This window comes from Shewanella piezotolerans WP3, from assembly GCF_000014885.1.
In the GTDB taxonomy this organism is placed as follows: domain Bacteria; phylum Pseudomonadota; class Gammaproteobacteria; order Enterobacterales; family Shewanellaceae; genus Shewanella; species Shewanella piezotolerans.
In genome coordinates this window covers 980,414-1,038,084 of sequence record NC_011566.1, presented here as the reverse complement: position 1 = coordinate 1,038,084, position 57,671 = coordinate 980,414, and the positions used below count along the sequence as shown (strand labels likewise).

Here is a 57,671-nt window from a genome sequence, read left to right as displayed (position 1 = left end):
TGCCTGATGATACATAGCACCAGAGTCAGTTAAGGACAGAGACGGGTACTGCGGTGAAGCAACTTAACAGCATAACGCTCTTCTAGCGCTTGTAAACGAGCGGTTACCGTTGCAGGCGATAATCCTAACTCTCGCCCAGCTGCCGCTAAGCCTTGATTTTTTTACAATACTCACGAACAAAGTCATATCAGCAAACTTATCCATCATCTCCCCCTATTATTCAGGTAATCCGAATAATCATTTCATGTTTCACTCAATTATCAAATATAAACAAACAAATATACTAGCCCCATAACCTAATTACACAGAGCAAATATCATGAAAACAGAAAAAACAGTTTACGTAGTTATTGGTGGCACATCAGGTATTGGAGCCAAACTCGTAGCGCAACTGAGTAACGACGATACCATAGTGCATACTGCAAGCCGTCAAACAGGGCTTGATATAACTGATGAACAGGCAGTAGCGCAATATTTTGAAACCATTGGAGCGCTAGATCATTTAATCATTACTGCCGGCTCCCATGCGCCAGCAGGCAAAATCGTTGACGTTCGCGTTAGCGATGCAAAGGCCGCACTAGACGTTAAATTTTGGGGCTCTATTCATGCTGCTAAGCATGCTGCCCGATATATGAAACCGGGCGGCTCAATCACACTGACAACTGGCATACTGTCACGCAAAGTGACCCCAAATACTTATGTTAAAAGTGCCATCAATGCAGCACTTGAAGCTGTGACTAAAGTGCTTACACGAGAACTGGCTCCGACTCGAGTCAATGCCATCAGCCCTGGTTTAACGCGAACAGCAGCTTACCAAAGACTAACTGAAGCAGCACAAACCGCTTTATTTGAACAAGCTCAAAATAGCTTGCCCGTCGGAAAAGTCGCCACCACAGATGATATCGCTGCGGCCTACACGCTTGTGATCAATAACAGCTTTATGACTGGTTCCATTGTAGATGTTGATGGTGGTGCTCTGATTAGTTAATGCCAGCCAAAGTGCAGCACAAAGCGAACGACTTAAACCAATTAGAACGTTGAGAGATAATTATGATTAAAGAAAAAATGCCGTTGCAAGTTTGGATATTAACCCTTGCAGCATTTGCCATTGGTACAGCAGAGTTCATCATTGCTGGGATTCTGCCGCAGGTTGCGACTTCACTATCGATAACCGAAGGGCAAGCTGGTTACCTGATTAGCGCTTATGCCTTAGCCATTGTATTTGGTGGCCCAGTGCTCACTATCTACCTTGCTAGATTTAATAAGAAAGCAGTTCTTTCAGCTTTAATGCTGCTGTTTATTCTGGGAAACCTCATGTCCGCTATCGCGCCTAACTATACAATTTTAATGATCAGCCGAGTCATAACCGGACTCGTGCAAGGTCCGTTCTATGGTATAGGTGCCGTTGTTGCCACAAATTTAGTTACTGAAAAAATGGCCGGTAGAGCGGTAGGACAGATGTTTGCAGGATTAACACTGGCGAATGTATTAGGCGTTCCGGGAGGCACTTGGATAGGGTTAAACTTTGGTTGGCACACAACATTCATCACTGTGGCAGCATTAGGGTTAATAGCAATGTTCTTCATCATCACCGTGATTAAATCATCCGGGCATGGTGAAGCCAAGGATGTAAAAGCACAGCTAATGGCGTTTAAAAACCCAATGTTATTAATCAGTTTAGCCATCACTGTATTTGCTTGGTCAGGCTTTATGACCTTATACGGATACTTAGCACCAATAGCGATGCACATCACTGGCTTTACTGCTGATGCCGTCACTTGGATTCTAGTGACTGTAGGCATAGGCCTTATTATCGGTAACACTTTAGGTGGTCGCTTCTCCGACATAAACCTACAAAAAGCGTCTCTGTTCTGGGCTGTAGCAATGATAGTTTCACTGCTGCTCGTTGGTTTCGCAATCGACAACAAAATGCTATTTATTGCCGCAGCGTTCATATTCGGCGTGGCTTCATTTGCTAACGTACCAGCAATGCAATTACGAGTAATGAATCATGGCGGAGAAGGACAAGAGCTTGCTGCAACAGCAAATATCTCGGCATTTAATTTAGCAAATGCTTTTGGAGGATTTCTTGGCGGGATGGTACTCGATAGTAAAATGGGCGGCGGTATGATCCCATTTGCAGCAATCATAGTACCTATTATTGGGTTATTGTTTATCGTAATTGCAAATAGGCGAGAGAGCACATCAACAAAAGCAAACTTACAGGCCGCTTGAACATACAGCTAGCACCTGGTCATTCTTGGTGCTAGCGATCCAACTCCCTGCGACATACTAACGAGCTTTATCTAACGCCTCGCATAAGGCTTCAACACCAAGCAAAGCTCTAGGAGATGCACGATGTAATAAGTCTGCATTAAGCTGATAGATGTGTTGCTGCTTAACCGCAGGGATCTCAGGCCACTGCCCCCAGTCAATCCCCTGAATATTGCCTTCATCTTGGCTTTGTAAGATCACTTCTGGCAGCTTAAGTAATACCGTTTCTAGACTGACCTGGGGATATTCATTGGCAGAGTCAGCAAATACATTATTACCGTGACAAACTGCTATTATCTGCTGGATCCAACTGCCCTGAGCAACCGTCATCAAAGGAGTAGACCACAGCTGATAGAAGACCTTCACCTCAGGCTTGGCCAAGTTGACTTGCTGTAAACGAGCTAACTCATGTCGATAAGCCTCAGCTGCAGTAGCTGCTTGTGCTTGATTGCCAGTGAGTTCACCAAGCGCTTCAAGTTCATCAGCAACCGCTAGCAGTGTCTTTGGCGTGCTATCAAAAACTTCAAAGCCCAAGTCTTTAATGCGCTGAATATCTTCCGCTTTATTGCCCCCACCCCATACCACGACTAAATCAGGATTAAGCTCAAGCACTCGTTCAATTTGAATCCCGTGATAGCCACCAATACGAGGAATTTTAAGCGCAGCTTCTGGATAGTCGGCGTGGTCAGTAGTCGCCACAATCGACTCGCCAGCGCCAATGGCATACAGCATCTCCACCGCATGGGGAGATAAAGCGATGATGCGTTTAGCAGGCTCAGCAGCGTAAGATGCTACAGAGATAAATAGGCTCAACGCCACAATTGATTTACACAAAATATTCATAAAATCCTTTTTCGCTTTATTCTAGGTTCTAGGTTCTAGGTTCTAGGTTCTAGGTTCTAGGTTCTAGGTTCTAGGTCAGCATAATCGTGTTATCTCGAGGTGCTAATTATTTAGTCAGCATAAGCGACACCGCATACGGCTCTTTATGGCAACCTCTGAAGGCTCGCTTGATGACATGAGAAAGCGCAGACAATAACGCTACAGATGTAAGCGGATAAAACAAATGGCGTTATGAAGAAACGAAGTACAAGGCGCCCCGCAGCGAACAACGAAGACATACCTTTAGGTAGGCAAGTTGTGAGCGAGGATGTAACGCAGTAACTCGCTTCTGCAATAGTGTCGCTGCAAGCATAACCTGACACAGCTCGCCTCCATCTTTCAATAGCTTAGCTAAAAATATAACCATATTCTGACATAAAATATAACCATAAGCTGACAAATTAGTAATGTGAGAGACTAACGAACCAAATATTTTGTAATAATCTTTCAGCTGCTATGGACTTCCCAGCTTTTTCACCTGCACGTTTCAGTTTGTAGAATCTCACCCACTCTGACCACACAATCTTTTATCCTTGACCACGAATCTACTCGGTATTGACCACACATTCCGCCATCAGTGAACAGCTAAAAATCTACGTGAGGGAATTAATAGAATATAGCCTAAGCCTTCAAACACCCAACTCACAACAAAAATGCGGCGAGGAAATAGCAGTTCTGCTAGAGATGCCAAGATAAAATGCACCGAAATGTGCACTGCACGCTGAGGAAACAGGTTATAAATTTAATCACAGATAGTGGCACTGGTGTTAATTGCACAGGCTGCTGATCACAACTGATCACTTCTACTGGCTAGTACGGCTCACCGTGCAGGTCAAATTGACAACCTACAGACAACAAAAAGCCCCAAATAAATAGGGCTGATTAAGAGGGGGAAATCATTAGCTATCTAAATTTGATTTGTCATGCCTGTTCAGATAAACCAGCCTATTATTCTAAGGCTTTACAGTTGGATCCTCATTAATTGCATTATAAAAATACTCACATGCATCACTCTCATCTAGAAACATTTTCTGATTACTTTCAATCCCTCTTTCAAAGGTAAAGTATACCCATAACCCGGATCTGAACACTAGCCCATACCCGTCTAATGGTTTACCACCATCGACATTGTAACAATGAGGGTTAAACTTTTCTTTTTGCAGCCTTAGCTTTAACTCTTTAACCTTCATTTTACTAACTCCAAATATGGTTTAGTGCCCTGCCTTAAACTTCGAACATTATTAGGTAGTTGATATTGAATCCCTCCTCCAAATTGCCCAAAATGTGGAGTGGCAGGCCCATAATATACAGGTATAGGTCTCACTACTCTATATTGAGTTAAAGGGAGATTAATATGCTCTGGTGGTAATGACCGTTGTGTAAACGGGACTCCCGCTGGGGCTACATAAGTACCAGTTTCAGGGCCATACCTGTCAATAATTGTTCCTGGTCGTAATGTCATTATATTAACCCTTTGAAATCCTCCGTTTGAAGGCCAGTATGGGACAGGAAGTGCTCCTCGAATATTTCCTAACTGTATTTCTAACTGTCTAACTTCGTTATAGCTTCTATTATTACCTGATGGTCTAGCTACGCTAAAATTGGGGTTTATTTCCCGATTAACTATGGCTGTCTATGTATTATCATGACGATGTAAGTTGACGTTACTACAAAGCCTATCAACACGTTTAATCTTATGTTTTTCCAAGGTATTACTATCAATGTCGCGACCAAGGCCTGTGATTGACAGGGAGCCACCATTCATTGAACTTTCGATTGCTGAAAACAAACTCTGTCGACGAGTTTTGTGCATTGATGGGGTGACAAGAGAGAGACATTTTGATAAAACTTGCTTTGCATTCATGGCATTTACTCGTGGTAATTTTTGTTTGGCGATAATTTTGATCACCAAATGCCATGAATGTTCCTCTCTTTTTTATCTATCTCATTATTTATTCATATCTTTTTGTGGGGATTCGTCAGGCTCTGCCCCCTTTATCTGATGCCATTAACTATGCCTGTCTATGTATTATTTCTTCAATGAGTTAGTGGTAATGGTACACCTGCATGTTCAACGCAGCGTTAATTCCATTAATTTTCACCGTATAAAGTGATTGATTCCACTTTATCGATAGTGCCATTGATAAACCCTTTATCGCTGCCAATATTAGAGTAATACTTACCATAAATGTAAACATAGTTTCCTTGAATTAGACCTTTCTTTTCTTTTGACATAGTTGCAATTAAAGGAGCACTAACAGCAACAGCATTCTCGTAAACCTTATGTTTAAAAGACCCTTCATCTAAATAAACCATAACAGATTGAGGATTGCTAACATCAACAATACCAACTAGGGCAACTTTCCTCTTTTCATATTTATCAGCATTAGTCATTAAATGAGCTACAGATACTATGCAGTAATTTTGCCCACATCGCTCATTCGCATTTAAAGTCACACTATTAGCCTCTACCTCTATTGAGAAAAGCAAGATAACCGAAAAAATTAAAACCAAAATTTGTCTTACTTCCATATTTATTTTCCTACCTCTGAAACAAAATCTCGTGAATCAGAACTTTGAGCTCTTGTAAAAGCACTAAAGTTAAATTTATATAATCGTCTAGAAGGTGAAGCCATATAGGCATTTATTTTGTTTAATTTTGAAAAACCTATATCACCACCTTTGTAATTATGCCCAGAAAACGATTCAGCCCCCTTACTGACTGAGCCATGAGTATGAACATAAGCCGTTCTTGCACCAAGTGCTGGTTCCAATGCATATTCAGTATACCTAATAGCATCAGGTAAATATGATGTTACAGGATTAGATAAGTAATACGAATCAGATAAGGCTTCATACCCAATATTGGCACCAATTTCAACGCTATTATCAATTGATATGGGGTTTATTGCATCAGAAAATGCTTGAGCTGCTAACTCTTCAGTAGCAAAGCCGCGACTTAAATCATTATCACCCCAAGCGTTATCAACGGCCATTCTGATATCTTTCACTTTTTCTTTAGTAAAAGATTTAGGCCGATCGTCATACATATGCTCTACAGAGTTTAGTTTTCCCTTCCGAGTACTCATTGTACTATCTTCATTTCCCTGCTGAGCAATCCCCCCCCAGCCCACCAATATCACTGTTTTGAGTCTCTTTATTTTTAGATGATTGCTCCTGTGTAGAACCATTACTGTTGTTAGACCTAGACTCACAACTACCTGGTATACAAGCTTTAGCCCAGTTAACATTCTCACCTTTATCTACATTATCCTTAGTACATAAAAAGCCTTTTTCATAACAACTCGCATACCCCGTCGGATCTGTCCCCGCCAGCGGGTTATTCATGATATACGAATACGGATTAACACTCTGCGTCGATGTAGGCGATTGAATAAATGGGTCAACCGACATAAAGCGACCCATGCTGTAATCGTACACCCGACCGTTCATATGAATTAACTGCTGTTCATTCAAATGCTCATGGTCAGTAAAGCCACGACGATTACGGTTGGTATCAACTAAATCCCCTAAGCTGCCCGCGACACTTGCCGAAGCTGTGCGACCAAACGGGTCGAAGTAACGCTGGCTGATGATATTACCCTGATGGTCAACCATGGTCGTTGCACTACCAAGCCTGTCTCGCAATGTGTACAGCAGTTGATGGCTGCCTATTCGTCAGGTCACAATTGAAACCACCGCCGCTGAAACTTTACTCGCCTTGTAGTGACCAGTAGATTAATAAAAATAAGGCTATATTGTCAGTTATCTTATGAACTAATCTCTCTCGTTAACTCGTAATGGGGAAAAGTGTGCCAAGATGGCACTTTGATATTCAAGAAAACTCTCCGCACTCCATTTTATTAAGCAGTTCGTTGACCTGTTGACGCCCTTCCGGAGATCCGAGTAAATCGTTGGGCTTTTGTTACCGAATGCCGGAACGTCACTGTTAAATAGCGATTCAACTAGACTACGGTCGCCTTTATAAATATCACAAGCTTTTCGAAGAAGGTCACATGCACTAAGATCTTTTGTCGTCATAAGAATCACCATTCTATTAAAAGGTTATTGATAGCTTAAATCCGGAGGGAAAAGTGGGCTAGAACTAAAAACATACAACATTAGATTCGTCATATCATCCTTCTAACTTTTCAAATAAAAAACCTCTTCTCATAACATCAAGAAGAGGTTTTACTGCCTATTCGGCAGGTTAATTCATACTGCGTTCTAATTGTCGCTGCAAGCAAAAGCTGACATAAGCCTTATTTTTCTTTCAAACACTTAGCTTAAAAATATAAGCATATCCTGACATAAAATATAACCATAAGCTGACAAATCTAAGCGATTGCAGATTTCCGATTCCTTCTAAATGTAATTGAATTACTAAATTTTTTAAAACAGAAAGGCACTACACTATCTACGTGCAATGCCTTATTTAAAACCTTTTAGTTACATAACAAGCCTAACTCTAGAGGGTGTTCCAACTTTCTACTAATATTGGCCTTAACGCATCTTGAGCTTCTTCGGTAACAATGCTTCCAGTACCAACTGGTACATCAAAGCTTGCCATGGCTGAAACAAGTTGTTCGAGTTGAGTATTTAATAATACTGAATCACCGACTTGAACTTTATCCAATTGATAATTAACACCACTGTACCAATCAGATATTTCTACTTGATTATCAGTTCCAATGACGTTGATCTGTAGATCATTACCATCACGACTAAACCACAGCTCTTCGATTGAAACATCGTTAAATATAGCTGTATCAATACTGGAAGAGTTTGAGTCATAATTATTTATAACATCGTTACCGAAATCAGAAGAAAACAAATAAGTATCATTACCTGCAGAACCTTTTAAGTTATCGCTCCCTTCACCTCCGTTCAGAGTGTCACCACCACCACCACCAATTAATTGGTCATCACCACTACCACCAATTAGTAGGTCTTTACCACCACCACCTACTAACTTATCGTCACCTGAGCCACCAAAAAGCTTATCAGCCCCCTTTCGGCCGTAAAGCGTGTCTCCCCCATTCTCTCCGTAAATGATATCCGCAGTAGAAGTTCCCTGAATTACATCACTACCTTCAGTGCCATGCATTTCTTCTAATGCCGCCAATATTGCCGCTTCATCCAAGTTACTGGCACCACTTTCATCACCCGAAAACTCGATACCTTCAATTCGATACGTGCTGCTCGTGTATGCACCCATCACCATAATACTGCCATTATTGGCCGCATTATCCGGATCTGTTATCGTGATAATAATGTTACCCGCACTGTCATGAGTGAAGCTCACCATCTCACGCGTAATACCGGCACCCAATACTAACGTGTCTCGACGATGTTTCGTCTCATCCTGACTCGAGTCATATCCCTTGTCTCGAATGACATCATGACCATCGCCTAAATCATAATGGTAGGTGTCACTGCCATATCCCATGGTAAAACTGTCATCACCTCGACCACCACGCAGACTGTTACTGGAATCTCGATAGCTCGAAGATATCGAATTCATGGTGAGTGTGTCATTACCCTCACCACCATCTAGCGTGTTATTCGCACGGTAGTACCCGGTTAAGGTGTCATGCCCCTCCTCCCCGTACAGCGCCGTATCACCCGCTCCAGTATTGGTTAACGTGTCATTATCTGCACCGCCATAGGCAATATCCTCACCCGACCCAGTATGAATAACGTCATTACCCTCACCACCATAAAGCGTCTCACTCATCGACGTGCCCGTCAGTGCGTCATCACCATCAGTACCAAACATCCCTTCTGCTGCGGCCAATATTGCCGCTTCATCCAAGTTACTGGCGCCACTTTCATCACCCGAAAACTCGATACCTTCAATTCGATACGTGCTGCTCGTGTATGCACCCATCACCATAATACTGCCATTATTGGCCGCATTATCCGGATCTGTTATCGTGATAATAATGTTACCCGCACTGTCATGAGTGAAGCTCACCATCTCACGCGTAATACCGGCACCCAATACTAACGTGTCTCGACGATGTTTCGTCTCATCCTGACTCGAGTCATATCCCTTGTCTCGAATGACATCATGACCATCGCCTAAATCATAATGGTAGGTGTCACTGCCATATCCCATGGTAAAACTGTCATCACCTCGACCACCACGCAGACTGTTACTGGAATCTCGATAGCTCGAAGATATCGAATTCATGGTGAGTGTGTCATTACCCTCACCACCATCTAGCGTGTTATTCGCACGGTAGTACCCGGTTAAGGTGTCATGCCCCTCCTCCCCGTACAGCGCCGTATCACCCGCTCCAGTATTGGTTAACATGTCGTCACCCGCACCACCGTACGCTTTATCATCGCCAGCACCAGTATTTATCGTGTCATTACCCGCACCACCATAAATGGTGTCATTACCAGCACCTGAATTTATAACGTCTTCACCTGCTGCACCGTATGCTATATCATCGCCAGCACCAGTATTTATCGTGTCATTACCTGCACCACCATATATAGTGTCGTTACCAGATCCAGAGTTTATAGTATCGTTACCGTTACCAGCCTCAATTAAATCCTCACCACTTCCAGTGGTAACATGATCATCTCCGCTTCCAGCTGTAACTATTACTTCTGGCGCATTTATGGTAACATTGGTCACCGAATCTCCTGCTAATAAAATAACTGGGGCATCTCGATTAATTACTAGTGCATCAGTGTAACCATCTTTAACAGAAACAATTTCAACACCCAAGTAACTCTTAAATATATAACCAAAATCATCTACACTAACGTTGTGTTCATCTAGAAGTTCTTTAGTCTCTTCAATTGGCAAGAGGTCAATTAAATCATTCAATTGAAGGTATAGTTCTGAATCAGCAAGTAAGACAGGATCCCTTTCTATAATGAATAATATATCCTCTAATACCGTTAGTTTATCTTCCCCTGTTTGCACTTGTCGTTTAACATACTCATTTAATGCTTCATAATTAAAAATATTCTCGCTACCAAAATCAACATCAATTAAATCTAAATACTTATTTAAGCGAGTCTGCGACACTAATAGTTCATAGAAATTATTTTGCAAAGAATCAATTGCGGCATCAATAGCTTGTAATGCTCCACCTAAGCGATCTCCCATTACGTTTACATTTTTAAATCTATCATCACCATAAAAAGCTGATAATATATTTATTTTATAACTCAACTCCTCAGATAACACTTCTGGCATAAACGCTACCGAAGTGGTTTCGACACGGCGACCTGTTTCCGGATCTGTACTAACGGAGCTAACAAACCTACCAACATTCCATTCGACTATACGATCTAATGCAGCAGAGTTATGAGTTTTCGCCCACTGTTCAGTAATAGCCTGAATTAACCCTAACTGACCATCCATTGAATCTAAAGAAGAGAACTGCACTACTAAGTTTTTCAGTTCAATATTTTGCTTCATTGAATACTGCAAACTGTCTACTCGTCCCATACCTATGATATTTGCCATACTTCTAATCGAGTCATCTAACTCAATTCCCGTATGATCATATGCCGTATGCAATGTACTTGATGCTAAGTTTACATCATGAATATTCAGAGTACTTCCATTAATCAAATTGACCGTTGAACGACTAACCTCCACGCTATCATTTAATGGCGTATTAGTGCGGACTTCCTCTAACCCTATGCTTTGTATACCCAGACTTTCAAGTGTAAAAAGTTCACCGTCATCCGCAACTCCATCTTGATCCAAATCACGCCAGATATTAACATCTGCAAAGTTACTATCATTACTATCGAACTGGCCATCATTATTGGAATCTAAATCTCTTAACGCATCAAAACCATCAATAGCCTTCTCGCCGTTACTTTTAACAAAGTCATCTCCAAAAATTTCACTACCATTTTCAATCAAACCATTACTATTTATATCAAAAACTAAGACACCATCATCAGAACCTACCCAACTAGTACGATTAAGAATTCCATCATTGTCATTATCAAAATATATACTTGAGGTAAGCTCAAGCCCGTCTCCATCTAGATCAATCATCAAAGGATCAATAACACGACTTGAACCTGGAGGTATATTGCCGATTTCATTTACTAGCTGAGTAATCCCCTCTAGGGTACACTGTTCTCTTATACCATCTTTTTCCCAGTCCTCATGGCCTAATGCTTGGGCTATTTCACTCCACCTTTTATTATCACGTTCATTTCCATGATAATAATCCCTTAGATTTTCATTATCAATTAACTGACCCAGAGCTTTGCCAAGAATTGGATCACTAACTAATAGCCCTGTTCCAGATTTAGCAGCATTTCTTCGATACTCATCGGCAGCATCTCTTATCTTCTGCGCATTCCCAGCAGTTGGATTTGAATATCCTTCTTTACAAGCCTCGATCAATTCATTTCTACTATCTATTAAGTCTCCAGCACCTTTCCCTGTTTCATAATTCCCCCATCCATTATACAACCATGATAAAACATTATTCATGAAAACTCCTTTTTAATTAATACAACCATTGTAATATCCGGAATTAATTTCTTTAATAAAATACAGCCTACTATTCAATTCAGCATCATCATATATAGAAGGTTCAGTTATAACATTATAGAAATCACAGGTAGAAAACAGTTTCGTCCCCTCCAATAAGTACCTATATTCACTATCGCTCAAGTAAGCTTGGTAAGCCAATTCAAAATCAACAAGCGATGATCTTTCCAAATTATTAACTTCAACTAGGCTCTGCACATATTTATTCAAACTTATCTTCTCAGAATAATATTCAAGCAGATACTTAAAATACCCAGCCCTTGGTTCTCCATTCTTATATGCCAAATCAAAGTAGTAATAAACATCATGATTCCGATCATTTATAGATATATCATTCTCACAAAGAAATAATATAAGTCCAGCTTGAAAAGAAGATAAACTGTCACGCATTGATAATGTATCAAATATTTTTAATGCTTCATTATAATTCCGGCCATAGTAAACACCATAATTTAACATCAAACCTTTAAGATACAACAACACACCTTTAGACTTATCAATTTTCTCTATAATTTTTTTATCTGGATGGCTACCTATAGCTTCATTTATTCTATTAACATTGTAACTTTCCATATAAAAACTTTTACTACAATCCATGCCATATGAATTCATTGGTATGGAAAAAAATACAAACATTAACAGGACTAGATTACTTCTGATAACAATCATATAAAAACCCTTTATCTTTCTCTAATACTCTCTTGCCTATACCGTAATAACGGCGCCATAAAAAACTCGATAATATGTCGCTTACCCGTTTGCACTTCTGCGGTCACCGCCATGCCAGGCATCAGCTTTATCTCTTTACCCTCAACCATGATAGTGCTCTGTTTCATCTTGAGGCGCATACCGTAGATTAAGCCGCGCTGCTCATCGACGGTGGCATCGTTAGATACCGAAATAACCTCGCCATCGATGATGCCGTATTTAGTAAAGGGGAAAGTATGAATTTTTATCTCTGCTAACATTTTTTCTCTAACAAAACCAATATCTTTATTATCTAAAAATACTTCAACATCGAGCAGTACTTCATCTGGCACGATTAACATTAGCTGCTGCGCCTCGGTCACCACACCACCAACAGTGCCAATTGAAAGTTCCTGTACTTGGCCAGACACTGGCGCATATAAAACCTGTTTTTTATTACGATCGACGGCTTTAGCTAACTCCTCTTGCAGCGAGGCGATTTGTTGTTGAATTTGCGGTATTTTAGTCAGTTCAGTGACAGAGGTTTGTGCCTTTAAGGTGTTAAATTGCTGTCTAACTTCCGATTCTGACGCTTGCAGTTGCTTAAGCCTTTGGTGCTCAGCAGCTAAGTCGTGAGTATATTGAATACGCTCCTGCTCGAGTGCTAAATAGTCGTTTTCAGAGGCATAATTTTGTTTATGTAAGCCCTTCATCGTGCTGGTGCGCTTCGTGATAATGGGTAATATTTGTTCGAGCTTACCGATCACCTCGTCACTGGCTGCTTGCTCAGCTTGTGTTTGCAACAGGTTACTTTGCAGCATCTGCCATTGAGCGCGATATTGAAGCCACTGCTGCCACAACAGGCGTTTATGTAGAGCGAGTTCAACTTGAGTCGCATTAGGCACATGGGGGAAATCCAATGAAACTAAGGCGATGTTAGTATCATTGACATCTTGTGCTAGCATGACTAACAGTGCTTGACTGCCTGCCAGGCTCAAACGAGCACTGTGCAACTCACCACTTAGACGCTTCTCATCGGCGGTTGTTAAAGTGCTATCTAACTCAATTAGTGGCTCACCTTGGTGCACATACTGGCCTTCACGCACCAAAATGTTTTTCACTACGGCCTTTTCTAAAGGCTGAATTTGCTTCACTTTTGAGCTTGGAATTATTTTACCTTCAGCTGAGGCAACGATATTGACCTCTCCCAAGCAGGCCCATACTATTGCAATAACTAATAGAACAAGCAGGCTCCAGCCAAGCTTACGTGCAAGTGGGTTTGGGGGGGGTTCTTGAATTTCAAGTGCAGCCGGCAAAAACGCGGCTAAGTCTCGACTATTATTGACATCGCCCAACTTGTCACGATTTTGCCATGCATCTTTTAGTATTCCCCAAGCACTCATATCTTCTCTCCAGTTTGGTGCTGAGCCGCTGAAGGAGTCGATCTATTGACCCTGTTATTTTGAGAGCTAGCTCTGGCTTGCTTGGTTTGGGAGTAATTAGGTTGATTAGGTTCTACTGGGTGTAAGTTAGGTGTGTGACTTTGATAGCTGTGCAGCTTGGCATAGTATCCATTGTGAGCAATCAAGCTGTCATGATTCCCTTGCTCTACGATGCGGCCCTTATCCATCACAATAATACGGTTACACTGCCGCACTGTAGTTAAGCGATGGGCGATTATAAAAACAGTACGGCCTTTACAGATCCGAGCCATATTGTCTTGTACTAAACGCTCTGACTCATAATCAAGCGCACTGGTCGCCTCATCAAAAATCAAAATACGGGGATTACCAATAAGCGCACGCGCGATAGCCAATCTTTGTCTCTGTCCACCAGATAGGTTACTACCTTGCTCTCCCACGATATTGTCATACCCTTCCGGTAGCTCAACAATAAACTCATGTGCTCCCGCCATCTTTGCGGCAGCAACCACACGTTCCATCGAAATAGAGGGGTCGGTTAGGGCAATATTTTCTCGGATCGTACGGTTAAACAAGAAGTTTTCTTGTAGCACCACCCCAATCTGTTTACGAAGCCAAGCCGTATCAATCATAGATAGATCAACCCCATCGACTAACACTCGCCCAGACTCTGGGATATAGAGCCTCTGAACCAATTTGGTTATGGTGCTTTTCCCAGATCCGGAGCGGCCGACGATACCAATCACCTCGCCAGGGCGTGTTTGCAAATTAATCTCGTTAAGAATTACTGGGCCATCGGGTCTATATCGAAAACGAACATGCTCTAAGCTAATCGCACCTTGCAAAGAAGGAAGGCGCGATCGATTTGGATTGAAACCTGGTTCCTTCGGTGTATTTAAAATATCTCCCAGACGTTCGATAGAGATCCCTGCCTGTTGAAAGTCTTGCCAAAGTTGAACCAGCTTTAAGATAGGTCCACTGACTCGGCCTGCGAGCATATTAAACGCGACTAACTGCCCAACACTTATATGCCCATCGATGACTAAGTGTGCTCCCACCCAGATGATCCCAAGCGTAACTAGTTTATTAATAAGCCCTGCTATTTGACCCGCGACATTGCCTAGGTTTTGACTGCGAAAAGAGGCGTGAACGTAACTTGAAAGATGGTCTTCTAATTTACGTCGCATTTGAGGTTCAACAGCCATGGATTTAACCGTACCAATGCCTGTGATTGACTCAGTTAAAAAAGCAGTGTTGGCCGCACCATGTTTGAACTTTTCATCAAGACGGCGACGCAAGATAGGAGTAATAAACACGGATAGGAGTACATAAAATGGAATGCTACCCATTACGATCCAAGTCAATGTAGGGCTGTAGTACCACATCACAGCCAAAAAAACGAAAACAAACAGAAGATCTATCACTAACGTCAGAGCTGTACCCGTGATGAAATTACGGATGGTATCTAACTCTCTGACTCTAGCAACGTTTTGGCCTACTTGCCTCGATTCAAAATAGGAGAGAGGTAAATTTAGCAAATGCTGAAAAAGGCGCGATCCCAGCTCTACATCGACCCTGTTTGTCGTATGGCTAAAAGTGTAATTTCGAATACCACCTAATATGGCTTCGAATACCACTACTACAAAAAAACCAACAGCTAACACATCTAAAGTGGTAAACCCGCGATGTACTAAAACTTTATCCATCACAACTTGAAAGAAAAGTGGGATGACTAAGGCAAAAAGTTGCAAAAAGAATGAAGCGATTAAGACTTCACTAAACAGTTTTCGGTATTTAACTAAGGAGGGAATAAACCATGAAATATCAAAATTTTGCTGCAGACTCTGACCAAATCCTTGCCGCCTAACCAATGCAATAAGTTCACCCGACCAACGCTGCTGTAACTCATCAACTGATATCGATTGAGGTGCCCCCTGAGCAAGGTCATGGATTAGGATGCTATCTTGTTTCGTCTTAGCTTGGTTAGCCTCCAATTGCTCATCAACTTTATCAGCAGACTCAGAAAGATTATCTGTCGATAGCCTAGCGATGACAAAGTAACCGCCCTGCTTATCTTTGGCAATCGCAGGCAAAACTCCATTTTTTAATTCAGAGATAGATAAAGTCAGCTGCTTAGCTTTTAAAGTCAGCGCTTTCGCTGCTAGCAAAATCTCAGTATCAGTAAATGATGTGCCCGGTACACCGAACTCATGGGATAATTGCTCAGGCTCTGCTGGCAACTGATGAAATCGCGCGATCGCGACAAGTGAATGAAGACCGGAATCCATTACCGTATTACTCAAAAGTTCAATCCTTGAATTATTGAAGCTACTCCAATCCTGTGGATGAAATAACCAACTACACAAACAAAGTCAAAATTTAACACCAACAAAACATTGCATTAAAGCACGCGTCAGAGCTCTTCATTTTGCGGAATATAATTACTAGCAGGTGTACTAGTTGTCAACATAAAAGTGATACATTTGATACATTTGATACATACAAGGTAAATTCAACCGAGATGGATACATACCCGCAACAGGCTTACAACCAAAAGGCGGTAAACTGTCTATGATGGATACTAAATTTAGTTACTCACTTAAGTAAAATTAACTCGATGTTTGGACTCCAGATCCCCAAAGTTGTCTATATTGCAGTCATCACTATTTGAAGAGGAGTGCTATCATGTTAAAGATGAATATTATCGGTATCGATTTAATGAAGAGTATCATACAAATATGTCACATCTGTGGACAGTGCAGGCAAATGCAATTGAGACTATTAGATACTTACAATATTAATGCTATCCATTATCATTTTTGAACTATTTTTCCTAATGCCAAAAACACCTTCTCCAAACTCACTTTAGGGAAAAGTATGCCAGCATGGTAGTCCTGATACTCAAGAAAACTCTCCGCACTCCATTTTATTAAGCAGTTCGTTGACCTGTTGACGCCCTTCCGGAGATCCGAGTAAATCGTTGGGCTTTTTATTACCAAGTGCCGGAACGTCACTGTTAAATAGCGATTCAGCTAGGCTACGGTCGCCTTTATAAATATCACAAGCTTTTCGAAGAAGGTCACATGCACTGAGATCTTTTGTAGTCATAAAAATCACCATTTCATTAAAAGGTTATTGATAGCTTACATCCAGTTGAAAAAGAGTATCACGAACAAAAAACATAACACTAGGTTCGTCACATCATTCTCCTAGCTTTTCAAATAAAAAACCTCTTCTCATAAGAATAAGAAGAGGTTTTGCTGCCTATTCGGCAGATATCAAAGCATGATTAATTGACTGTACTTCACTGACATTTTCAGCTGCCTGTTCGGCAGTTCACTCCACAACTCGATTTTTCATATTCGGCCATAGCTTTTCAGCTGCCTATTCGGCAGTTCACCGGCAGAAGTTTGGCCAGCGGGCGCAGTGCTACTTTTCAGCTGCCTATTCGGCAGTTCACTATCAACAATAGCCAACAAACTCTTTTTCTTCAATGACTAAATCAAGAATCTGTTTTTTACCCTATTTTTCAGCACTACTTATTAACTCACGACAAAACAACAAGTTATTAAACTCCTCCATAAATAAGGTTAAAACATATCAAACTCAGGGACAGTCCCTCTGAGTAACTGATTCGTAGCTAAACCAAGCTGGCTAAATTCAGCCCCTTCACGCTTTTGTACATTCTCTTTTTGAACATGCAAAAGAAAATCCTGTTCAGTACTAGTGCTTCCTACTGCTATGCAATGAAAACTATCTAACTCCCTCGGTTCATAGCTTTTGCTGGGGTTAAAAACTTCCCCTCTTGCTAACGCACGCTTTTCTAAGCGTTTTAATCGCCTTCGGGTTTCGCCGACAAACATTTTTGCGATAGCTTGATTGCGCTTAAACCTAACCTCAGTGCAACTATCAGGAACCGCCTCAACATCACCAATATTGAAGGCCCCATACTCTTGCATATCTTGAAAATAACCTTGTAGCCTCAGCTCGTTCAATACAGCTATATCGGTGTGAACAAAAGCAATCATATTGCCGATTGATACATCAGACCAAGCAGGGAAGCTAACACCAAGGCCTTGGATTTCATGCTTACAAATAAAGCCATGCATGACTGAAATACATCGTCCAGTAAGCAACGCTAGGTTTGCTTGTTCTGGTAAAAATCGCACCATAAAATAGTAACGTTGCATATCAGGCCTTCACAGGTGTTGCTTTAGAGGTTGTTGTTTTAGCGGTTGTGGGTTCGGCCTTTGATTTACTTTTAGCTTCAGCCTTTTTCTGGAACATGCCGCCCTTTATTAACACCGCAAACAGGTAGTAGATATTGGGACTAATCGAATACTCCCCCTCTGCTAACTGTTGCTTAAGCTCTGCTAGATAAAGCTCAGCGTTAACAAACAGTGAGTAGAAACTCTGCTTAGATTCAGGAGCACGACGCGCAACACCTATCTCTTTATCTGCACCATATTCGTGAATACGTAATCGCTTGGAACCGTCAACATCCCACCAATCATCAATTAATTGCAGTGCAGCGCCGATCTTTACTGAATTAAAGCTCACAGCATAACGGCCATCAACACACTTCACTTTAGCAAATTGTTTTGAGGCTTCGCCCTGTGCCGCCTTTTCGCCAAAAGACTGGCTTGGATAGATCTCTTGGCAGAAAGCCGTTTCAATTTTTGCTGTGATTTTGGCATGCCAAAATACAGCAGGATCTGTTAACGCTTGATGAACCTCATGACTTAACTCTTCCAATACTTGCTGAGCATCGGCAGGCCAGCTACTGTCCCAAGCAAGTTGGCGGGTATTAGCTATTTGATAGCAATTACCGGAGCTAGTTTTAATCTCTATTTGAGAGTTTCCCGTATTTTGGTTACGCCAAAGCCAGGTACCTAACAGCACGTTTTTACAGTATCGAGTGGCTAACTCTTTGTAACCTCCACACGCTTTAAATGTGGCTGCGAACTCTTCAAGTAAAGCAAATACTGTAGGTTCGCTGCAACCTGCCGGCTTAAGGGAGTTAGCTTGCACTCTCAATGAGAAACGGCAATAAATATGCTCAACATTTGGCGGGACGTAACACTCTTCAAGGATTAGGGGATTACAGTGGGCTAGATCTTGCGGTGCTAAGTTTTTGGATTTGAATTGAGGAGTAAAGGCTTCTGTAAATCCCGCCTTTTGACCTCGAATTCGATTGATTTCAGCCTCAAGAGGGACAAAGTTACTTTCTGCTGTTTTGTAAAAGAAAACCGCCTTACTTGGGTACAAAGAGCGGTCGTACTTTAAAACATTACATAACTCCATAAAGCATCCTCAAATCCGTTTCATTAGCATTGAAGTCTCTTTTATATCGAGCATCCAAAAAGCTCGCCTAAAAAAGTTACTCATCCCTTGCAACCTTATATCAATAGCAGTGGCACACTCAACCACTCCTATCGCTGGCTCAGCGTAACAATGTAATGGCTCTAACGAATAATTACGGCTTTCAGCGGATCCTAACATCAGATATCCTGACATGACTGGGCAGAGTGCTACATTTAGCTTCAATAGCTGCAGCAACCCATCAAGGCTATCCATTTGATATCTAGTTGGCATTATCCATTTACCAGATGCCGGAAGCCGCCTTAGCTTTGAATAAAGTGATGCTTCACTACAATACAGCTCGCACCACTCATCGACTGAGCCGATCTCTGGAGGATGCATTACGCCTCCGGCAAATGTTGCAGGGAAACTGGCTTTTATAGCATCTATAGAGTTATCAATTGCATCTAAGTCCTCTTCATAGCCATCAATGTGCACCACAAGATCAAACACTAAATCGCTATGTTTATTATCTACAATCCCAGCCCGTCTAAACTGGTTTTCTTTTTGCCCTTGCATACCGTACTCAGGCAGTTTTTTACCTGCTAAAGATGAGTACTGACGAATAAACCACGAAAAGGAGGTCAATCTAAGCTGAGTACCCAGCCTTTCATTTAATCGTCGCTGATAGTTATGCATCATCCCCCATACTGCCGTTAACGAAGGGATGCCGGCGCAATAAGGATTAGATAACGCTTGGGCATCAAATACTCTTATGCCTTTTAGATACAAATAACGCTGTTGATTGTCCTCATCTGAATCTATTGCTACTGCATTCGATTCTTTCGAGAGGTTATCGAGCAACCATTTTAAACTATTTTTCAATGGCTTCATCAAATGCTGATGGAAGGCATATTTTTGTAACGTATTTGAGTTAGACAAGACTGTATTTAACAGGCTAAACATTGGGCTTAGTAATTCGACAAAATTTTCTTTTTGCGTAGTTAAAAACTGATACTCAAATGAACCATGAATACAGCCGAGTTCACTAGTGTTAACCTTGTTCTCTTCAACCTCTAATCGCCACTCTAATAGAGGTGATAACCATTCAGTCAGGGTTGCTCTTATCTGCCTCATGCATGCTACTTTCTGCTGTCTACGCTGCTTTAATGCCAGTTCAAAATTCTTTGATAAAAGCCCCTCTAAAGCTCTCTTGAATCGAGGTTGTGATAACGCGCCTTGGTTTAATACAGTTTGGCCGGATTGAACCTTTAATGCCCAAGAGTCACTTAATCCATGCTCTGCATTCTCAATGCGAGGAGGATAATTCAGCGCTTTGACATTACCACCAAGAGAGGCCGATAACTCGCTAACGCCCGCAGGACGCGTAAACTCAATATTGGTATACCGGCCCTGCTTCGCCATTGCAGCTTGTTGTATTTCAGCTTGCAGTGCATGGCTAACAACTGGTGTTATCGCCAAATAACCATCTTGATAAGGCAGGCGAACTTGAATCGAATATTTATCGACATGATTAGGAGTATCATCGTTAGGCAATGAAGCTTTAATCCTGCCACACAAGTTCATGAAGTCCTTCACAAGCATGCCTAACGCTTGAAAAGCTTCTTTCCACCCCTTAGGAGCATCAGCCAAAAGAGTCGCGAGGCAACAAACACGTTCTTGCCAGATAAAATGACATGAAAACAACTTTGCTAAATTCACTTTGGCACTGTCATGTGACCAACCCAAAGTGTTTATGCAGTTTGCACTACTCAATACATGAGGGTGTAATAGCGGAGATGCTGCAATCAGCCTTTGCTTGCTTACTCGTATGTCAGGATACTTTAAATTATGCGTATGTAACCATTGCACCTCGCCAATACAGGCATCTACATGTGCATCAGTATTGAGTGTTTGCTTGGCTAGTCGCATATCAAGTAGATCATCAACCCTTTTTCTAGGGTAAGTCAGATTAAGTAAAATAGTTAACGCAGCAGCCTCATTGCCCGTCACATCTAGCGGCACTGTATAGGCAGTAAATGCTCGCCTTAAAACGATATTCCGCTCAGAGATATCATCAATGTCGAGCAATTCTTGGAATTTTAGTTTATCTACCATGCTGATAAGTACATTCCTTGTTTATCGTTGCCAAAACTAGTTTTGTACTCGATAACTTGTCTTAAGTAGAACACACCAATATGAGGACTGATTCGGGTCCGAATTTTCGACCTCATTCCAGCAGTTAACACGCCATCTTGATAGAGTCGATACACTTGCTCATGGGTAGTTGAAAGTAATACTGCGATTTCAGCCACCGTTACCAACATATCAGCCACATTAGGCTTTTTTGATTTAGGATGCGACTCTACTAGTTTGCTGATGTATTCCATCAAAGCAAGGTAGATAAAATGCGGATCTTTATCTTCAGGCAGTAAACATTGGGAATCTAAAATCAACTCACCGTAAATTGACCGAAATGATGTGCGATTAAATAGGTCAATAAGCCTCGCCTCAGCCCCGGTAGTCACTGCATCGAGTTCTCGATAGAAACTTGTAGGCCAGTCTTCAAAGTAGCCAACGGCTCTATGCGCCATACATTCAGTATTTCTAGCATGACATTTCTGGTACCAAATCAAAGCGGCAAATCGATGAGTCACTGATGTACCCATAAATAACAGAGGGTTGTTAGATAAGGCATCACCATCAAACAAGCTACGAGATAATAAAACTGCTTGGCTATCGGCTTTCACGCTCGAAGCTGTCGTAAAATCAAAGCCGCAAGCGCAGTGAGTAATAGATTCATTCTCAATATAATTGATAGGTTGTTGGCAATCAGGGCAATGATTGATCAGTTCACACCCATGCTTAGCACACACTTCAATTGGCTTAATATGCCAAGCCTGGCGAATATAGGGCCCTTCTTTTAGGCATTGAGGGCAAATAGGCACGCTTTCGATACCGTCTTTATCAGCGCAACGGATAAAGCTCAGCGGAATATCAATGCCGTTACGGTGAACTGCCGACATACCTCCAACAAACCTTCTATTCGATCGTAGTAAGGCTAGTTTTTGTAACTCATGTGGTGGTAAATCAAGGAGGGATTCTAGCAAGCTCAATGCCCGCATTCTAAAGTGGCTGTTATGTTTAGCGTGATACACATTAAGGCGTTTTAGCTCAATAGGAAAAGCGCCATGAGCCTCAAAATCTAACTCATGCAGCTCTTCCCTAATTGCTAGGCTTAACTGCTGATAAGAATCAAAGAAGTTCTCCGCCACAACTCGCAGCAGATAGCTCTCTAATGACTCACCTGAGAATGCAAGCGACTTAGGTGAAAATAGAAAAGCCATACAACACCAGAACTAAGGAAGTCTTAGTTAAAACTATTCAATCTAGAGCTAATTTGCAAGAAAAATTAAAGCATACCAATTAATTTTGGGCACTTTAATAGCTAATACTTGGCACACTTTTTACCAAAGTTAGTTCTGCTACTCACCCCATAGAGTTTGACTTCAATTTTTTCATCTAGGAAAAGAAGAAATTACTCATATCTCATAATTAACCTTTGATGGAGGCTAGAACCGCACAATAATTTGAATATCAATGGCACATATCAAGCTTCGAACTTGTTAACTGTTTTGTGGCAGACTCTGATCAACGTTTTCTAGTGCGAAACTCTGCAAGTACTGACTTGATGGAGAAAAAATCTAACTTCATCATCAATGTAGTTCTTAATGACAAGTTGTTACGCACTCCAAATATAATTAGTGCATATGAGTTATATAAAGATATAATTGATTGTATTAAATAAAAATAACAAGATTAAGACATGAAAACAGTCAATTTCCTTGTCATTTCCGATTTACACGCAGGACTTAGCCAAGACTCAGCTTCCGATACAAAACTTATCCTTCGAGACAAGCATAACGTTTTTGGCGATAGGCTAATTAATTACATCAAAGGTTTAGATGAACACATAGATTACCTTGTGTGCACTGGCGATATTGGTAACCAAGGTTGCAATAAATCATTCCAAGCTGGTTGGGAGTATGTCAATAAAATGGCCCAAGAGCTCTCCATTCAAGACATACTCTGTGTCCCTGGTAACCATGATCACCAATCACGTCCACCGCAAGATGATAAATATGGCTTTTCCCCAAAGCACGAACTCCAATTTATACAACCATCATTCCCTTTCAGTTGTTTCAACAAAAATACTCACTTTTGGGCTTGGAACTGGGAGTTAACTTCAACAGATACATTTAATGTAGTAAGCATTAATAGTAGCGCTTACCACGGATATGGAAGTGAGTACAAACATGGTCGAATTGCTCTTGAAATAACAGACCAAATAAAGCAAAAGTTAATATCAGGAAAAGTCGACAGGAAGCCGTTCAATGTACTACTGACTCACCACCATCCAAAAAAAATGGATTTTGTCGATTCGAAATATGATAGCCAAGCTATGGAGGGGGCTGATTACTTGCTACGAGCACTAGAGGCTGCTGATCTTGGACCTTGGTTAATCATTCATGGGCATAAGCATTACGCTCAAATCGGCTATGCAAATTCACAAATCCAGGGTTCTCAGTTAATACTATCAGCAGGAAGCTTATCTGCTGTACTTTATGAAGCTATTGAGCACAGGACTTCAAATCAATTTTATCTTCTATCTGTTGAGCCCGATAAAAGCGAGTACCTTGGAAAAGTGGTTGGGAAATTTAGAACATATGAAGCTAATAAGCTACATGAGTGGCAGCCATCTAAATCTAACAACCTTCCTGCGAACGGTGGGTTTGGTTCTACGCATACTCCAGATCAAGTTGTTAATGATCTCAAGAAGCTAATTAATGAAGATAACCCGTTTCTAGAAGGTGACGAACTGAATCAGTTTAAAGAAAAGATCGAGCATTTTACTCCTGATGAAATATGTCGCTTGAACTCAAGACTAGAATCAAACATGTTCAGTGTTACTCGATGTTCAGATAATCATATTGTAGAAGTTGGATTAGGTAATGAATAACTATATTCCTAGCATTAATGAATCTATAAACGCGAAAACGACATCATTCAGAGACTTATGTTCAAGTTTCATTGTCAATGAGTATTACGAGCGGCTAGCATCTTCCTCAAACACCATATTGGTTGGTCCACGTGGCAGCGGCAAGACAACCTTAATGAGGATGCTTGAGGTTCGTTCGTTAGAGCATTGGGAAGCTGAAGAAGCAAAGCTCTTTAGAAGAAAAGTAAGCTTTTCTGGTGTATTTATCCCTACAGATAGGCTCTGGAAGAGGCAATATGACAATGCTAAGGATAAAGTTAAAAACCATGAAGATTCGTTGGTTCTGAGCTCGCAATTTATTTACCATATTCTTGAGCAATTGGTTCAGAGCATAAGTTTTAGAACATCTAGAACCCTTAAACTAGATCATAACTTTAGGCATGTCGAATTAAGTAAGCAAGATGAAGTAGAGCTAGTTAGCTGCTTAGCTAAACAATGGCATGTGAAACCACATATCAATTCGCTCAAAGGCCTTGTAATCAGTATTGCTTTGAAAAAGAGTGAAGTGTCTAACTACATAAGCGATATCTCTTTCAAGAAGTCGACTTCAGAAGCACCAAAAGTTGTATCAGCTGATATCAGTGAAGTACTCAACACTTCAATAACGATAATAAACACATATTTGAATGAAAATGGTGAAAAGTGGGCCTTCCTCTTTGATGAGTTGGAGCTAGCACCAGATGAAATAATACAGCCGTTAATTGATTGTATGCGTGGAGGTCATCAGGACATAATATTGAAACTAGCGTTGTCGCCTTATCATAAAGGCATCAATATAACAAACAGCCCAGAAAGCTCCATGAAAAATCAAGACCTCAGTTATATTGATTTAACAGACATATCCGAAAAAGAAGGGCTAAAGTTTGCCACATCTTTGTGCACTAAAATGCTAATTGGCAAAGGGATTTTTTCTGATATTGAGTCTTGCTTCATATCACCAGACGAGATAGCTATTGATCAAGTCTTTCATAGCCTTTGTCAAAAAGACGCTGACTTTTATCAATATCTTAATTCTAAAGGCTTTTTGGGGATTAACTATTCAGATGTAGAACCGACCAGAAGACCTCAATTTAGAAAAGTAAAGTTTATTGCTTATCTAAGAGATCTTCGACGTAATAATAGTGGTCAAAAGCAAGCTCGACGAAGACCTGCTGATTACTATGCCGGGTTTGAGAATATATGTAAATCCACAGAATTTAACCCACGTATGATTATTGGAATAATGAATATGTTCATTCCAATAATCAAAGATAGAAATAGGGTTACAATATCTGAACAAATTTCAGGTTTACAGAGCTATTTTGAATCATTTAGATCTCTACTTAGTACAATCGCAATTGACTCATCTGATGGGAGAATAAACAATATATATGATCTCGTTGATAAAATTGCTTGGTTTTTCAATAATGAGATATATGGAGATAAATTTAGCTCTCAGCCTAAGGGAGTGATCGTTTTAGATCGTGACACTCCACGAGAGCTTGGTGAGGCTATTGGACTAGCTTTGAATGCTGGCGCTCTGATATCTACTGAAAACAGTGACTCCAAAGGTGGTGATCTTACAAATGAGAGCATTAATTCCTGCCGACTGTCATATCTATTCTCTCATCACTATGGCCTATTGTTAACCCAGCAAGGGCCGATAGATCTCAGCCGAATAATGAAAAGTAAAGATATTAATAGTGGTTCTATTCGTGTGGTTAGAACCTCGAATTATAATGATGACAGACAATTCAGATTGGAATTAAAATGAAACTCTTGAAGTCAAATGATATTGGGAATATTGATTTAGCAATAGTAGGGTTAGGCTATGAAACTAGAGCTACAACTAGATGTAGATCAATGGTTAATAGTAATATAATCGCAATCGGATATGATCAACATACTAGTGCACTGAGATATCAAGATAATTTAGAATATTACAATTCAATTGGCGCTACTGTAATCGAAGGCGACAATTGTAATGTTTATAGAGAGTTGTTTAAATTAATTGATGTACAATGGACAGGCCGGCCAGTTAACTGTCTCATTGATATAACAGTTTTAAGTAGAACTCGTCTTGCTGAAATTATTCTCTATTTAATAAGTAACCTTGAGGAAGGTTCTCATATTAAGGTTAGTTATTCACTCGCAGAGTATACTGAGCCTTCTAATAGCATCTCACCGATGCGCAAGGTTGGCCCTATCATAGACTCTCTATCTGGAGCGCTCGGTGATATAAACTTACCTAGCTCAATAGTTATTGGTTTGGGTTATGAAATCGGAAAAGCTATCGGAATTAGTAATTACCTTGATACAGAGAATCAATTTATTTTCATACCTAATGGCAAAGATAGTAACTTTGAAACCTCAGTTAGAACAAACAACGAACTACTAATTAATATCACTCCAGAAAATCACACTTTCACTTATGATATCTGTAATCCATATAAAACATACTTAGATCTTAGAGAAACCATGTTAGCTATTATGGATATATCAAGACCTGTCTTGGTTCCGTTAGGGCCAAAAATATTTAGTGCTCTTTCTGTAGTACTAAGCGAAGAAATGAATAGAACACTCCCTGTATGGCGTGTTTCTTCCGAGTACTTGGAGGAGCCAGTAGATAGAAAGCCCACAGGCTTCTACATTGAATTTACTCTCGTAACATAGCTCTAGTTAAAGGTAAGTGCTGTAGCTTTTATTTTGTTTTAAATTGAATTGCTTCAACCCTGCAGAACACTTACCTAAGCAAGCAGTGCCTAGCAGATTAGTTGTGAGGATTTCATGCGTTGTATTAGCGGGTTACTAGATTAATAAGACCTGCGGCACATTCATATCAATTAATGGCTAAGACTGTTCTGTCTAACCGATTCCCCACAAAACTTGGAGATAAAGGGAACGGAGCCAATTAGATTTCTTAAAGAGGCTTGGGGGGTAAAACTTGTATTTTACAGACTAATGAGGACGTATCAGATAAGAGGTTTCAAATAAACTAAGGTACTTTTTCTAATACAAAACTGGTTAAATAGAATCAATACTCTAAGTTGTTTATGTCCAAAACCTATTTATCTACCACATGTGATTTAGACAATTTCTCAATCAAAATATCTTTTTCTTTATCACTCATTTGCTCTAAAAGACATAGTAGTTGAGCATTCTTTTCTGACTCACAAAAAAAATAAGCCACTGGCACACCCAGTTCGTCAGCCATCGCTTTCAGCGTAGCGTAATCGGGGGTGTGCTTGCCTTTCTCGTAATGATTCATGCGCGCGCTCGCCGTACCAGGTTCCATTCCTAACTGAATGCCCAGTTGCTTTTGGCTGATACCCAGCGCTGTTCTTGCCTGCTTAAGCCTAAGCGGCAATGGATTGATCTGCTTTTCTGACACGAGTTCATTATTGTCTGATCCTAGATAACTTAGATTGTCTTAGTTTTTTCACTTAAGGTATACTAAGGAATCCTTAGCTTTTTAGGTTGCATTGTCAAGTTTTAACCAAATTCGATTAGGCCTGAACAGATCAGAGGACAAATAGTTAGAGGAAATTAATTATAGAAACGTCACGGAGTGGCTCATTAGATATTGAAAACATTAGTAATTGGCAAATACCATGACTCAGTCAACAATCCGAATAAACAAATTACTTATCAAGTTACTGAAAAGTAAAAGTCTGACTCAATTTTCTGCAATTGAGCTAAAAAAAATGTATGTAGAAGAGCTACCTGACACAAAAAACAAAGATGCTAGCCAATTAGTGCATAGAACATTGAACAAACTATGTAACGCTAACTTCATTCAAAAAAAAATTGATGGCAAAAAGGTATTATTTATCAAGACTCCCATGTTTGATGAAAGCCGCCTCCATGCAAGTACGCCACGCAAACAAGTCTCAAAAGAGCCTATTGTTAACGACAACGCTCCTAAGTTACAAAAACTTAAAACTACGCTTAACCAATACCAAATTGATCTGCTGGGCCATATTGGTGAAGCAGAAGAGTTCAAACGCCTATTTAATGAATTCCCTGAAACGAAGACGAGTTTATACTCCCGCTATATGCATGCGCGCAACCAAAGTTCATCAATGGTAGGTAAAATTAAAGCCGTGGAAGCCTGTATCAACACGCTAGAGAGTTAATATAGTGAAGTTAAGACAATGGCAGCATGATTGCGTTAAAAAGGCGCTAGAATCCTACCAAACACAAAACCATTTTATGTGTTTAGCAACTCCTGGAGCGGGTAAGACTGTGATGGCAGCCGAGTTGGCAGCTAGATTAATCGCTATGGGGAAAGTAGATTTCGTTTTATGTTTCTCACCCTCATCTGAAGTCAACGAAAGTATAAGAGCCAGCTTTTCACGACGACTACACAAGCGTTTTGATGGATTAATGGGAGCTATTGGAAGCGTTTACACTTATCAGTCCATGTCTTCATTAACCCCTGAGTTTTGGCAACTTCTTCATAGTCATAATGTCTTTGTCATTATGGATGAAGTGCATCACCTAAAAGGCACCGAACTCAATAATGCCAACGCATGGGGAGAGGAAGTATTACTCAACATTCAAAACCAAGCTTGCTATACCTTAGCTTTATCTGGCACTCCATGGCGGTCTGATTCTGCACCAATCGTGCTTTCCAGATTTACTGAACCCGATAACACCATACATTGTGATTTTGTCTATGGCCTAAAACAAGCAGTAGCCGATGACGTATGTCGTAAACCCAATATTGCACTCATTGATAATGATAAAATTAGATTAGATGATGAGCTAGAATCTGAAACGTTTTCATCGATAACCGAGTTATTAAAAGGGTCTGGATTCAGCTATAAAGCATTAATAAGTAATCACCAAGTGATGCATTACATGCTGAACCAAGGTATTAAAAAACTAGAACAAATACGGCAAGAAACCCCCTTCTCTGGCGGACTCATTGTTGCTTCATCAATCAAACATGCCAAACAGCTTTACCAAATTATTGTTGGAGATTTTAAACAAACTGCCTGTATTGTCACCTCTAAATTGAAGCATCCTTCACACACGATTGAAGCCTTTAGGCAGAGCGATACTCAATGGATTGTGAGTGTTGGTATGATCTCAGAAGGGACAGATATTCCACGGCTGCAGGTATGTTGTCACCTGAGTCTCATCAAAACCGAAATGCATTATCGCCAGGTGTTAGGTCGGATCTTGCGAGTCACTTCCTGTGATGCTCAACAAGCTTGGTTATTCACTTTAGCTGAAGCGAGCCTTATTGAATTTGCTTATAGGATCGATCAAGATCTACCGGAAAACGCAGTGATTGTAGAACAAACTGAGCAACAAGAACTAAATTTGGCTTTACCTCATAAACCAATCTCGACTGAGTTTGATCATGACTTAAGCAGCAATCTACACTTCTCAGAAATATCACTAGCCACTAAAGCAGCTACACCACCACTTCTAATCGATATTGAGGAAGAAAACAGTTACAACTTAGCCCTGTTAGGCGGATACAAGGAACAGATTGTGAGGATGTTTGATGCTCATTAACATTAATAAATGTATTCAAACACCCTATCAATAATTTCATCTTTCTCTTCTAGAGCATTTGGGTTATATCTTGAAGGGATTGATAGCACTGGAATAGGAATTTCCTTAAACTTTATAGTAAATGGGTTTGAACTTAAGTGTTCACAGCCTAGTTTATCAAAAGTTTCAGCAAGTGTTTTTTCATTTAGAGTATGATCGTTATTCTGTAGCGCCATTTTACAAGCTTCATATAGAAAAACCATGAGTTGCCTAAACTCCCCTCGACAAACAGCAAAGAGTGCGCGAGTTAATTCTTTGCTATGCAAAACTGGACGCGTATCAAATGACATTCTTTTTGAAAAGCCAACCAAAAGCAATCTAAAATGTTCACGATCTTCTTTACGTATATAACTAAAATATTCCAAGTGCTTCCTGCGTCGAAGTCTAGACCCCCATTCAGAATCATTAATTATATCTTTCATCCAAGGCATTCCTACTAATACAATAGGTATATTTGCTGCTTCACTAATGAATTTTAGTGCACTCGTAATTATCTGGATCTCTTGGTAATTTTTAAACTTAATTAAATCATGAAATTCATTAATGATAAGTAATTCAACATTAGCTGCTATTAAATTTCGCACCACTTTTTTGGTCAAGTCGGTTTTCATCCCACGTTTTTTTTGGTGACATCCAAAAGTATCTAAATCTGACAATATTTGTACTAAAGTATTTTCTAAACCCTTATTACTCGAAATATTTGTAATGAGCACAGGAACATCTGAATGCCTAAAGCCACTATTAGCATTCACCCTTCGCCGATACTCTTGGATCAAACGTGTTTTACCTGACCCTGTTTCACCAGTAAGCATCATACATTGAGGATCTGATTGATAATCTCTATTGAATCTTAGATCATCAAAATCTTGAAAAGTTTCTGACACTATTGGTAATTCAATAAAGCAAAGCCCAAACTCTTTAAGTGCTGTGTCCTGTTGAAGCGTCAATTTAGTCATCAATATCCTTCCAAATCCATATCCCAATCATCATCTTCCATTTCTGCCTCTACTTGATTGCAGTTAATTGACTTCTGCGGTTCACTTTCTGGGAGGACTATTGTGGATTTACCTGTTGAGCTGATATCAGCTAATTGAGCTTTCTTCTTAACTCCAGAGAGCTTGGTTTTCGTTTTGGATTCATTAAAGAGTTCTTGCTCTTGCTGTACTCGAGCATGAATTGCCATTCTAGCTTTAGCTAAACCTAAGTTGTCTTTACTCTCGCGTATAATTTCACGGTTAATCTTCTTCGTTACTTTATGCTCATGCAGGCTCAACCCCTGAGTATATCCGGTGGTATCAGTACAGGGTACTTTGAGGTAGCCCTCTAACTCCTCTAGGTAAACATGGATACTGGAGAGATCATCAGGGTCTATCTTAATGAGCTTTTTTATTGTGTCTTTGGTTTGTGGGTAGTGCTTACGATAATCAGCCAATGCTGTTGAGTCATACATCAACTCTTCAAATTTAAAACCATTTCGAGTTAACGTTCTTTCATCTGCGATCCCCATAAGCACATTAAAACGCTTTTCATCTTCCACTTCCATCTGTAACGGTGGGTATATATCGAAACCATGCTGCCACTGCTTTATTGGAATACGCGTGTCACGAGAGTCTGAATCTTGATGGTAAATATCAACAATCCAACGATGAAACTCTTCGACAAATACTGAAAAACGCATAATGGCGTCTTTTTCAGGTTTGTAGTCCTCTTTCTCTAGAATATTTGAAAACGTTTTCCCTGGGATTTCGGTTAAAAAATATTGGTTAATCATGCCAAAGAAACGCTCAACAAACGGCTTTAACCATGGCTTACGAACCGGGTTATATTGAATATTTATACCTGCTTCTTTACAAGCATGGTCTAAACTCTTTGACCAAAACTCTGCTCCATTATCAACAACCAAGGTTTCGAATTTACCATAACAAGGCCAATCGTTTTGAAGCTCTATTCCGATATTACTCAGAGTTTTAGGCTTTATTGCATGCACAATTGCTTTAGCCGCTGATACATAAGATGGAGCTTTATAGCTCAAATGAAAACCTAAAACACAATTACTAAATACATCGACGATTAAAGTCAGGTAAGGCCTTCCAAGGGGAATAAGTAATTCATCGTCGAGAAGAATTAAATCGAGTGGCGTATGATCTATTTCAACTCGCTCTAAAATCCGAGTGGGCGGTATATGAGAAGAGCAATATGCAAACCACTGATCAGCTTTGAACTTACCATGCCTAGCGACAGCTATAGGATAAGGTGGAAGTGACTTTATTCTTTGGTTGAAGGCTGTGTAGGAAATAATAGGGATCTTCCCATCTACAATTGTTTCATTCTCAATGGTGATGACATCTTTATAGTACTGGTAGGCCGTTGTCACTTTGGGTCTTTTGGCATCTAGAAAACGAGATAATGCTCGCTCAAAAAATACCTCGTCGCCTTCCACTCGTTTCTTTCGGTTGCCCATTTTATGGCGCTTAACAACCAAAGAAGCTAAATCACCATTACTATCGATATAACTCTTACGCCAACGAACCACAGTACGCCAATTAGGTCGTTTTTCAGTATTGCCTTCAAACAGTCTATCAAGAATTGGGTCTAGTTTTTTTTGCGTCCAGCCCCCTGAGTTTTCCTGCTCGATAAAACTAATCAGCTTGTATTTATCGAGCGCTTTTTCTTTAAGGAAGTCAGGGAAAGTATCAAGATCGCGCTTAAGTAACTCAGCGTCATCTAGCTTGACGTATTGCGCTGGGGTCTCAGGCTTTTTGGCAGACGTAGACTCTGTGAATTCATCTGCAAAGTCCATTATGCATGACACCAAACAGATGGGTTGCAAGAAAGGTCGTCTTGATTCAAATCTGCTTTTATCAAGCCTTTATTGATTAATGAATAGAGAAAAGAACGTGTTTCTGCTATCGGAAGATTATATTCACTAGCGACATCAGCCAGTTGAATGTTATCTGATTTTCGAACCAGCTGTAGCAACTCACGTTGAATATCAGTCACACCATAGATACCGGAGTATCTGTGCAATAACTTGAGATTATTTAAGATTGGATTTACACGAATTTGCTTATCTGTAACAAGTATAAGCTCAGTGCCGAGTGCCTGAGCAGCCTCTTTCTTAGCGACAAACTTTGCTCTAAAAATAGGGTCGAATGTCTTACTGTAAGGTTTATATTCATGAAACTTTGTCGTCCCATCAATATAGTGAAGTATCGCGTCAGGTGTATAAGGTAACCTTTTCCCCTCAAAACGGTAATAAAACCCTTTCGGCTGGCTGCCAAAAGTCTCGATTGTCTCATTATATTCATGATGGAAACATGCATCGAACTCCAATGTGCTTTCACACATTATCGTTTCGCTCACTTTTGCACTCGCGAATTTAAAGACGTTTTTATTGGGCGAAGGCTTACGTAAATTTCGAATATACATGCGCAAAACTCGAGCAACTTAAGTACACTTAGTGTACAGTTGCTCGATATTTTGTCAAATTTGTCAGGGTACGCTTTAATCTACACTCTAAGCAATTGATTTATATAACTTTGAATTATGTAGTTAAAATACAAAACATCATTTTATGTCAAACTATGCTTTAAATTTGTCATACTATGGTTATCTTATGTCAATGTATGCTTTCAGCGACACTAATAGCCATTTTTAGTAATCGAAGCCGGGCTGGGCTTTTATACCGGCCTCAAACGCGTGCTTTATCGGCTGCACTTCGCTCACGGTATCGGCTATCTCGACAATCGCTCGATGACAGGCTCGCCCCGTGACAATCACGTGTTGCATTTTAGGGCGATTTTCAAGCGCTTTAATCACTCGTTCAACCTCTAAGTAGTGATAGCTGACCATATAAGTCAGTTCATCGAGCATCACGAGATCGATACTGTCGTCTTTTAGCAGTTTTTCTGTCGCTTCCCAAGCTTTAACAGCTGCAGCGGTGTCTTTTTCTCTGTCTTGGGTTTCCCAAGTAAAGCCTGTGCCCATAACATGGAAACTGACTCCAGCCCCCTCAAGTAACGTGCGCTCGCCACACTCCCAGTTGCCTTTAATAAACTGCACCACAGCCGCTTTTTTACCATGACCCACTGCGCGTGCAACCGTGCCAAAACCCGATGTAGACTTGCCCTTACCATTGCCCGTTAGCACCAACAAAATGCCTTTCTCTTCTGTGGCTCTGGCAATCTTGGCATCAACGCCTTCTTTGACTCGTTGTTGGCGTGCTTTATGGCGCTCAGCTTTTACTGCTTCTGCTGATTTGCTTTCGCCATTGTCAGCTTGCTTTGAATCACTCATTACCTATCCTTTTGTGTTACTTCTTCATTTCAAAAATAAAAATCTGTTTCTGCAACCGCCCTAATTCCAGATGGCATTCATTGCATCTAGATCTAAATGTTCTTCGAGCACATCCGCTAAACGATTAAGTTGCTGCTCACGAATGTCGTTTACATCAATACTATTAGCATCTTGCATTCCCGCCCATTGCAGCAACAATTGGCATGCCTGCGGTGAGTCAAACAGGCCATGCATGTAAGTACCAAAAATTTGATTATCAACAGATAACATACCTTCACTCTGCCAACGTTTTACTGCTGTAGACTCATTTTGCTGATGATCTTCGGCCCGTCGTGTTAGCGTTAATGGCTGTTCCAATTTCATCAACAAGTTAGAGCGGCCACAATGAATCTCATAGCCTTTAACCTCTGCTTGTTTCCCTAACAGCGACAATACGCCCTCAACTTGCAACAACACCTTGTCGCTTGTTAGTTCCGTGACCACAGGCAGTAAACCTAAGCCTTCACTGCTTCCTGCGTTATCTTCAATACCCTCGGGGTCATCAATCAGGTGGCCAAGCATTTGATAACCACCGCAGATCCCAAGTAGCTTACCGCCATAGCGCAGGTGCTTTTCGATCTCTTTATCCCAGCCTTGTTCACGAATAAATTCCAGATCGGCGCGAACATTTTTACTGCCAGGGATAATAATCAAATCCGCTGGAGGCAAACGAGAATGACGCTGTTGCCCTGTACCTTGCGCATGTGTCTGAGATTGCGTTTGCAATGACACATACTCAAATTCGATTTGAGGATTGAGCCTTAGTGGATCAAAATCCGTGTGGTTACTAATACGAGGTAATACCAACACCAGCACCTTAAGTTTAGTGTTGATGCTTTTATCTGGCGCGGCGATCAGTGCATCTTCTGCATCTAGATGCAGATCATGTAGATAGGGTAATACACCTAATACAGGCTTTTGGGTATATTGTTCTAACCAGTCTAAGCCTGACTGCAGCAGGCTAATATCACCACGAAAACGATTAATCACAAAGCCTTTGACTCGCGCCTGCTCCGATTCACTCAGTAGCGCTAATGTGCCAACCAGATGGGCAAACACGCCGCCTTTGTCGATATCAGCAATAATAATAACCGGACAATCGACCTCTTCAGCAAAGCCCATATTGGCGATATCGCCTTCACGCAGGTTGACCTCTGCCGGACTGCCAGCACCTTCAACAAACAGCATTTGATATTCATCGCTTAAGCGTTTAAATGACTCCTTAACCGCTGCCATAGCTTTAACGCGATAACCTTCGGCGTTTTTACCGAAGTAGTCTTCCGCCTCCATCTTCATCAAGGCTTTACCATGGACGATAACTTGCGATCCGGTATCTGAACTAGGCTTTAATAAAATAGGGTTGAAGTCGATTTGCGGTTCAAGATGACAGGCCACAGCTTGCAATGCTTGAGCACGGCCAATCTCCCCACCATCAATGGTGACGGCGCTATTTAGTGCCATATTTTGGGGTTTAAAAGGAGCCACTTTGCAACCTTGACGCACAAACAAGCGGCACAATCCCGCTACTAAGGTACTTTTACCAGCATCAGATGTTGTCCCTTGCACCATCAGTACTTTAGTCATGTCGATCTCTTATTATAGTTATTAGTGTTATTGTTCAGTATGCATATTTAACAAAAGGTTAAGCAGGTTTGCATTGGCAAGCATTCGACCGCAAATTCAAGCTAAAATTCAAAATATTAGGTCGACTTTAAACTCAGTGGAAGCCCAGCAGTCACTAAGGTCACGTTGTCAGCTAAGGCCGCTATATCTTGGTGTAGCCAGCCCGCCTCATCGACAAAACGACGACTTAACTCGCCCATTGGCACAATGCCGTTGCCCACTTCATTACTAACCAAGATCAGCTGACCGGGGAATGATTCAAGCGATGTCAGTAAGTCAGCTTTTACTGTGCGCCAATCACTTGCTTCATCAAGAAGATGATTCGTTAACCAAAGGGTTAAACAATCAACCAAAATCACACTATTTACATTAGCATACTTGTTTAAAGTGGCGCTCAAATGCAGCGGTGACTCAATGGTTTGCCACCCTAAAGCAGCGGATTGCCGCTGCGCTTTATGATGGGCTATTCTAGCTTGCATCTCTTTATCTAAAGCCTGCGCAGTTGCAACATAAATATACTCAGCCTTTGGCGTGTTTAGCTGCCAGTTAGCCACTAATTGTTCTGCAAATCGGCTCTTACCGCTGCGTGCGCCACCGAGTACTAAATGGATCACCAAGACGCTCCTACAATTAGCAGTAACAAGTAACAAACCACTTCCGCAATTTGCTGAGTCGCCCCAAGTGTATCGCCGGTGTAGCCGCCAATTTGTTTATTAAACCACCACGCTAATGCAATCCGCACGCTCAATAGCCCTAAGATAAGTACTAAAGCTTGCATAAATGATATTAACAAGAGCGAAATGGCTGCTGTAGCCAGTAAAATAGACAACTCGTTGATACTTTGCTGCATTGCCAGCGGCTTGCTTTTGCTGCTGGCATCATCGGAAACATACTGCTCTGAAAAGATAAAGCTGGCTGCAACTACCCGACTTAATGTGTGCCCTAGAATCAACGCTAAACTGACACTGCTAGGGTCAAACAACGCGAGCTCACTGAGCAGTTGCCATTTCAGCAATAAGCACAGTACTAACGCCAATGCACCATAACTACCAAGGCGGGAGTCTTTCATAATCTGCAGCTTAGCTTCAACTGTCCAACCACCACCTAAACCATCGGCAGTATCAGCTAAACCATCTTCATGAAAACCACCAGTTAATAGCACGCTCGCTATCATGGCGAAGATAATCGCAATACTAGGCGACACCCAGTGCAACATTACGCTATAAACGAGAGCACTAAGCACACCAATCAGAGTGCCAACTAAACCAAAATAGCGACTGGCTTGATTTAATTTTTCTGCATCGACCTCAACCCATTTTGGCATAGGGATCCGCGTAAAGAACCCCATAGCGATAAGAAACAGGTTGAGTTGCTGTCGCCAAGACTGCATTAAATTTCTATCCCTGCGTCTTCAAAACTCGCCATTTGGTTATAAAAATTAACAGCGGCTTGGATCAGCGGAAAAGCCAATGCCGCACCAGTGCCCTCTCCCAGCTTCAAGCCTAAATTAAGTAATGGCTTGGCTTGCATATATTCGAGCATCAAATAGTGGCCTTTCTCATCAGACTGATGGGAAAAAATCATATAATCTCGGCAATGACTATTAATGTTGACCGCCACCAGCGCAGCGGCCGAAGCAATAAAGCCATCAATAACCACTAACATGCCACGCTCAGCAGCGGCCAAGATAGCGCCTGTCATCTGCACAATTTCAAAGCCGCCAATGCAAGCCAATACCTGCATTGGATCATCAAGCTCGCTATGATGCAGTAACACAGCCTGTTCTATTAACATCTGTTTACGCTTAAATGTGGCAGCATCAATACCTGTGCCTCGGCCCACACAATCGCTCGCAGCGACTCCCGTTAATACAGACATAATTGCCGCAGCGGAAGAGGTATTACCAATACCCATTTCACCAAGCGCTATCAGGTTACAGCCATTCTGATGGTGCAGCTGAATGCGATCTGCAGCCATTTCAAAACCTTGCTTTACCGCACCAAGCGTCATCGCGGCACGCTTATGAATAGGGCCTGTTCCCGCACCTAAACGCTGATCAATCACCCCACTGTCACTATCGAATGGTTGTAATACTCCGCAGTCTATGACCTCAAGCTCTAAACCAACCTGGCGGGTAAATACGTTGATAGCAGCCCCACCCGCCATAAAGTTTCTAACCATTTGGGCGGTCACTTCACTGGGTGCAATTGATACACCCGAGCTGGCAATACCGTGATCTGCGGCAAAGACCATCATTTTTGGGTTGTTAATTTGAGGGTTATCTTTACCTAACACTTTGGCTATTTGCAGAGCGAGCCCTTCTAAATCACCAAGCGCGCCTAAAGGTTTAGTTTTAGTATCAATTTTCTGCTGAATTGCTTCTTCAAACTCTGAACTCAATGGCTTAATATTAAACATTTAACCTTATGCTCCCGACATATCCCCAAAAAGGGAAATAAAACGACAATTAACTTACGCTCGCTTTGCTTTGCGGGCGCTTAAAATAAACAGAAAAAACACACTTCCCATCACCGATGTGATAATCCCAACAGGAAGCTCTTGATAACTCAATATTGTGCGCGCCAATACATCTACCCATACCATGAATAGCCCGCCTATCGCTGCAGTTAACAGCAATGGATAGCGACCAGGGAAAAGTAAACGCACCGTGTGAGGCACCATTAATCCGATAAAGCCGATACCACCACAATTGGCAACCAATATCGCCGTAATAAGCGAGCACAATAACAACATAGATAAGCGCAATCGTCCTACATTAATCCCCAACGTGTGTGCAGTTTCATCTCCCGCTCGCATCGCTATGATCTGCCTCTTAAATAGCAGAATAACGAGTGTACTAATCGACACGATAACGGCGGGTAAAATCAACCCAGACCAACTTGCTTTAGCAAAGCTGCCGAGACTCCAAAACAGCACCGATGCGGCGGCTTGAGGGCTGGAGAAATACAGCATTAAACTCGCCATAGCGCCAAACATAAAGGAGGTTGCAACACCAGATAACAGCATGCGCTCCACCTGTGTTGATAGGTTTTTCCCACATAAACTAAGCACCATCAGCACCGACAAGCTGGCTCCAACAAAGGCGCCAAGTGGTAAGCTAAGCCACAAAATACTTTGACTAAAGAGGGTCAGCACCACCACCGCGCCAAACGATGCTCCTGAGGAAATCCCAAAAAGATAGGGATCGGCTAACGGGTTACGAGTGACTGTTTGCAACACGCTACCGGCAATAGATAAACCCGCTCCAGCAATAAATGCGAGCAGCACTCGCGGTAATCTTAGTTCCCAAATAATCCGCTCAGTAACACCTTGGTTTTCACCTAAGCCGAGAACTTTGTGAGCAAATACCTGTAACACATCGTTTGCTGAGATATTTGCTGCACCAAAACTGGTTGCGGCAAACGGTGTAATAACAGCGATTAGCAATAGCGTAATTAGCAATAGTAATTGATAAGACTGCTGCCATTTTGTCTGTGCTGTAACGGATAAAGTGTTAGGCATCTGTCGCTCCGTCAGCTATCCCCTGGTGCGTTATACTGCGCGGATCATAGCCGTAGAAATAGCTGATAAGCGGATTACCATGTTGTGGATGTGGCCTAACTTCGCAGCACACATCAAATACTTCCGCAATACGCTGCTCCGTTAACACTGCTTTGGGCGAACCTTTTGCCAAACAGCGCCCTTTATCAAGAAGTAATAACTCGTCGCATAGGGCGCTGGCGAGATTGAGATCATGAATAGAGGTGATAACCGTAATGTTAAGTGTGTGCAGTAACTCTAAGGTTTGGATTTGATAGCGGATATCAAGATGATTTGTTGGCTCATCTAATATCAATAGCTGTGGTCGTTGAACAATTGCCCGAGCGATCAGCGCTCGCTGTTTCTCTCCACCCGATAAGCTTTCATAAGCTTGATTAGCTTTATCTACCAAACCCACTTTAACTAAAGCTTGAGCGACAACGTCCCGGTCTTCTGCACTGGTGAATTCAAACGCACTTTTATGGGGCGTTAAACCAAGACTGACAAGCTGAGTTGTGGTCATCTCAAAATGATGCGGCGTATCTTGCAGAACTACCGCAATCTGCTTAGCAAACGCTTTTGCCGATAACACAGAGATTGGTTGACCAAATAAATGAATTTCACCACTTGTCGGCTTGATAAAGCGATATAGGCAGCGCAGCAAACTGGATTTGCCCGCACCATTGGGTCCAATAACTCCCAGCATCTGCCCTTTAGCTAAGCTAAATTCGACGTCTGATAATATGGGCTGACCCTGTAATTTCCAGCCTAAGCCGCTAACAGTAAGGACTGTTTCAGATGGCTGATTAGACATTCAATAAACTGCAAAGCATGTGCTAATAAACTCCCTTGAGACGCCCGCTCAAGTTATTCAATATGGCAAAGTTAGGCTGGTATCTGACTTGGGGCGAAAACGAATTCACTCCCATACAGTTGCGGGTACAGTCCGGACTCATTAGCCGTTTTCGGCCACCGGTTCCCAATTTGTGCGATTAGGCACCTAACTCAAATTTAGTTTGTGTGGTTTACCTCATTTTTGAGGTAATAATGTGACAGTTTATCATGCAAAGCCAATAAGGCATTGCACTTGATCAACTACTCGCTACTCCAGTCCCCAATTAAGGGTTAAATAACGCTGGCAACCATCATCTAACGCATCGATAACCACAGTCGCGGCATAGGGCAATTTAAGAGCGCTGTAGATCCCTGCACACTGTTTTAGCCCGAGTGATTAAGCCATTAAGTGCCTAATCACTCCTCCATGGGTCACGAGCACAATGACTTTACCTTTATGTCGCTCAAGTAAAGCGTCCCAAGCATTGTCGATTCTAGATTCAAAAGCTTGCATCGTTTCACCGTTTGGCGGCGTATGTTGCCATGGGTTTGCCCAATAGGCATCTAGCTGTTCACTAAATTGCTGATAAAGTTCAGTGAAAAGCTGCCCATCCCAATCGCCAAAATTAAGCTCCATAAAGCCAGACTGTTCAACAAAATCTATATTGTGTTGTATGGCGAAAGCGCGAGCAGGCTCTGAGCAGCGCAGTAATGGTGAACTCACCACCAGATCTATCTTGCTGTTTTTAGCCAAATCACAGGTTTTACTATTTTTAAGTGTCGAAAACGCCACATTTAGCTGCTCTTTTCCAGCTAAACTCAGCACAACATCCGTATGGCCACGTAAAACATTACCGCCTTCACAAGCTCCATGACGCAGTAAAACTATCTTCGTATTCTGCACTTAACATTCCAACCAATTATATTTATCAGTCACTTACAAGTAAACCGTCACGTATTCCAAGTGAAAAAGTATCAGGTTTTAGGGGTTGCACTTTCGCTAGCGACTCACGTATTATGGACGTCTATACGTATAAATGTCCAAACATAAATAACTTAAGCTAGTAATGCTAGCTTGTAGTTGATAAGAATGGACAAGGTTACTGCATTTTATATTTTGCGACTCTGTATTTGGTAGGAATTTTTTATGGCAACACATACCCTGAGCCCAGTCCCGCACACACAAGAAACTGCCGACAAGGTTTTAGCAGTACTGACTAAAAAGTTAGAGGAAGGGATCCTACTGCTTGATGGTGCGATGGGCACCATGATCCAAGATCGCAAATTTGAAGAGCAGCAGTTTCGCGGTGAACAGTTCAAAGACTGGCATTGTGATGTAAAGGGTAACAACGACATGTTGGTGCTCACTCAGCCAGAAGCTATTAAGCAAATCCACAAAGATTACTTTTTGGCTGGCTCAGACATCATCGAAACCAACACCTTTAACGCAACCCGAATCGCCATGGCTGACTACGATATGCAGGCACATTCGGCGGAGATAAATTTACAAGGTGCTCGCCTTGCACGTGAAGCTGCCAATGAAGTTGAAGCCGAAACAGGCCGCCAATGTTACGTTGCGGGTGTGCTTGGCCCGACCAACCGAACTTGTTCAATCAGCCCAGATGTTAACGACCCAGGTTACCGTAATGTGAGTTTTGACGAGCTTGTTGAAGCCTATATTGAATCAATAAATGCATTGATTGCCGGTGGTGCAGACATCATTATGGTTGAGACCATCTTTGATACCCTCAACGCAAAAGCCGCGTTATTTGCCATTGAAACCGTGTACGATGCTCAAGGTTTTCGTCTGCCGATTATGATCTCTGGCACGATTACAGACGCCTCAGGTCGCACGCTTACTGGACAAACAACAGAAGCGTTCTACAACTCACTGCGTCACGTAAAACCGCTAACTATCGGGCTTAACTGTGCATTAGGGCCAAAAGAGCTACGCCCATATGTAGAGGAGCTGTCCAAAATCTCTGAGTGTTTTGTCTCAGCACATCCTAATGCAGGTCTTCCCAATGAGTTTGGTGGTTATGATGAAACACCAGAGCAGATGAGTGAAGTGATCGAAGAATGGGCGCTGGAAGGTTTTTTAAATGTTATTGGCGGTTGTTGTGGTACAACCCCTGCCCATATTCGCGCTATCCGCGAAGCCGTTATCAAACACCCTGCTCGAGTGCTGCCAGATATTCCAGTGGCTTGCCGCTTATCAGGGCTTGAGCCGCTGACGATTGATGAGAATTCACTATTTCTAAACGTTGGTGAGCGCACTAACGTTACTGGCTCGGCTAAATTCTTACGCCTGATTAAAACCGGCGAATATGAAGAAGCGCTCAGTGTCGCCCGCGATCAAGTCGAAAATGGCGCGCAGATCATCGATATCAACATGGATGAAGGCATGCTCGATGGTAGCGATACCATGCATAAATTTCTCAACCTTATTGCCTCAGAGCCAGATATCTCTCGGGTACCGATCATGATCGACTCCTCTAAATGGGAAGTGATTGAAGCTGGCCTTAAGTGTATTCAAGGAAAAGGCATCGTTAACTCTATTTCGCTAAAAGAAGGCGAAGAGAAGTTTATCGAACAAGCCACACTCGTGAAACGATACGGCGCCGCCGCCATCGTAATGGCATTCGATGAGGTAGGCCAAGCCGACACTAAAGCGCGTAAAGTAGAAATATGTACTCGTGCTTATAACGTGCTGGTCGACAAAGTAGGCTTCCCGCCAGAAGACATTATCTTTGACCCGAATATTTTTGCCATTGCGACCGGAATTGAGGAACACGACAACTACGCGGTCGACTTTATTGAAGCCACTGCCGAGATTAAACGTACCTTGCCCCACGCAATGATCTCTGGCGGTGTATCTAACGTGTCTTTTTCGTTCCGTGGCAATAACCCGGTACGAGAAGCGATTCATGCTGTATTCCTTTATCACGCAATTCAAGCCGGTATGGACATGGGCATTGTTAACGCCGGACAGCTAGCGATATACGATGACATTGACCCCGAACTTAAAGAGCGGGTTGAAGCCATTGTACAGAACTTGCCCTGCACCGTTAGCGACTCAAGTAACACTGAGCAGTTGTTAGAAGTCGCCGAAAAGTTCCGGGGTGACGGCAACCAAGTCGCCAAGAAGGAAGATTTAGAGTGGCGTACAAAACCAGTTAATGAGCGCTTAGCTCATGCGTTGGTCAAGGGTATTACCGACTTTATTGATGAAGATACCGAAGAAGCACGCATACAAGCCAGCCGACCATTGGATGTGATTGAAGGGCCGTTAATGGATGGCATGAACATCGTTGGCGATCTATTTGGCTCTGGCAAAATGTTCCTTCCACAAGTGGTAAAGTCAGCACGAGTGATGAAAAAAGCCGTGGCTTACCTCAACCCTTACATTGAACTTGAAAAAGTCGCCGGTCAGTCTAACGGCAAAATTTTGATGGTGACGGTTAAAGGCGACGTGCACGATATTGGTAAAAATATTGTTGGTGTGGTACTCGCCTGTAATGGCTATGAAGTGATTGATTTAGGCGTTATGGTGCCAGTTGAGAAGATCATTGAAGTCGCCAAGGCTGAAAATGTCGATATTATTGGCATGTCAGGGCTAATCACCCCAAGTCTAGATGAGATGGTACATAACGTTAAAAGCTTCCATAAAGCGGGCTTAACTATTCCATCGATTATTGGCGGCGCAACCTGTTCTAAAATCCATACTGCCGTCAAGATCGCGCCTCACTCACCTGAAGGTGCAATCTATATTGCTGATGCTTCACGCGCCGTACCTATGGTGTCGAAGTTGATCAATAACGATACACGCCAAGCAACAATTGATGAAGCCTATCAAGAATATGATGTAATGCGCGAAAAGCGTCTGTCGCAAACCAAGCGTAAAGTGATCACCTCTCTCGAAGCGGCCCGTGAAAACCGCTGTCAACATGACTGGGAAAACTATACGCCGTTCGTGCCGAATCAACTTGGGCGCCAAGTCTTTGATGACTACCCACTAGAAGATTTAGTTGAACGTATCGATTGGACCCCCTTCTTTAGAAGCTGGGAGCTACATGGTCATTTTCCACAGATTTTAGATGATGAAGTCGTAGGCGAAGAGGCGCGAAAACTGTTTAGTGATGGTAAAGCGATGTTGCAAAAAATCATCAGTGAAAAGTGGCTAACAGCCAAAGGCGTTATCGGACTGTTTCCAGCTAACACCGTTAACCACGATGATATTGAGCTGTATACCGATGAGAGTCGCACTGAATTGGAGATGACCACTCATCACCTGCGGATGCAGATTGAGCGTGTCGGTAACGACAATTTCTGTTTGGCCGATTTTGTTGCACCAAAAGACTCAGGCGTTGCCGATTACATGGGCGGCTTTGCCGTTACCGCAGGCCACGGTATTGATGAACATGTGGCACGCTTTGAAGCGGAACACGATGATTACAGCGCCATTATGCTCAAATGTTTGGCTGACCGATTAGCTGAAGCATTTGCCGAGCGTATGCATGAGCGCGTACGCAAAGAGTTCTGGGGTTATGCAAGTGACGAAACTCTTGATAACGAAGCGCTTATTCGTGAAAAATACAAAGGTATTCGCCCTGCCCCCGGTTACCCCGCTTGCCCGGATCACACCGAGAAAGGCCTGCTGTGGGATCTATTAAAGCCCGATGAGACTATCGGCCTTAATATCACCGAAAGCTATGCGATGTTCCCAACCGCTGCAGTATCAGGTTGGTACTTTGCTCACCCTAAATCACGTTACTTTGGCGTGACCAATATTGGTCGTGACCAAGTAGAGGATTATGCCACGCGCAAAGGTATGAGTATCGAAGAAACCGAACGTTGGTTAATGCCAGTGTTGGATTACGATCCAGAGTAAAGAGTCCTGCATTGGGCGGGCGAGTATATTTATTCGCACGCAGGCAAAAGCTCTAAAAGAAAAAATAGCCCCTATATCGCCGTATAGACAGAGGGGCTTTTTTCATGCTGTTATCTGATTTCTTGAATATGGTTCATCAAATACTTAGCATCTTTCCATACACCACCAAGCGTTGCTGAGCCGCGGGTATACAGCCAAGGTAAACCGATGAAATAGAGCCCATCGACGTCGCTACTTACGCCGCGATAGTTGCTCGGGTAGTTCATTTCATCAAAAGAGATATCTTCAATCCAGAAAAAGTTGGGTTTAAAGCCTGTCGCCCAGATGACATTTTTAATACTACTCACGCTGCCTTTTTGAAACTTAATGCTGCTTTCATCTGCAGACAAAGTCCTTCCCATATGGATAACATTGTCTTTTGCTAGCAAGGACTTCACATCAGTACCAATAACTGGCTGTACGCCTTTACTGAGCCATTGGCCTAATTTACTAAAGCGTGAAACTGATAAAAAGCCGATTTTGGTAAACCACCACCATAAGGTTTTACCTAAGAATGATTGCGGAATAGCAGCAATTTTATCGGTGCCAGAAAAATGCACTTTACGCCCGGTTTCTGCTATTTCAGACAAAATTTGTACACCAGAATCTCCAGCCCCAACCACTAAGCAATCGCCATCTTGTAACTGCTCAGGGCTCTTATAGTTCTCACTGTGAAGTTGGGTAATATTTGGCGCGATATCAACATGGCAAGCAGGCGTATAGGGAGTATGAAACGGACCAGTTGCAATAATCAACTGCTTAGCTTTATAGCTTGCAGTATCGCTGGTTATTTCAAAAATACCATCCACTTTCTTAACCGAGGTTATTCTTTGGTTAAACTCAATCGGCATTGAGAACTTCTCGACATAACTCTTTAGGTAGTCAGCAACTTCATATTTATTCGGGTAATAGCCTTTTGGGAATGGAAATGGCATTCCGGGAAGGTGATTATATTCAGCAGGGGTAAAAAGCTTTAATGAGTCCCAACGTTTTAGCCAAGGTGCGCCAATATGTTCGTTGGCGTCTAAAATCAGGTAATCTTTGTTATTGGTTGATAAGTTGTAAGCCATAGATAGCCCAGACTGACCTGCGCCGATAATGATAAATTCTTTCATGGTTCCCAAATGCGTGCATATTGTTTTTATTATGCGCGCTATACTAACAGAATATGAACTCAGAACCTGACCGTTGCGGTAAATGAAGTATAGGCACAGGTGTAAACATTGGCTTATTTCACCTTTTATTCAAGATGTTATTAGGGGCTGTTGATCTTTCACGGTTGTTTTTGCCGCAGTTTATTGGCTATTTTGACAAGGCGGAGGCTATGCCGTTTAGTTATTCTCCACAAATAGTCTACAACACAGTAAAAATAGCCAAGAAACGCGGCCCTTTGGGTTCGCTTCAATGCTTCTATTACGGTGTTATGAGCTTTTCACTTAGCCAGCTAAGCTTTATCGCTCAAGCCTTGTACTAGAAGCATTATTCCTTACGGTAAAGAATCGAACAAAAACTAAGCTCGAAAGATCAACAGCCCCTAATTACCAATAGTTATCTATTATTACTTTTGCTGCAGTTGCAGTGCTTTAGTCTCAGCAAAAGCAATAACCTTTCTAGGATCAAACGCTAACTCCAGAGATCCAGTGCAGAGCAAAATAGAGTCGAAAAAACAGGCCTATTATCGCTGATAGAGATCGCGACATAGAGCCAAACTACACAGCTAGCTTTGCCTCTTTAACCATCCAACAGATCCGTCACAGCATCAGCCAACCAAGTTAACGCTGGCCCTTTAGTTTTTTGCTTAGCCATCACGCGGTCAATGGGCACTCGCCACGGTTTATGATCAAAGCTAAGTTGCAAACACACCATCTCACCTTGACGCTCATACTGCTCTGCCATATAAGAAGGAACATAACCCCAGCCTAACCCCTGTTTAACTAAAGCGTTGATTGCATTGAAACTGTTGCCCCACCAAATATGTGAAGAGACGATTGGGCTGTGGGCCAACGCTTGCCCATCAAGGCTTCGGATCAACAATTGGCGGTGGGGGATCAGATCAGCAACGGTCACCATATTAAGCTCAGCCAATGGGTGGGCAGGACTCACCACCCCATTAAAAGGCATATTACCAACATAACAAACATCAACTTTCTGTGGGAATTCGCTACTGGCAAACATCAAACCCAAATCTGCTTTTCCCCCATCAACCAAGCTTAATACATCTGGAGTCGCAACTGCATACAGCTCCAGATTAGTACCTGGAAAATGCTCTGCAAAGGAATCTAATATACGCGCCATCATCGGCAGAAGCGCATCATCGATTGCTAGCTTAATCTCAGTTTCATGGAAAAGGTTAAGCGCATTCGTCACTGAGTCTAACTCATAGGTTTGCCGTAAAATGGCCTGAGCAAAAGGCAGCAACCTCTCACCGTGTGCCGTTAAAGAGGGCTTACGACTAGAGCGATCAAACAAGTTAGTGTTTAGCTCTATCTCAAGATTCGCTATTCCCTGACTCACTGCTGATTGCACCTTGCCGAGCCGTCTCGCACAAGCCGAAAATGAACCCGATTCGGCAGTTTCAACAAACATTCTTAACTGTTCCAAGTTATACATATCACTTTTCCTGATAGTAACTAACTAGATTCTTTCTCTAATATTGATGATTATACCCCCTAAGAACTACTGAACAAGCTTAGGTAAGACTGATTATGAATGTTAAAGAGCGTATTTTACACAGCGTACTATTTGAGGCGATTGCCTTGGTTTTCGTCATCACTGCAGCGATGGTCTTTACCGATACAGGAGCAAAATCAGCCACTGGCTTAGCTGTTAGCTTGTCGTTAATCGCCATGGTATGGAACTACATCTATAACTTAGGTTTTGACCGTATCTTTGGTCAAAACCGCATCCAGCGTTCTTTACGGATGCGCTTAGGACATGGACTAGGGTTTGAACTTGGAATGATTGTCGCCACACTCCCTTTGATGATGTGGGTGCTACAACTGGATTTCTGGACCGTATTCATTATGGATTTAGGCGTAGTGATTTTCTTTCTGGTGTACGCGATTATCTTTAACTGGGTTTATGATGTGATCCGTGAACGCTTTTTTTTAAGCCAAGTATCGAACAGCAATACTATTACCCAACCAGTTAAACCAACAGCTTAAATACCGAAACTAAAGACTCAGCGATAAGGCTGAGTCCTGCAGTACCCTACCAACTATCTGAATTAAAGCGTGCCGTTCTGGCTTCACTTAGGGTGCAATCGGTGAGATGCATAAGCTCAGCAAGCGTAATATTGTCGTTTTCTCTGATTAAACGGGCCAGCTTGACTGACAACGGCTCTAATTTATCAGCGTGGTTCAGTAGCGCTGTTTCGAGCTTTTTAATTAAATATTGCCACTCGCTACTGGTTTGAGATTTTAACTGTTCTTTAAATGATTGAACCTTCATCGCCTCTCCCGTTATCGCCCAGTTACGTGAGCGACGTACACGCTTTAGCTCACAGTTATGTAGCCGAGCGAGTGCTTTAGCTTGGTTAGCTGAGTCTCTCCCTATTCGATGAATAAGCGCAGGAAGTGAGATGGTGACGTTTTCATTCATAGCGCCATTTTACACATTAATTCAATCGATATTTAGGGGCTGTTGATCTTTCACGGTTGTTTTTGCCGCAGTTTATTGGCTATTTTGACAAGGCGGAGACTATGCCGTTTAGTTATTCTCCACAAATAGTCTACAACACAGTAAACATAGCCAAGAAACGCGGCCCTTTGGGTTCGATTCAATGCTTCTATTACGGTGTTATGAGCTTTTCACTTAGCCGGCTAAGCTTTATCGCTCAAGCCTTGTACTAGAAACATTATTCCTTACGGTAAAGAACCGAACAAAAACTAAGCTCGAAAGATCAACAGCCCCTAATCATTAAATCAGCTATCTCAAAAATTATTTAACCCTTGAACATCATGCTTACTGTGATTTAAGTGAGCAAGCATACAAAATACATAGCTGAAGTTGACACGGGTAGAATGAACGCTCTACCCCAGGTAGAATACTTGCTCTACTTTAAAGGTGTATACCATGCCAGATCAAAAGATCGCTGCCAATCTTGAAGCTGCTTTTGCTCAACACGGCTTTGCACAACCAAGCGTAGCTATACTGCAGAAAACCAGTGGAGTGAGCCTGCGCACCTTATACAAATATTATCCTTCAAAAGAGCAGATGATTATTGCCGCGTTGGATCACCGCCAACAACGCTATCTTGCATTTTTAGCCAAAGATGCGCCAGCACCTGGGATGGAAGCTGTTATTCATGCCTTTAAACAACTTCAACAATGGATGAAGGGATCTGCGCCTAACGGCTGTATGTCGATGCAGGCTATTGCCGCATTTCCAGAAAACCAGCAAATCAGGCAAGTGGTCAATAGTCACAAGCAAGCTGTGCAACAGTTTTTGGCGCAGCAAAGCCAACGTCCAGATTGCGCTGAAGCACTTTTTTTAGTGCATGAAGGGATAGCGAGCGCTTGGCCATTAATGGGCGAAGCTACCATTGCCAGTGCAGAGCAACTTACCCACATTCTATTAGAGCCAAAATAATGAAACTGACAACATCTAGCTCGATTCCAGGCAATATCCCAGACACGATGGAGGCGATGACTTTAGTCGGCCACGGTGATTTTGATATGTTGCAGCATAATTCAGCGGTAGCTGTGCCAACAATACTCGATAACCAAGTATTAATTAAAGTCTCAGTCGCTGGCGTGAATAATACCGATATCAATACCCGTACAGCTTGGTACTCAAAAAGCTCAGCTGACAGTAGAGATGCCAGTTGGTCAGGACAAGCACTAACATTTCCACGCATTCAAGGTGCCGATGTATGCGGTGAAATCGTTGCCGTCGGCAAAAATGTTGATCCACAACGTATCGGCCAACGTGTACTAATTGAGCCTTGCATTACTCACATCAATGGCAAGCAATTGACGTCGCCTTGGTACTTTGGCTCTGAGTGCGATGGTGGCTTTGCACAATACACTAGCGTGGATGCGCTACATGCTTACGCAATCAACTGCGCTCTTTCAGATATCGAACTGGCTTCCTTCCCTTGCTCATACTCTACTGCAGAGAATATGTTGACTAAGGCCAATGTCTCAGAACAGGAACGAGTGCTTATACCAATCAGTATAAGAAGTTGATCTACTCAGAGCGTTTTTGGCACGCTAATTCAAGGCGGGTAAATGACATAATGGTTGTTCCCTTATGAGTTTATTCAACGCAGAAGTAGCAAGCCAAAAACACTCCTACAGGCGAGTTTTAGCGGCTCTGATGCTGCGTTAATGAACTTGGACGTAGAATAACTATGCTCTTCATTCATTGCCTTACTTCAAAGCCGCTAAACTCTCGCTGAGCGATCAAATCTTTATACTGATTGGTATTATTACGGGCGCGTCAGGTGGTGTTGGTTCTGCTGCGGTGCAGCTTGCAAAAGCTCGCGGTGCATTTGTTATTGCTATAACCAGCAAAGAGAAACAACAACAGCTATTGAGCGTCGGTGCAGATCAAGTCATCAATCGCAGCGATGAGCTGCTGACAGTGCTAGCCAGCAACACTATTGATGTAGTTATTGACCTCGTTGCTGGTAAACAATGGCCACAACTTCTAGAGCTACTTCGCCCAGGCGGACGCTACGCTGTAGCAGGCGCCATTGGCGGCGCAATGGTGAACTTAGATGTGAGAACACTTTATCTTAAAGATCTCAGCTTATTTGGTTGCACAGTATTGCATGCGGGAGTATTTCAGGCACTAGTTAGGCATATTGAGCAGGGCAAGGTAAAACCCTTGATTGCAGAGGTTTATGCTTTAAAAGATATCCCAGCAGCACAGCGCTCATTTGCTCAAAAACAGCACGTTGGCAAAATTGTCATCGACATTAGTCAACAGTAGCTCGACTGTGATTCAGCAAGGTTGAATCAGCTAACAGTAAGAGCGATAGAAGCCTATCGCTCATACTCCTCTATATTGTTATCAGGTATCAGTGTAAGCGTTTAAACACTCAACAATCAGATCAACAAAGCCCTCTCGATCTAAATCGCAAAGTACCTGAGTATTATGTGGATGTTGCGTCAACTGATAGCGATCAACAACTGTCATGCCTTGGGTGTGCTCGCCTTTGGTTTCTACACCTACCCAACAATCATAAGTGCTAAACAGCTCAGGTTTAAGTAAGAAGGCGATGGTACAAGGATCATGTAAAGGTGCCCCTTCAAAGCCCCATTTGGGATCTCTATGATAGATCATGAAAAAGTCCAGCAGCTCAGCTACACACTGGGCCACATGGTTAGGAATTTTTCTTATGCGCTCAATATCCTCATCCATTATTTGCGCTTGATGAGTTACATCCAAGCCACACATAGTAATTGGGATCCCCGCTTTAAATACCATGTCAGCAGCTTCTGGATCGACATAGATTTTAAACTCTGCAGCTGGAGTCCAATTGCCAGCAGCTGCAGCACCGCCCATCAACACAATCCGTTCTATCTTGTTATGCAGCTCAGGGTAAGTCGCAAGAAATAAGGCTATATTAGTAAGCGGCCCTGATGGCACCAAGGTCACAGGTTCACTACTGTCCCGCACCTTCTGCGCTATCAACTCTATAGCAGAACATGGTAATGGTTCGAAATTTGGGTTTGGTAGTTCTGAGCCATCTAGGCCACTTTCTCCATGCACATTATCGGCAATGATAAGTTCACGCGCTAATGGCTTAACCGCGCCTCCAGCAACTGCAATATCGCTGCGCCCCAACATAGTCAACACCCGTAGTGCATTATTCAGAGTTTTATCTGGAGTTTGGTTACCTGCACTAGTGGTCACCGCTAGCGGGTTCAACTGCTTACTGCTCAGAGCAAGAATAAGAGAAATTGCATCATCATGACCAGGGTCGCAATCAAGAATAATCGGTCTTGGGGAATGAACGGCATTAGACATGGGGAAACTCCATCACGGTTACTATTACAAGGACTAGTGCCCAATATCCTAGAGTCTCGCTAGTGAAAAAACTGTGAGCTATTAAAGGGTTTTATACCAATTGCATTAAGTATTTGACCAATTCAGAGCCCCTCAGCCTTTTCAATTCAAAGCGCATTGGTAAAGAAATGGTTATTCCCTTTAAAGCCAATGCAAAGCAGAAGTGGAAAGACTGAGGGGCTCGCGTAGTGCGGCTGAGGTTAAACAAATTGGCAAACGCTGTATGCTTCGCTATGGGATTTGGATATACGACTAAATGGTCTATTTTGTTCCATACAAAATAAGACATTCCGGCCCTCCTTGGCGGTCAGATTTAGGAGGTACGAGACCAAGGATGGTCGAAGGTAGAATAATGCAGGAGCAATTATCGAGAGCGAAGCAGGATGCCAGAGCCGAGAATAACGATTAGCTCAAATTCCACTACTTGCCTACAGCGTTTTGAATTCCCGCTGAATGGTCAAACTTTTACTGCAATTGGTATTAATTGAATAGCGACCCAAACGGTTCGTTTCAAATCAAGCATATCAATCACTAGAAACAGAGAGATAACAGCTATTTGATAAATCGATAATAAAACATAGCTAAGCCTCTAGCGGGTGCAATACCACGCTAAACACTTAGCTAATTTACTGAGGATTAAGCGGGGATTTGCTCTTTAATAAAATCAACAAAGAAGGATTTTAATGCCTGTTTGTTTTCTTCATCTAAAGATTGTCCATCTTTGTCTGAGACTAAGAACACATTATCCACTTGCTCACCCACTGTAGTGATTTTTGCTGAGTGGATATTAAGTTCAAAGCGTCTAAACCCGCTGCAGAAATGGCTCATAAACTGTGGATTATCTAGCGCAGTCACACTGATCAGCGTTCTGTCTTTTTTGCGAGAATGCAAAAACTCTACTTTAGGCTCGCTGGCAAAAGAGCCCAGATTACTGTTCTGGCGTTTCTTAGACAATTTTCTGTTTTCAAACAGTACCTGTTTCAGTTTCTGCTTGATACGTTCACGCCGCCCAGCCGTTCTGATCGGGTGATGATCATAATCAAGGATTTTCAATGACTCCACCACATAACCATCTTTTGTTTTGGAGATATGCGCTTGCTGCACTGAGATCTGTAGCGAGGCCAAAGTATTAAATAGCGTCACAAACAGCCCTGGCTTATCCTTCATATAAACAAACAGATCACTACTGCCTTTAGTGGTGTTCTCATCAAGTAAAATAAGTGCTCTATCGGCTGGATATTTGGTCATCGCCTGCGAGTAACGAGCAATTTCGCTAGGCTGAGCATTACTGAAAAATGACAAGGGTAGTCGCTTCCAAAGCTGCTTAATCGCCTCTGGCGTTTCGTTGACTCCCATCAATTCTAATGCTTCGTTTTTGTGTTCACGAACTATGGTTCGCTGCTCCAACACATTCTCTAACCCATTTCGCAACGCATAGCTTATCGACAGGTAAAGGTCTCTAAGCAAGGTGGCTTTCCAGTTGGTCCACAGATCGTCATTAGTCGCCTTAATATCGGCAACAGTTAAACAATACAGTGCATCGAGCCTAGCTTTTGTGCCTATCGCTTTGGCGAGATTTTTCACTTCTGACGGGTCATAAATATCGAGACGCTGCGAAGAGAGCGACAGCAACAGGTGGTTTTCAACTAGCCAAGCAATGACTTTAGCCTGCGAAGGTTTTAGCTCATGAAATTTAGCAAACTGCAGCGCATCAACCGCGCCTAACTCACTGTGATCGCCGCCGCGCCCTTTTGCTAAATCGTGGAATAATGCCGCTAATAGCAGCACCTCTTTATTCTCTATCGACTTGTATACTGCCGCCGGTTGTACCAGCGATGTATTCTCAGGTTTACCACTTAACGCATATAGGTTTTTCAGCAGCTTGTGAGTATGCTCATCTACGGGGTAGACATGGTAAAGATCGAACTGCATCTGACCACAAATCTCACGCCACTGCGGCAAGTAGGAGGCTAAAATGCCGTGTTTATGCATCAATGACAGCGCAAGTCCCATCCCTTGCGGATGCCTAAACAGCGCAAGAAACTCTTTGCGGCAGCGGTAAAAATCTTGCAGGTCGCCCAACAAGCGACGTCGGACCTGACGGATCAGTCGAATAGTTTGCGGCGAAATACCATCAATATCATTGGCATGCTCAGCAATATGAATAAACAGCGCGATAAGCTGCTTACGGTCAACAAAGACATCATCGTGACGAGCATTGATCATGCGGCCATTGATCTCAAAATGTTGGTTTATCGGCGTGGATTTCTTATCGAGCTGTACCAGTATCTCATCTTTAAAATACTGCAGCAGCATTTGATTAAGCTCACTAATACGCCTCATTGCTCGGTAAAGCTGGCGCATCATCTTTTCAATAGCAAGGTGACTATTATCACCAAAGCCCATCAAGCTTGCCACATCGCTTTGAAGCGCTATGAGCAGACGGTTCTCAGAGCGCTGCGCGGCAGCATGTAATGCCCAACGAACGCGCCAAATAAAGTGCTGTGATTCTAGTAGCTCTGCGTGTTCGTCGGCAGTAAAGAAGCCAAATCGTCTAAGGGCCGCCATATCTTGGGCGGCAAAGTATTTGCGGGTAACCCAGATAAGGGTTTGAATATCACGCATACCGCCGGGGCTATTTTTAAGATTAGGTTCTAAACTAAAAGCACTGCCCTGAGCTTTTTGATGACGTTCATCTTGCTCAGTGAACTTCGCTTTAAAAAAGGCTTCACTGCTCCAAAGATCATCACCATATAATCGCCCTAATACCTGCTTAGCATGGGCATCAGGACCACTTAAATGGCGGATTTCAAACAGTGAGGTGGCAACGGTAATATCATCTTTACATGCCTTATCTGTCTCACTCAATGCTAAAACACTGTGGCCGAGCTCTAATCCTATGTCCCACAACTGCGTGAAAAACTGGCCGATATGCTCCTCTTGCTCCGCTGTGAGCTTTCCATCAAACAATACACAAATATCGATATCGGAATGCAGATGCAGTGTTTGACGGCCATAACCACCAACGGCATTAAGGGAGATGTTTTCATTATGGAGTTCGGCACAAACCCAGAGATGTTGTAAAAGGGAGTCGAAAAAATCTGCCCGCAGCTTTACAATTTCGTCGATAGCAACGTGGGTAAAGTTTTTATTGAAGTAGTTGTCGGCATCTAGGATTACTTTCTTGTAATCGGTGATCGCCATTTTTGCATTGAATTGAGGTGATATATCAGAGTCTGGCATGCTTCTCCTGTAGCTACTGCACTGAGTATAATCGCTCGCGTTATACTCCTTAAACCATTATGCAATGCCCTTAAAATGAACAAACAGGGTAGATGATCCCAGTTAAAATTACAATCCATCAACAAACAGCTAGCGGTAGCTCAAACACCATTTAGCGCAATAATGGAAATCTTTTATAAGCGTAGCAGTCGGCATAAGTACACCAACTTTATTGAAGGCTAAGCTGTAACGTCAGCGAAAAGTTGCTCCGCAAGCTGTTGTAGCGTCTCAGCCTCCGGATGAGTATGGGCAAAGGTTCGTAAGCCATAAATCCCCATGACTAAGAAGCGCGCCAGATGCTGGCTATCACGTTCGTGACTGAGCTCCCCATTAGCCTGAGCCTTAGCAATCACGTCTGCAATCCCCTGCTGCCAATTCGCTAAATTCTCAGTAATGATTTTTTGCACATCTTCATCTTGCTGCGCCATCTCATTGAGCGCTTTAGTCAATAAGCAGGCTTTTGCAGCTTCACAGCTAATGCACTCCTGCACTATGTTGTCCAGATACGCTTTTAGCTCAACAAGTACAGTGTGGTTCCCTGAGAAAAATTGCTGGAATTCGGCACTTCTATCAGTTTTATATTGCTCTAATGCTGCAATCAACAAACCACGTTTATTATCAAATGCACAGTAGATAGAGCCTGGGTGCAACCCCGTGGCTTTGGTCAAATCTTGCATACTGGTCTTGCCATAACCTTTATCCATAAAAGCGGTCATCGCAGATCTCAATACTTTTTCTCTATCAAATTCGGCATTGCGCATGCGGTCTGAGGCTCCAAAGGTTAACTTGTCTAAACGCGATAACCTCAGTGTACTTAATTTTGAATGTTTGTTCAAAATAATACTTGAATGATTATTCAAATAAGAATATCTTGAATGTTCATTCAAGAAACGGAGATCACCATGACTGACAATCTATTTCAACCATTTGCACTCAACGAGACCATTACCTTAGACAATCGCATTCTTATGGCCCCTTTGACTCGTTGCATGGCAGACGATGAATTAGTGCCGACTCAGGCAATGGCTGATTACTACGCCCGCCGTGCAGAAGCTGGACTTATCATCTCTGAAGCGGTAATTATTCGCCCCGATGGACAAGGCTACCCCAATACTCCCGGCTTATTTACCGCGGCACAAATCGATGGCTGGCGCACAGTTACCGATGCCGTTCACCAAGCAGGTGGCAAAATATTCGCCCAACTTTGGCATACAGGTCGAGTCGCTCACCCGTACTTTTTCGAAAAGTCAGGCACCAGTGACGTATTGGCTCCATCGGCTATTGCCGTTGAAGGCAGTGTGCCTAGAATGCGTGAGCTCAGTTATCAAGTTCCGAAAGCTGTTAGCCATGATGAAATAACGCAATTAATCGCTGATTATGGGCAAGCGGCGGCCAATGCAATTGATGCAGGTTTTGATGGCGTTGAGATCCACGGTGCAAACGGTTACCTCATCGATCAGTTTTTACATCACGGTAGTAACCATCGCAGCGATGAATATGGTCAAAGCCCTGAAAATATGGCGCGCTTCCCATTGGCCGTGGTCGATGCAATTTGCGCCCGCATCGGCAACGACAGAACCGCTCTTAGAGTGTCCCCTGGGGCTTATTTTAATATGGCGAGCGACGATAGAGATCGCGCCGTTTTTGACTACTTTTTAGCAGAGCTAGAGCAGCGTGACTTAGCTTTCTTACATATCGGTATTTTTGACGATGCGATGCAGTTTGACTATCTAGGCGGCAGCGCTTCAAGTTATGTGCGCAGTGTTTACAGCAAAACCTTGGTGGGAGTTGGCAGTTATAGTGCCGAAACGGGCAGTGCGGCAATTAGTAACAACCAATTCGATCTGCTTGCCATTGGTAGACCCTTTATTGCTAACCCAGATTATGTTGCCAAAGTAAGGCAAGGCAACGAACTAGTGTCATATTCAGATGAGATGCTAACCAGCTTGGTATAAAAGTTTTACGTAAAGATCATCAACCTGTGTCTTATTAGCTACTTTTGAGACAGAAGAGGTTAACCCTATGGTTAACCTCTTTTTTTATCCCTAATACCAACTGCAAGTTAACAATGCTAAAACTTAACTGCGCTCGGCAATCGCCTTTTCCATGGCAGCATCAGCAATCTGCTCTAGCTTGGCCAAGTCGATATCTTTATGGGCCTCACAAATAAACCAAGGCTCACGTGAGTCAGGTTCTAGCATAATACCGCTCTGTATCAGGTTCATCGCAAACTCAGTGTATAGCTCACTATCCGTTTGCTTCCAATCACGGTAGTTTTGCGGTACTTGGCTGCCAAAATGGATACCAAACATCGCATCAGGGCCAGCAAACTTATGCTCGATACCGTGCTTACTAAATACCCGTGACAATACTTGCTGAATATCTGCGCCGGCTT

General features: G+C 42.3%; 49 protein-coding genes, 3 pseudogenes and 1 riboswitch (2 of these 53 running past the window's edge). Of the genes and pseudogenes, 15 read left to right on the top strand and 37 right to left on the bottom strand.

The genetic code is table 11. The features are described from left to right. Together SWP_RS04545 and SWP_RS24610 are read right to left on the bottom strand one after the other, a co-directional pair. Positions 1-15, bottom strand: the 5' portion of a protein-coding gene (locus SWP_RS04545) for a substrate binding domain-containing protein (protein WP_020911210.1). It extends 720 nt beyond the left edge of the window; the window shows 15 of its 735 coding nt (coding positions 1-15); it begins with the start codon at positions 13-15; its stop codon lies beyond the left edge, outside the window. 14 nt (positions 16-29) lie between these two features. Further along, a pseudogene (locus SWP_RS24610) lies at positions 30-101 on the bottom strand (hypothetical protein); the annotation flags it as partial. 217 nt (positions 102-318) lie between these two features. Between SWP_RS24610 and SWP_RS04540 the strand changes: the two are divergent. Further along, on the top strand, positions 319-987 hold the full coding sequence (locus SWP_RS04540; RefSeq protein WP_020911209.1) for an SDR family oxidoreductase: 669 nt from the start codon (positions 319-321) through the stop codon (positions 985-987). Positions 988-1,049: 62 nt separating this feature from the next. Then, the gene (locus SWP_RS04535) at positions 1,050-2,234 is read left to right on the top strand and encodes an MFS transporter (protein WP_020911208.1); all 1,185 of its coding nucleotides are present in this window, start codon (positions 1,050-1,052) and stop codon (positions 2,232-2,234) included. A gap of 57 nt (positions 2,235-2,291) precedes the next feature. On the opposite strand, the gene SWP_RS04530 is transcribed toward SWP_RS04535, so the two are convergent. The 16 genes and pseudogenes from SWP_RS04530 to SWP_RS04450 all read right to left on the bottom strand — a co-directional run bounded on the left by SWP_RS04530 (position 2,292) and on the right by SWP_RS04450 (position 22,456). Beyond that, positions 2,292-3,116 (bottom strand): cobalamin-binding protein, encoded by an 825-nt coding sequence (locus SWP_RS04530; protein WP_020911207.1) that lies wholly within the window; start codon positions 3,114-3,116, stop codon positions 2,292-2,294. 992 nt (positions 3,117-4,108) lie between these two features. Beyond that, on the bottom strand, positions 4,109-4,345 hold the full coding sequence (locus SWP_RS04525; protein ID WP_044555668.1) for a hypothetical protein: 237 nt from the start codon (positions 4,343-4,345) through the stop codon (positions 4,109-4,111). After that, entirely contained in the window at positions 4,342-4,617 is a 276-nt protein-coding gene (locus tag SWP_RS24815; RefSeq protein WP_048908453.1) for a TNT domain-containing protein, read from the bottom strand. The genes SWP_RS04525 and SWP_RS24815 overlap by 4 nt, the downstream gene beginning before the upstream one ends. Before the next feature lie 186 nt (positions 4,618-4,803). Next, positions 4,804-5,019, bottom strand: a pseudogene (locus SWP_RS04515) (IS4 family transposase); the annotation flags it as partial. 227 nt (positions 5,020-5,246) lie between these two features. Then, on the bottom strand, positions 5,247-5,687 hold the full coding sequence (locus tag SWP_RS04510; protein ID WP_020911205.1) for a hypothetical protein: 441 nt from the start codon (positions 5,685-5,687) through the stop codon (positions 5,247-5,249). Between the two features lie 2 nt (positions 5,688-5,689). After that, the gene (locus tag SWP_RS04505; protein WP_143711168.1) at positions 5,690-6,244 is read right to left on the bottom strand and encodes a hypothetical protein; all 555 of its coding nucleotides are present in this window, start codon (positions 6,242-6,244) and stop codon (positions 5,690-5,692) included. A gap of 10 nt (positions 6,245-6,254) precedes the next feature. Further along, complete coding sequence (locus tag SWP_RS24705; protein WP_020911203.1) at positions 6,255-6,803, bottom strand: RHS repeat domain-containing protein; 549 nt, start codon at positions 6,801-6,803, stop codon at positions 6,255-6,257. A gap of 820 nt (positions 6,804-7,623) precedes the next feature. Then, entirely contained in the window at positions 7,624-11,640 is a 4,017-nt protein-coding gene (locus SWP_RS24605; protein WP_020911202.1) for a calcium-binding protein, read from the bottom strand. Positions 11,641-11,652: 12 nt separating this feature from the next. Next, entirely contained in the window at positions 11,653-12,273 is a 621-nt protein-coding gene (locus SWP_RS04485) for a hypothetical protein (RefSeq protein WP_143711167.1), read from the bottom strand. Between the two features lie 107 nt (positions 12,274-12,380). After that, positions 12,381-13,790: an HlyD family type I secretion periplasmic adaptor subunit gene (locus SWP_RS04480; protein WP_020911199.1), complete on the bottom strand. Its 1,410-nt coding sequence runs from the start codon at positions 13,788-13,790 to the stop codon at positions 12,381-12,383. Beyond that, positions 13,787-16,111: a type I secretion system permease/ATPase gene (locus SWP_RS04475; RefSeq protein WP_020911198.1), complete on the bottom strand. Its 2,325-nt coding sequence runs from the start codon at positions 16,109-16,111 to the stop codon at positions 13,787-13,789. Before SWP_RS04475 ends, SWP_RS04480 begins: the two co-directional genes overlap by 4 nt. Positions 16,112-16,709: 598 nt before the next feature. Next, positions 16,710-16,916 (bottom strand): antitoxin Xre/MbcA/ParS toxin-binding domain-containing protein, encoded by a 207-nt coding sequence (locus SWP_RS04470; protein WP_044555664.1) that lies wholly within the window; start codon positions 16,914-16,916, stop codon positions 16,710-16,712. Positions 16,917-17,398: 482 nt separating this feature from the next. Continuing rightward, positions 17,399-17,998, bottom strand: a complete 600-nt coding sequence (cas6f, locus tag SWP_RS04465; protein ID WP_020911195.1) for a type I-F CRISPR-associated endoribonuclease Cas6/Csy4 — start codon at positions 17,996-17,998, stop codon at positions 17,399-17,401. 1 nt (position 17,999) lies between these two features. After that, positions 18,000-19,112, bottom strand: a complete 1,113-nt coding sequence (gene csy3 / locus SWP_RS04460) for a type I-F CRISPR-associated protein Csy3 (RefSeq protein WP_020911194.1) — start codon at positions 19,110-19,112, stop codon at positions 18,000-18,002. Between the two features lie 9 nt (positions 19,113-19,121). Beyond that, positions 19,122-21,227, bottom strand: coding sequence for a type I-F CRISPR-associated protein Csy2 (locus tag SWP_RS04455; RefSeq protein WP_020911193.1), 2,106 nt, complete (start codon positions 21,225-21,227; stop codon positions 19,122-19,124). Then, the gene (locus SWP_RS04450) at positions 21,221-22,456 is read right to left on the bottom strand and encodes a TniQ family protein (RefSeq protein ID WP_020911191.1); all 1,236 of its coding nucleotides are present in this window, start codon (positions 22,454-22,456) and stop codon (positions 21,221-21,223) included. The genes SWP_RS04455 and SWP_RS04450 overlap by 7 nt, the downstream gene beginning before the upstream one ends. Positions 22,457-22,935: 479 nt before the next feature. On the opposite strand from SWP_RS04450, the gene SWP_RS04445 reads away from it, so the two are divergent. Genes SWP_RS04445 through SWP_RS04435 form a run of 3 tightly spaced genes read left to right on the top strand, consistent with a single transcriptional unit; the run spans position 22,936 to position 26,820 of the window. Next, the gene (locus SWP_RS04445; protein ID WP_020911190.1) at positions 22,936-24,129 is read left to right on the top strand and encodes a metallophosphoesterase family protein; all 1,194 of its coding nucleotides are present in this window, start codon (positions 22,936-22,938) and stop codon (positions 24,127-24,129) included. Beyond that, positions 24,122-25,921, top strand: coding sequence for an ORC-CDC6 family AAA ATPase (locus tag SWP_RS04440; protein WP_020911189.1), 1,800 nt, complete (start codon positions 24,122-24,124; stop codon positions 25,919-25,921). The genes SWP_RS04445 and SWP_RS04440 overlap by 8 nt, the downstream gene beginning before the upstream one ends. Continuing rightward, the gene (locus tag SWP_RS04435; RefSeq protein ID WP_020911188.1) at positions 25,918-26,820 is read left to right on the top strand and encodes a hypothetical protein; all 903 of its coding nucleotides are present in this window, start codon (positions 25,918-25,920) and stop codon (positions 26,818-26,820) included. The genes SWP_RS04440 and SWP_RS04435 overlap by 4 nt, the downstream gene beginning before the upstream one ends. A 391-nt stretch (positions 26,821-27,211) precedes the next feature. Here the strand turns inward: SWP_RS04435 and SWP_RS04430 are convergent, their stop codons facing one another. Then, positions 27,212-27,538, bottom strand: coding sequence for a helix-turn-helix domain-containing protein (locus SWP_RS04430; protein WP_020911187.1), 327 nt, complete (start codon positions 27,536-27,538; stop codon positions 27,212-27,214). Positions 27,539-27,758: 220 nt separating this feature from the next. On the opposite strand from SWP_RS04430, the gene SWP_RS04425 reads away from it, so the two are divergent. Further along, positions 27,759-28,283 (top strand): hypothetical protein, encoded by a 525-nt coding sequence (locus tag SWP_RS04425; protein WP_044555663.1) that lies wholly within the window; start codon positions 27,759-27,761, stop codon positions 28,281-28,283. 4 nt (positions 28,284-28,287) lie between these two features. Then, on the top strand, positions 28,288-29,676 hold the full coding sequence (locus SWP_RS04420; RefSeq protein ID WP_020911185.1) for a DEAD/DEAH box helicase: 1,389 nt from the start codon (positions 28,288-28,290) through the stop codon (positions 29,674-29,676). 2 nt (positions 29,677-29,678) lie between these two features. Here SWP_RS04420 and SWP_RS04415 read toward each other — a convergent pair whose 3' ends face one another. The 11 genes from SWP_RS04415 to SWP_RS04365 form a co-directional block, all read right to left on the bottom strand. After that, on the bottom strand, positions 29,679-30,671 hold the full coding sequence (locus tag SWP_RS04415) for a TniB family NTP-binding protein (RefSeq protein ID WP_020911184.1): 993 nt from the start codon (positions 30,669-30,671) through the stop codon (positions 29,679-29,681). Beyond that, positions 30,671-32,515: a Mu transposase C-terminal domain-containing protein gene (locus SWP_RS04410; protein WP_044555662.1), complete on the bottom strand. Its 1,845-nt coding sequence runs from the start codon at positions 32,513-32,515 to the stop codon at positions 30,671-30,673. Before SWP_RS04410 ends, SWP_RS04415 begins: the two co-directional genes overlap by 1 nt. Then, positions 32,515-33,078, bottom strand: a complete 564-nt coding sequence (locus SWP_RS04405) for a TnsA endonuclease N-terminal domain-containing protein (RefSeq protein ID WP_228371112.1) — start codon at positions 33,076-33,078, stop codon at positions 32,515-32,517. Before SWP_RS04405 ends, SWP_RS04410 begins: the two co-directional genes overlap by 1 nt. Before the next feature lie 291 nt (positions 33,079-33,369). Then, positions 33,370-34,011 carry a cob(I)yrinic acid a,c-diamide adenosyltransferase gene (gene cobO, locus SWP_RS04400; RefSeq protein ID WP_020911181.1) on the bottom strand — a complete coding sequence of 214 codons (642 nt, stop codon included), beginning with the start codon at positions 34,009-34,011 and terminating at the stop codon, positions 33,370-33,372. A gap of 60 nt (positions 34,012-34,071) precedes the next feature. After that, positions 34,072-35,634, bottom strand: a complete 1,563-nt coding sequence (locus SWP_RS04395; RefSeq protein WP_020911180.1) for a cobyric acid synthase — start codon at positions 35,632-35,634, stop codon at positions 34,072-34,074. Positions 35,635-35,750: 116 nt separating this feature from the next. Next, entirely contained in the window at positions 35,751-36,287 is a 537-nt protein-coding gene (gene cobU, locus SWP_RS04390; protein ID WP_020911179.1) for a bifunctional adenosylcobinamide kinase/adenosylcobinamide-phosphate guanylyltransferase, read from the bottom strand. After that, positions 36,284-37,063, bottom strand: coding sequence for an adenosylcobinamide-GDP ribazoletransferase (locus SWP_RS04385; protein ID WP_020911178.1), 780 nt, complete (start codon positions 37,061-37,063; stop codon positions 36,284-36,286). Before SWP_RS04385 ends, cobU begins: the two co-directional genes overlap by 4 nt. Beyond that, the gene (cobT, locus tag SWP_RS04380; protein ID WP_020911177.1) at positions 37,063-38,091 is read right to left on the bottom strand and encodes a nicotinate-nucleotide--dimethylbenzimidazole phosphoribosyltransferase; all 1,029 of its coding nucleotides are present in this window, start codon (positions 38,089-38,091) and stop codon (positions 37,063-37,065) included. Before cobT ends, SWP_RS04385 begins: the two co-directional genes overlap by 1 nt. A gap of 54 nt (positions 38,092-38,145) precedes the next feature. After that, a complete protein-coding gene (locus SWP_RS04375; protein ID WP_020911176.1) occupies positions 38,146-39,195 on the bottom strand; it encodes a FecCD family ABC transporter permease in 1,050 nt (349 codons plus the stop codon). Then, positions 39,188-40,027 (bottom strand): ABC transporter ATP-binding protein, encoded by an 840-nt coding sequence (locus tag SWP_RS04370; protein ID WP_020911175.1) that lies wholly within the window; start codon positions 40,025-40,027, stop codon positions 39,188-39,190. The genes SWP_RS04375 and SWP_RS04370 overlap by 8 nt, the downstream gene beginning before the upstream one ends. Positions 40,028-40,084: 57 nt before the next feature. Next, a riboswitch (cobalamin riboswitch) is annotated at positions 40,085-40,232 on the bottom strand. 212 nt (positions 40,233-40,444) lie between these two features. Beyond that, positions 40,445-40,951, bottom strand: a complete 507-nt coding sequence (locus SWP_RS04365; protein WP_020911174.1) for a histidine phosphatase family protein — start codon at positions 40,949-40,951, stop codon at positions 40,445-40,447. A 243-nt stretch (positions 40,952-41,194) separates the two neighbouring features. Between SWP_RS04365 and metH the strand changes: the two genes are divergently transcribed. After that, positions 41,195-44,938: a methionine synthase gene (gene metH, locus SWP_RS04360; RefSeq protein WP_020911173.1), complete on the top strand. Its 3,744-nt coding sequence runs from the start codon at positions 41,195-41,197 to the stop codon at positions 44,936-44,938. 110 nt (positions 44,939-45,048) lie between these two features. On the opposite strand, the gene SWP_RS04355 is transcribed toward metH, so the two are convergent. After that, positions 45,049-46,092, bottom strand: coding sequence for a flavin-containing monooxygenase (locus SWP_RS04355; protein WP_044555659.1), 1,044 nt, complete (start codon positions 46,090-46,092; stop codon positions 45,049-45,051). A gap of 209 nt (positions 46,093-46,301) precedes the next feature. Between SWP_RS04355 and SWP_RS24095 the strand changes: the two genes are divergently transcribed. Then, positions 46,302-46,451: a hypothetical protein gene (locus tag SWP_RS24095; RefSeq protein WP_187148509.1), complete on the top strand. Its 150-nt coding sequence runs from the start codon at positions 46,302-46,304 to the stop codon at positions 46,449-46,451. Between the two features lie 257 nt (positions 46,452-46,708). Here the strand turns inward: SWP_RS24095 and SWP_RS04345 are convergent, their stop codons facing one another. After that, positions 46,709-47,587, bottom strand: coding sequence for a LysR family transcriptional regulator (locus tag SWP_RS04345; protein WP_020911169.1), 879 nt, complete (start codon positions 47,585-47,587; stop codon positions 46,709-46,711). A gap of 95 nt (positions 47,588-47,682) precedes the next feature. On the opposite strand from SWP_RS04345, the gene SWP_RS04340 reads away from it, so the two are divergent. Next, on the top strand, positions 47,683-48,141 hold the full coding sequence (locus SWP_RS04340) for a PACE efflux transporter (RefSeq protein WP_044555658.1): 459 nt from the start codon (positions 47,683-47,685) through the stop codon (positions 48,139-48,141). A gap of 46 nt (positions 48,142-48,187) precedes the next feature. On the opposite strand, the gene SWP_RS04335 is transcribed toward SWP_RS04340, so the two are convergent. After that, positions 48,188-48,577, bottom strand: coding sequence for a ribosome recycling factor family protein (locus SWP_RS04335; protein ID WP_020911167.1), 390 nt, complete (start codon positions 48,575-48,577; stop codon positions 48,188-48,190). A gap of 101 nt (positions 48,578-48,678) precedes the next feature. Between SWP_RS04335 and SWP_RS24090 the strand changes: the two genes are divergently transcribed. The 4 genes and pseudogenes from SWP_RS24090 (at position 48,679) to SWP_RS24860 (ending at position 50,914) form a co-directional block, all read left to right on the top strand. Continuing rightward, on the top strand, positions 48,679-48,828 hold the full coding sequence (locus SWP_RS24090; protein WP_187148536.1) for a hypothetical protein: 150 nt from the start codon (positions 48,679-48,681) through the stop codon (positions 48,826-48,828). A 223-nt stretch (positions 48,829-49,051) separates the two neighbouring features. Continuing rightward, complete coding sequence (locus SWP_RS04330) at positions 49,052-49,567, top strand: TetR/AcrR family transcriptional regulator (protein ID WP_020911165.1); 516 nt, start codon at positions 49,052-49,054, stop codon at positions 49,565-49,567. Next, positions 49,567-50,145: pseudogene (locus SWP_RS24865) on the top strand (alcohol dehydrogenase catalytic domain-containing protein); the annotation flags it as partial. The gene SWP_RS04330 and the pseudogene SWP_RS24865, both read left to right, overlap by 1 nt. A 199-nt stretch (positions 50,146-50,344) precedes the next feature. After that, the gene (locus SWP_RS24860) at positions 50,345-50,914 is read left to right on the top strand and encodes a zinc-binding dehydrogenase (RefSeq protein WP_020911162.1); all 570 of its coding nucleotides are present in this window, start codon (positions 50,345-50,347) and stop codon (positions 50,912-50,914) included. Positions 50,915-50,995: 81 nt separating this feature from the next. Here SWP_RS24860 and rihA read toward each other — a convergent pair whose 3' ends face one another. The 3 genes from rihA to SWP_RS04300 form a co-directional block, all read right to left on the bottom strand. After that, on the bottom strand, positions 50,996-51,955 hold the full coding sequence (rihA, locus tag SWP_RS04315) for a pyrimidine-specific ribonucleoside hydrolase RihA (protein ID WP_020911161.1): 960 nt from the start codon (positions 51,953-51,955) through the stop codon (positions 50,996-50,998). Between the two features lie 675 nt (positions 51,956-52,630). After that, on the bottom strand, positions 52,631-55,237 hold the full coding sequence (glnD, locus tag SWP_RS04305) for a [protein-PII] uridylyltransferase (protein ID WP_020911158.1): 2,607 nt from the start codon (positions 55,235-55,237) through the stop codon (positions 52,631-52,633). Between the two features lie 218 nt (positions 55,238-55,455). Beyond that, the gene (locus tag SWP_RS04300; protein ID WP_044555656.1) at positions 55,456-56,037 is read right to left on the bottom strand and encodes a TetR/AcrR family transcriptional regulator; all 582 of its coding nucleotides are present in this window, start codon (positions 56,035-56,037) and stop codon (positions 55,456-55,458) included. Positions 56,038-56,178: 141 nt separating this feature from the next. Between SWP_RS04300 and SWP_RS04295 the strand changes: the two genes are divergently transcribed. Then, complete coding sequence (locus SWP_RS04295; RefSeq protein WP_020911156.1) at positions 56,179-57,231, top strand: alkene reductase; 1,053 nt, start codon at positions 56,179-56,181, stop codon at positions 57,229-57,231. 123 nt (positions 57,232-57,354) lie between these two features. Here SWP_RS04295 and SWP_RS04290 read toward each other — a convergent pair whose 3' ends face one another. Beyond that, positions 57,355-57,671 carry the final stretch of an aspartate aminotransferase family protein gene (locus tag SWP_RS04290; RefSeq protein ID WP_020911155.1) on the bottom strand. The gene runs 1,012 nt beyond the window's last position, so only the last 317 of its 1,329 coding nucleotides appear in the window; its start codon lies beyond the right edge, outside the window — the gene reads right to left on this strand; the stop codon is at positions 57,355-57,357.

Coding starts and splice junctions, on each gene's coding strand:
- SWP_RS04540 (WP_020911209.1), top strand. CDS start 319: ATGAAAACAGAAAAAACAGTTTACGTAGTTATTGGTGGCACATCAGGT.
- SWP_RS04535 (WP_020911208.1), top strand. CDS start 1,050: ATGATTAAAGAAAAAATGCCGTTGCAAGTTTGGATATTAACCCTTGCA.
- SWP_RS04530 (WP_020911207.1), bottom strand. CDS start 3,116: ATGAATATTTTGTGTAAATCAATTGTGGCGTTGAGCCTATTTATCTCT.
- SWP_RS04525 (WP_044555668.1), bottom strand. CDS start 4,345: ATGAAGGTTAAAGAGTTAAAGCTAAGGCTGCAAAAAGAAAAGTTTAAC.
- SWP_RS24815 (WP_048908453.1), bottom strand. CDS start 4,617: ATGACATTACGACCAGGAACAATTATTGACAGGTATGGCCCTGAAACT.
- SWP_RS04510 (WP_020911205.1), bottom strand. CDS start 5,687: ATGGAAGTAAGACAAATTTTGGTTTTAATTTTTTCGGTTATCTTGCTT.
- SWP_RS04505 (WP_143711168.1), bottom strand. CDS start 6,244: ATGAGTACTCGGAAGGGAAAACTAAACTCTGTAGAGCATATGTATGAC.
- SWP_RS24605 (WP_020911202.1), bottom strand. CDS start 11,640: ATGAATAATGTTTTATCATGGTTGTATAATGGATGGGGGAATTATGAA.
- SWP_RS04485 (WP_143711167.1), bottom strand. CDS start 12,273: ATGGAAAGTTACAATGTTAATAGAATAAATGAAGCTATAGGTAGCCAT.
- SWP_RS04480 (WP_020911199.1), bottom strand. CDS start 13,790: ATGAGTGCTTGGGGAATACTAAAAGATGCATGGCAAAATCGTGACAAG.
- SWP_RS04470 (WP_044555664.1), bottom strand. CDS start 16,916: ATGACTACAAAAGATCTCAGTGCATGTGACCTTCTTCGAAAAGCTTGT.
- cas6f (WP_020911195.1), bottom strand. CDS start 17,998: ATGCAACGTTACTATTTTATGGTGCGATTTTTACCAGAACAAGCAAAC.
- csy3 (WP_020911194.1), bottom strand. CDS start 19,112: ATGGAGTTATGTAATGTTTTAAAGTACGACCGCTCTTTGTACCCAAGT.
- SWP_RS04455 (WP_020911193.1), bottom strand. CDS start 21,227: ATGGTAGATAAACTAAAATTCCAAGAATTGCTCGACATTGATGATATC.
- SWP_RS04450 (WP_020911191.1), bottom strand. CDS start 22,456: ATGGCTTTTCTATTTTCACCTAAGTCGCTTGCATTCTCAGGTGAGTCA.
- SWP_RS04445 (WP_020911190.1), top strand. CDS start 22,936: ATGAAAACAGTCAATTTCCTTGTCATTTCCGATTTACACGCAGGACTT.
- SWP_RS04440 (WP_020911189.1), top strand. CDS start 24,122: ATGAATAACTATATTCCTAGCATTAATGAATCTATAAACGCGAAAACG.
- SWP_RS04435 (WP_020911188.1), top strand. CDS start 25,918: ATGAAACTCTTGAAGTCAAATGATATTGGGAATATTGATTTAGCAATA.
- SWP_RS04425 (WP_044555663.1), top strand. CDS start 27,759: ATGACTCAGTCAACAATCCGAATAAACAAATTACTTATCAAGTTACTG.
- SWP_RS04415 (WP_020911184.1), bottom strand. CDS start 30,671: ATGACTAAATTGACGCTTCAACAGGACACAGCACTTAAAGAGTTTGGG.
- SWP_RS04410 (WP_044555662.1), bottom strand. CDS start 32,515: ATGGACTTTGCAGATGAATTCACAGAGTCTACGTCTGCCAAAAAGCCT.
- cobO (WP_020911181.1), bottom strand. CDS start 34,011: ATGAGTGATTCAAAGCAAGCTGACAATGGCGAAAGCAAATCAGCAGAA.
- SWP_RS04395 (WP_020911180.1), bottom strand. CDS start 35,634: ATGACTAAAGTACTGATGGTGCAAGGGACAACATCTGATGCTGGTAAA.
- SWP_RS04385 (WP_020911178.1), bottom strand. CDS start 37,063: ATGCAGTCTTGGCGACAGCAACTCAACCTGTTTCTTATCGCTATGGGG.
- cobT (WP_020911177.1), bottom strand. CDS start 38,091: ATGTTTAATATTAAGCCATTGAGTTCAGAGTTTGAAGAAGCAATTCAG.
- SWP_RS04375 (WP_020911176.1), bottom strand. CDS start 39,195: ATGCCTAACACTTTATCCGTTACAGCACAGACAAAATGGCAGCAGTCT.
- SWP_RS04370 (WP_020911175.1), bottom strand. CDS start 40,027: ATGTCTAATCAGCCATCTGAAACAGTCCTTACTGTTAGCGGCTTAGGC.
- metH (WP_020911173.1), top strand. CDS start 41,195: ATGGCAACACATACCCTGAGCCCAGTCCCGCACACACAAGAAACTGCC.
- SWP_RS04355 (WP_044555659.1), bottom strand. CDS start 46,092: ATGAAAGAATTTATCATTATCGGCGCAGGTCAGTCTGGGCTATCTATG.
- SWP_RS24095 (WP_187148509.1), top strand. CDS start 46,302: ATGCCGTTTAGTTATTCTCCACAAATAGTCTACAACACAGTAAAAATA.
- SWP_RS04345 (WP_020911169.1), bottom strand. CDS start 47,587: ATGTATAACTTGGAACAGTTAAGAATGTTTGTTGAAACTGCCGAATCG.
- SWP_RS04340 (WP_044555658.1), top strand. CDS start 47,683: ATGAATGTTAAAGAGCGTATTTTACACAGCGTACTATTTGAGGCGATT.
- SWP_RS04335 (WP_020911167.1), bottom strand. CDS start 48,577: ATGAATGAAAACGTCACCATCTCACTTCCTGCGCTTATTCATCGAATA.
- SWP_RS24090 (WP_187148536.1), top strand. CDS start 48,679: ATGCCGTTTAGTTATTCTCCACAAATAGTCTACAACACAGTAAACATA.
- SWP_RS04330 (WP_020911165.1), top strand. CDS start 49,052: ATGCCAGATCAAAAGATCGCTGCCAATCTTGAAGCTGCTTTTGCTCAA.
- rihA (WP_020911161.1), bottom strand. CDS start 51,955: ATGTCTAATGCCGTTCATTCCCCAAGACCGATTATTCTTGATTGCGAC.
- glnD (WP_020911158.1), bottom strand. CDS start 55,237: ATGCCAGACTCTGATATATCACCTCAATTCAATGCAAAAATGGCGATC.
- SWP_RS04300 (WP_044555656.1), bottom strand. CDS start 56,037: ATGCGCAATGCCGAATTTGATAGAGAAAAAGTATTGAGATCTGCGATG.
- SWP_RS04295 (WP_020911156.1), top strand. CDS start 56,179: ATGACTGACAATCTATTTCAACCATTTGCACTCAACGAGACCATTACC.